Origin of the sequence: Pseudonocardia parietis (assembly GCF_017876315.1) — a bacterium.
In the GTDB taxonomy this organism is placed as follows: Bacteria; Actinomycetota; Actinomycetes; order Mycobacteriales; family Pseudonocardiaceae; genus Pseudonocardia; species Pseudonocardia parietis.
Genome location: NZ_JAGINU010000001.1, coordinates 6,718,891 through 6,775,880 on the forward strand (window position 1 = coordinate 6,718,891; position 56,990 = coordinate 6,775,880).

At 73.7% G+C, this 56,990-nt stretch carries 55 protein-coding genes, 2 tRNA genes and 1 other RNA gene (2 of these 58 only partly in view); 21 read left to right on the forward strand and 37 right to left on the reverse strand.

The features are described from left to right. Positions 1-295, reverse strand: partial view of a TrmB family transcriptional regulator gene (locus JOF36_RS31680; RefSeq protein WP_210034179.1) — the start only. It extends 554 nt beyond the left edge of the window; 295 of the gene's 849 nt are visible here — the first part of the coding sequence; the start codon lies at positions 293-295; its stop codon lies beyond the left edge, outside the window. Between the two features lie 131 nt (positions 296-426). After that, positions 427-1,155 (reverse strand): FadR/GntR family transcriptional regulator, encoded by a 729-nt coding sequence (locus JOF36_RS31685; RefSeq protein WP_307862688.1) that lies wholly within the window; start codon positions 1,153-1,155, stop codon positions 427-429. A 162-nt stretch (positions 1,156-1,317) separates the two neighbouring features. Here JOF36_RS31685 and JOF36_RS31690 point away from each other — a divergent pair, with 162 nt between their 5' ends. Then, positions 1,318-1,854 (forward strand): gluconokinase, encoded by a 537-nt coding sequence (locus tag JOF36_RS31690; protein WP_210034180.1) that lies wholly within the window; start codon positions 1,318-1,320, stop codon positions 1,852-1,854. A 74-nt stretch (positions 1,855-1,928) separates the two neighbouring features. After that, the gene (locus JOF36_RS31695) at positions 1,929-3,287 is read left to right on the forward strand and encodes a GntT/GntP/DsdX family permease (RefSeq protein ID WP_245352936.1); all 1,359 of its coding nucleotides are present in this window, start codon (positions 1,929-1,931) and stop codon (positions 3,285-3,287) included. Between the two features lie 14 nt (positions 3,288-3,301). On the opposite strand, the gene yczR is transcribed toward JOF36_RS31695, so the two are convergent. Beyond that, positions 3,302-4,744, reverse strand: coding sequence for a MocR-like transcription factor YczR (yczR, locus tag JOF36_RS31700; RefSeq protein WP_210034181.1), 1,443 nt, complete (start codon positions 4,742-4,744; stop codon positions 3,302-3,304). Positions 4,745-4,811: 67 nt separating this feature from the next. Between yczR and yczE the strand changes: the two genes are divergently transcribed. Next, on the forward strand, positions 4,812-5,444 hold the full coding sequence (gene yczE / locus JOF36_RS31705) for a membrane protein YczE (protein ID WP_210034182.1): 633 nt from the start codon (positions 4,812-4,814) through the stop codon (positions 5,442-5,444). Here yczE and JOF36_RS31710 read toward each other — a convergent pair. Both JOF36_RS31710 and JOF36_RS31715 read right to left on the reverse strand, forming a co-directional pair. Then, a complete protein-coding gene (locus JOF36_RS31710) occupies positions 5,434-6,174 on the reverse strand; it encodes a DsbA family protein (RefSeq protein WP_210034184.1) in 741 nt (246 codons plus the stop codon). The genes yczE and JOF36_RS31710 overlap by 11 nt on opposite strands. Continuing rightward, positions 6,174-6,692, reverse strand: a complete 519-nt coding sequence (locus JOF36_RS31715) for a DoxX family protein (protein WP_210034187.1) — start codon at positions 6,690-6,692, stop codon at positions 6,174-6,176. Before JOF36_RS31715 ends, JOF36_RS31710 begins: the two co-directional genes overlap by 1 nt. Before the next feature lie 147 nt (positions 6,693-6,839). Between JOF36_RS31715 and JOF36_RS31720 the strand changes: the two genes are divergently transcribed. Further along, complete coding sequence (locus tag JOF36_RS31720) at positions 6,840-7,568, forward strand: VIT1/CCC1 transporter family protein (protein WP_210034190.1); 729 nt, start codon at positions 6,840-6,842, stop codon at positions 7,566-7,568. Positions 7,569-7,574: 6 nt separating this feature from the next. Here JOF36_RS31720 and JOF36_RS31725 read toward each other — a convergent pair whose 3' ends face one another. The 12 genes from JOF36_RS31725 to JOF36_RS31780 all read right to left on the reverse strand — a co-directional run bounded on the left by JOF36_RS31725 (position 7,575) and on the right by JOF36_RS31780 (position 17,641). After that, on the reverse strand, positions 7,575-7,766 hold the full coding sequence (locus JOF36_RS31725; protein WP_210034192.1) for a ferredoxin: 192 nt from the start codon (positions 7,764-7,766) through the stop codon (positions 7,575-7,577). A 77-nt stretch (positions 7,767-7,843) separates the two neighbouring features. Next, positions 7,844-8,228, reverse strand: a transfer-messenger RNA (tmRNA) gene (ssrA, locus tag JOF36_RS31730). A gap of 100 nt (positions 8,229-8,328) precedes the next feature. Then, positions 8,329-9,570, reverse strand: coding sequence for a saccharopine dehydrogenase family protein (locus JOF36_RS31735; RefSeq protein WP_307862689.1), 1,242 nt, complete (start codon positions 9,568-9,570; stop codon positions 8,329-8,331). Between the two features lie 111 nt (positions 9,571-9,681). Next, positions 9,682-10,608: an amidohydrolase family protein gene (locus JOF36_RS31740; RefSeq protein ID WP_372447428.1), complete on the reverse strand. Its 927-nt coding sequence runs from the start codon at positions 10,606-10,608 to the stop codon at positions 9,682-9,684. Between the two features lie 30 nt (positions 10,609-10,638). Beyond that, a complete protein-coding gene (gene smpB, locus JOF36_RS31745; protein WP_210034198.1) occupies positions 10,639-11,124 on the reverse strand; it encodes an SsrA-binding protein SmpB in 486 nt (161 codons plus the stop codon). A 46-nt stretch (positions 11,125-11,170) separates the two neighbouring features. Beyond that, the gene (gene ftsX / locus JOF36_RS31750; RefSeq protein ID WP_210034200.1) at positions 11,171-12,073 is read right to left on the reverse strand and encodes a permease-like cell division protein FtsX; all 903 of its coding nucleotides are present in this window, start codon (positions 12,071-12,073) and stop codon (positions 11,171-11,173) included. Then, positions 12,073-12,762: a cell division ATP-binding protein FtsE gene (gene ftsE, locus JOF36_RS31755; protein ID WP_210034203.1), complete on the reverse strand. Its 690-nt coding sequence runs from the start codon at positions 12,760-12,762 to the stop codon at positions 12,073-12,075. Before ftsE ends, ftsX begins: the two co-directional genes overlap by 1 nt. 128 nt (positions 12,763-12,890) lie before the next feature. After that, on the reverse strand, positions 12,891-13,634 hold the full coding sequence (locus tag JOF36_RS31760; RefSeq protein WP_210034205.1) for a LolA-like protein: 744 nt from the start codon (positions 13,632-13,634) through the stop codon (positions 12,891-12,893). Further along, positions 13,631-14,737: a peptide chain release factor 2 gene (prfB, locus tag JOF36_RS31765; RefSeq protein WP_210034207.1), complete on the reverse strand. Its 1,107-nt coding sequence runs from the start codon at positions 14,735-14,737 to the stop codon at positions 13,631-13,633. Before prfB ends, JOF36_RS31760 begins: the two co-directional genes overlap by 4 nt. Positions 14,738-14,801: 64 nt before the next feature. Then, positions 14,802-15,311 carry a PadR family transcriptional regulator gene (locus tag JOF36_RS31770; RefSeq protein ID WP_210034210.1) on the reverse strand — a complete coding sequence of 170 codons (510 nt, stop codon included), beginning with the start codon at positions 15,309-15,311 and terminating at the stop codon, positions 14,802-14,804. Positions 15,312-15,418: 107 nt separating this feature from the next. Next, a complete protein-coding gene (locus JOF36_RS31775) occupies positions 15,419-16,450 on the reverse strand; it encodes an acyl-CoA dehydrogenase family protein (protein WP_210034212.1) in 1,032 nt (343 codons plus the stop codon). 18 nt (positions 16,451-16,468) lie between these two features. Next, positions 16,469-17,641 (reverse strand): acyl-CoA dehydrogenase family protein, encoded by a 1,173-nt coding sequence (locus tag JOF36_RS31780; RefSeq protein ID WP_210034214.1) that lies wholly within the window; start codon positions 17,639-17,641, stop codon positions 16,469-16,471. 123 nt (positions 17,642-17,764) lie between these two features. Between JOF36_RS31780 and JOF36_RS31785 the strand changes: the two genes are divergently transcribed. Together JOF36_RS31785 and JOF36_RS31790 are read left to right on the forward strand one after the other, a co-directional pair. Continuing rightward, entirely contained in the window at positions 17,765-18,019 is a 255-nt protein-coding gene (locus JOF36_RS31785) for a hypothetical protein (RefSeq protein WP_210034216.1), read from the forward strand. Next, positions 18,016-18,408 carry a hypothetical protein gene (locus tag JOF36_RS31790; RefSeq protein ID WP_210034218.1) on the forward strand — a complete coding sequence of 131 codons (393 nt, stop codon included), beginning with the start codon at positions 18,016-18,018 and terminating at the stop codon, positions 18,406-18,408. The genes JOF36_RS31785 and JOF36_RS31790 overlap by 4 nt, the downstream gene beginning before the upstream one ends. 24 nt (positions 18,409-18,432) lie before the next feature. Here JOF36_RS31790 and JOF36_RS31795 read toward each other — a convergent pair whose 3' ends face one another. Both JOF36_RS31795 and soxR read right to left on the reverse strand, forming a co-directional pair. Further along, positions 18,433-19,191, reverse strand: a complete 759-nt coding sequence (locus JOF36_RS31795; protein WP_210034220.1) for a tyrosine-protein phosphatase — start codon at positions 19,189-19,191, stop codon at positions 18,433-18,435. An 85-nt stretch (positions 19,192-19,276) separates the two neighbouring features. Continuing rightward, positions 19,277-19,747, reverse strand: a complete 471-nt coding sequence (soxR, locus tag JOF36_RS31800; protein ID WP_245351055.1) for a redox-sensitive transcriptional activator SoxR — start codon at positions 19,745-19,747, stop codon at positions 19,277-19,279. A gap of 450 nt (positions 19,748-20,197) precedes the next feature. On the opposite strand from soxR, the gene JOF36_RS31805 reads away from it, so the two are divergent. Both JOF36_RS31805 and JOF36_RS31810 read left to right on the forward strand, forming a co-directional pair. Continuing rightward, on the forward strand, positions 20,198-21,016 hold the full coding sequence (locus JOF36_RS31805; RefSeq protein ID WP_210034221.1) for a transglycosylase SLT domain-containing protein: 819 nt from the start codon (positions 20,198-20,200) through the stop codon (positions 21,014-21,016). Positions 21,017-21,134: 118 nt separating this feature from the next. Beyond that, entirely contained in the window at positions 21,135-23,249 is a 2,115-nt protein-coding gene (locus tag JOF36_RS31810; protein ID WP_210034224.1) for an acyltransferase family protein, read from the forward strand. Positions 23,250-23,264: 15 nt separating this feature from the next. Here the strand turns inward: JOF36_RS31810 and JOF36_RS31815 are convergent, their stop codons facing one another. Continuing rightward, positions 23,265-23,480, reverse strand: a complete 216-nt coding sequence (locus JOF36_RS31815) for an RNA-binding S4 domain-containing protein (RefSeq protein WP_210034226.1) — start codon at positions 23,478-23,480, stop codon at positions 23,265-23,267. 33 nt (positions 23,481-23,513) lie between these two features. Here JOF36_RS31815 and JOF36_RS31820 point away from each other — a divergent pair, with 33 nt between their 5' ends. Next, complete coding sequence (locus JOF36_RS31820) at positions 23,514-24,116, forward strand: class I SAM-dependent methyltransferase (protein WP_210034227.1); 603 nt, start codon at positions 23,514-23,516, stop codon at positions 24,114-24,116. A 125-nt stretch (positions 24,117-24,241) separates the two neighbouring features. On the opposite strand, the gene JOF36_RS31825 is transcribed toward JOF36_RS31820, so the two are convergent. From JOF36_RS31825 to JOF36_RS31835, 3 genes are all read right to left on the reverse strand, one after another. Continuing rightward, positions 24,242-24,318: transfer RNA gene (locus JOF36_RS31825), tRNA-Met, on the reverse strand. Positions 24,319-24,550: 232 nt separating this feature from the next. Further along, a tRNA-Met gene (locus JOF36_RS31830) sits at positions 24,551-24,624 on the reverse strand. Positions 24,625-24,730: 106 nt separating this feature from the next. Beyond that, the gene (locus tag JOF36_RS31835; RefSeq protein WP_210034228.1) at positions 24,731-27,643 is read right to left on the reverse strand and encodes a UPF0182 family protein; all 2,913 of its coding nucleotides are present in this window, start codon (positions 27,641-27,643) and stop codon (positions 24,731-24,733) included. Positions 27,644-27,908: 265 nt separating this feature from the next. Here JOF36_RS31835 and JOF36_RS31840 point away from each other — a divergent pair, with 265 nt between their 5' ends. Together JOF36_RS31840 and JOF36_RS31845 are read left to right on the forward strand one after the other, a co-directional pair. Then, a complete protein-coding gene (locus JOF36_RS31840; protein WP_307862690.1) occupies positions 27,909-28,934 on the forward strand; it encodes a YlbL family protein in 1,026 nt (341 codons plus the stop codon). A 75-nt stretch (positions 28,935-29,009) separates the two neighbouring features. Further along, the gene (locus JOF36_RS31845; RefSeq protein WP_210034229.1) at positions 29,010-30,605 is read left to right on the forward strand and encodes a zinc-dependent metalloprotease; all 1,596 of its coding nucleotides are present in this window, start codon (positions 29,010-29,012) and stop codon (positions 30,603-30,605) included. Positions 30,606-30,824: 219 nt separating this feature from the next. Here the strand turns inward: JOF36_RS31845 and JOF36_RS31850 are convergent, their stop codons facing one another. Next, a complete protein-coding gene (locus JOF36_RS31850) occupies positions 30,825-31,451 on the reverse strand; it encodes a M48 family metallopeptidase (protein WP_245351056.1) in 627 nt (208 codons plus the stop codon). 149 nt (positions 31,452-31,600) lie between these two features. On the opposite strand from JOF36_RS31850, the gene JOF36_RS31855 reads away from it, so the two are divergent. Both JOF36_RS31855 and JOF36_RS31860 read left to right on the forward strand, forming a co-directional pair. Further along, on the forward strand, positions 31,601-32,566 hold the full coding sequence (locus JOF36_RS31855) for a hypothetical protein (protein WP_210034230.1): 966 nt from the start codon (positions 31,601-31,603) through the stop codon (positions 32,564-32,566). Then, positions 32,563-33,894, forward strand: a complete 1,332-nt coding sequence (locus tag JOF36_RS31860) for an ABC1 kinase family protein (RefSeq protein WP_210034231.1) — start codon at positions 32,563-32,565, stop codon at positions 33,892-33,894. Before JOF36_RS31855 ends, JOF36_RS31860 begins: the two co-directional genes overlap by 4 nt. Before the next feature lie 197 nt (positions 33,895-34,091). Here JOF36_RS31860 and JOF36_RS31865 read toward each other — a convergent pair whose 3' ends face one another. Next, a complete protein-coding gene (locus JOF36_RS31865; RefSeq protein ID WP_210034232.1) occupies positions 34,092-34,682 on the reverse strand; it encodes a TetR/AcrR family transcriptional regulator in 591 nt (196 codons plus the stop codon). A gap of 79 nt (positions 34,683-34,761) precedes the next feature. Between JOF36_RS31865 and JOF36_RS31870 the strand changes: the two genes are divergently transcribed. Beyond that, positions 34,762-35,178: a VOC family protein gene (locus tag JOF36_RS31870; protein WP_210034237.1), complete on the forward strand. Its 417-nt coding sequence runs from the start codon at positions 34,762-34,764 to the stop codon at positions 35,176-35,178. A gap of 132 nt (positions 35,179-35,310) precedes the next feature. Here JOF36_RS31870 and JOF36_RS41695 read toward each other — a convergent pair whose 3' ends face one another. The 3 genes from JOF36_RS41695 to JOF36_RS31885 all read right to left on the reverse strand — a co-directional run bounded on the left by JOF36_RS41695 (position 35,311) and on the right by JOF36_RS31885 (position 38,647). Then, entirely contained in the window at positions 35,311-35,733 is a 423-nt protein-coding gene (locus tag JOF36_RS41695) for a putative WhiB-interacting protein (protein ID WP_504739892.1), read from the reverse strand. After that, the gene (locus JOF36_RS31880; RefSeq protein WP_210036381.1) at positions 35,616-35,921 is read right to left on the reverse strand and encodes a WhiB family transcriptional regulator; all 306 of its coding nucleotides are present in this window, start codon (positions 35,919-35,921) and stop codon (positions 35,616-35,618) included. The genes JOF36_RS41695 and JOF36_RS31880 overlap by 118 nt, the downstream gene beginning before the upstream one ends. A gap of 668 nt (positions 35,922-36,589) precedes the next feature. Then, positions 36,590-38,647, reverse strand: a complete 2,058-nt coding sequence (locus JOF36_RS31885) for an ATP-dependent DNA helicase UvrD2 (protein WP_307862768.1) — start codon at positions 38,645-38,647, stop codon at positions 36,590-36,592. Positions 38,648-38,808: 161 nt separating this feature from the next. Here JOF36_RS31885 and JOF36_RS31890 point away from each other — a divergent pair, with 161 nt between their 5' ends. Continuing rightward, entirely contained in the window at positions 38,809-39,048 is a 240-nt protein-coding gene (locus JOF36_RS31890) for a mycoredoxin (RefSeq protein ID WP_210034239.1), read from the forward strand. A 66-nt stretch (positions 39,049-39,114) separates the two neighbouring features. Here the strand turns inward: JOF36_RS31890 and nudC are convergent, their stop codons facing one another. The 8 genes from nudC to JOF36_RS31930 all read right to left on the reverse strand — a co-directional run bounded on the left by nudC (position 39,115) and on the right by JOF36_RS31930 (position 48,250). Continuing rightward, complete coding sequence (nudC, locus tag JOF36_RS31895; RefSeq protein ID WP_210034240.1) at positions 39,115-40,134, reverse strand: NAD(+) diphosphatase; 1,020 nt, start codon at positions 40,132-40,134, stop codon at positions 39,115-39,117. Then, positions 40,131-41,516, reverse strand: coding sequence for a M16 family metallopeptidase (locus JOF36_RS31900; protein WP_210034242.1), 1,386 nt, complete (start codon positions 41,514-41,516; stop codon positions 40,131-40,133). The genes nudC and JOF36_RS31900 overlap by 4 nt, the downstream gene beginning before the upstream one ends. Beyond that, on the reverse strand, positions 41,513-42,865 hold the full coding sequence (locus JOF36_RS31905) for a M16 family metallopeptidase (RefSeq protein WP_210034244.1): 1,353 nt from the start codon (positions 42,863-42,865) through the stop codon (positions 41,513-41,515). The genes JOF36_RS31900 and JOF36_RS31905 overlap by 4 nt, the downstream gene beginning before the upstream one ends. Before the next feature lie 39 nt (positions 42,866-42,904). After that, positions 42,905-44,182 (reverse strand): aldehyde dehydrogenase family protein, encoded by a 1,278-nt coding sequence (locus tag JOF36_RS31910; protein ID WP_210034246.1) that lies wholly within the window; start codon positions 44,180-44,182, stop codon positions 42,905-42,907. Between the two features lie 114 nt (positions 44,183-44,296). Then, on the reverse strand, positions 44,297-45,244 hold the full coding sequence (locus JOF36_RS31915) for a class F sortase (RefSeq protein ID WP_210034248.1): 948 nt from the start codon (positions 45,242-45,244) through the stop codon (positions 44,297-44,299). After that, positions 45,241-46,230, reverse strand: a complete 990-nt coding sequence (locus JOF36_RS31920; RefSeq protein ID WP_210034249.1) for a DUF4142 domain-containing protein — start codon at positions 46,228-46,230, stop codon at positions 45,241-45,243. The genes JOF36_RS31915 and JOF36_RS31920 overlap by 4 nt, the downstream gene beginning before the upstream one ends. Positions 46,231-46,334: 104 nt before the next feature. Next, positions 46,335-47,198 carry an exodeoxyribonuclease III gene (locus JOF36_RS31925; RefSeq protein ID WP_210034251.1) on the reverse strand — a complete coding sequence of 288 codons (864 nt, stop codon included), beginning with the start codon at positions 47,196-47,198 and terminating at the stop codon, positions 46,335-46,337. A gap of 53 nt (positions 47,199-47,251) precedes the next feature. After that, positions 47,252-48,250 (reverse strand): potassium channel family protein, encoded by a 999-nt coding sequence (locus tag JOF36_RS31930; RefSeq protein WP_245352958.1) that lies wholly within the window; start codon positions 48,248-48,250, stop codon positions 47,252-47,254. A gap of 127 nt (positions 48,251-48,377) precedes the next feature. Between JOF36_RS31930 and JOF36_RS31935 the strand changes: the two genes are divergently transcribed. From JOF36_RS31935 to JOF36_RS31960, 6 genes are all read left to right on the forward strand, one after another. Continuing rightward, positions 48,378-49,475 carry a sensor histidine kinase gene (locus JOF36_RS31935; protein ID WP_307862691.1) on the forward strand — a complete coding sequence of 366 codons (1,098 nt, stop codon included), beginning with the start codon at positions 48,378-48,380 and terminating at the stop codon, positions 49,473-49,475. After that, a complete protein-coding gene (locus JOF36_RS31940) occupies positions 49,472-50,314 on the forward strand; it encodes a LytR/AlgR family response regulator transcription factor (RefSeq protein WP_210034253.1) in 843 nt (280 codons plus the stop codon). Before JOF36_RS31935 ends, JOF36_RS31940 begins: the two co-directional genes overlap by 4 nt. Next, the gene (locus JOF36_RS31945) at positions 50,311-50,706 is read left to right on the forward strand and encodes a hypothetical protein (protein WP_210034254.1); all 396 of its coding nucleotides are present in this window, start codon (positions 50,311-50,313) and stop codon (positions 50,704-50,706) included. Before JOF36_RS31940 ends, JOF36_RS31945 begins: the two co-directional genes overlap by 4 nt. Next, complete coding sequence (locus JOF36_RS31950; RefSeq protein WP_210034255.1) at positions 50,703-52,370, forward strand: sodium/solute symporter; 1,668 nt, start codon at positions 50,703-50,705, stop codon at positions 52,368-52,370. Before JOF36_RS31945 ends, JOF36_RS31950 begins: the two co-directional genes overlap by 4 nt. 188 nt (positions 52,371-52,558) lie before the next feature. Beyond that, positions 52,559-52,912 (forward strand): DUF485 domain-containing protein, encoded by a 354-nt coding sequence (locus tag JOF36_RS31955; RefSeq protein ID WP_210034256.1) that lies wholly within the window; start codon positions 52,559-52,561, stop codon positions 52,910-52,912. Continuing rightward, entirely contained in the window at positions 52,909-54,552 is a 1,644-nt protein-coding gene (locus JOF36_RS31960) for a monocarboxylic acid transporter (RefSeq protein WP_307862692.1), read from the forward strand. The genes JOF36_RS31955 and JOF36_RS31960 overlap by 4 nt, the downstream gene beginning before the upstream one ends. Before the next feature lie 85 nt (positions 54,553-54,637). On the opposite strand, the gene JOF36_RS31965 is transcribed toward JOF36_RS31960, so the two are convergent. Further along, positions 54,638-56,990, reverse strand: the 3' portion of a protein-coding gene (locus tag JOF36_RS31965; RefSeq protein WP_210034257.1) for an ATP-dependent helicase. Its footprint extends 1,160 nt past the window's final position; the window shows 2,353 of its 3,513 coding nt (coding positions 1,161-3,513); the start codon falls outside the window, past its right edge; it ends in the stop codon at positions 54,638-54,640.

Genomic DNA, 56,990 nt, shown 5'->3' on the forward strand with positions numbered 1-56,990 from the left:
CGTCCTCCAGGACGCCCACCGTGCGGTCGAAGTCCCGGCGCATCCGGTCGAGCAACGACGACGGCGGCAGCGGGACGTAGCCGACCCCGTCGTCGGCCCGCACCTCGTAGGCGGCCCCGCGCCCCACCAACTTGCCGAGGGTCTCGTAGACGGTGCTCCGCGGGACGCCGGAGCGTTTGGCGACCTCATAGCCGTTCACCGCCTCGCCTGCGATGACGAGGGCGACGTAGGCCTTGGCCTCGTAGCCGGACATACCGAGACGCTGCAGCTCTCCGGTCACGCGCAGCACGGACATTGCGAGATCTTCTCACCCGTTCGGCGCCTTCGTGCGACCGCACGGCGTACCCGCAATCCCGGCGGTCGACTCCATCGGCCCGACCGGAGATCAACAGTGGACGACCGGGCGCTGTGCCCGGCTCCGGTGGATCACCCCGATCGGGGTTCCGGGGGGTCACCGGTGACCTCCCGCACCGCCGTGGCGGCCTCGGTCAGGATCGCCCGCATCGCGGCATCGGCCGCGGCGGCGTCCCCGGACCGGACGGCGTCGGCGACGTCGCCGTGCAGCCGGATCGCCACGGGCTCGGGCCGGGCCGGCATGAGGTCGTGCCGGGTCCGGCCGGCGAGCACCTCGGCGACCACACCGTCCATCGCCGCGAGCATCTCGTTGCCGGACGCCGCGAGCAACGTCCGGTGGAACCGCACGTCGGCCTCGAGGTAGGCCGCCAGGTCACCGGCGCGACCGTGCACGGTCATGTCCATCACCGCGCCCACCAGCTCCCCGCACTGCTCCGGCGTCGCCCGGGACGCGGCCAGCATCGCGGCGACCGGTTCCACGCCCTGGCGCAGCTCGGACAGCGACCGCAGCTGGTCGTCGCGGTCCGGCCCGTCGAGCCGCCAGCGGATCACCTGCGGGTCGTGCACGTTCCAGCGCTCCCGGGGCGCGACCGTCGTCCCGACCCGGCGACGGCTCTGGACCAGCCCCATCGACTCGAGCACCCGGACGGCCTCGCGGACCACGGTCCTGGACACCCCGTAGCGCTCGACCAGCTCGTCGGCCCGCAGCACCGCCCCGGGCGCGAGCTCACCACCCGCGACCTGCGTGCCGATCCGGTCGAGCAGATCCGCGTGCAGGCCGGCGCCACCGGTTCCGATCACCCGCCGATCCTCGCACCTTTCCCACAGATCGCACCGACTACACATACCTGTATCGATCCACGCTTGAATAAGTAGTACTTGTGTTGCACGCTCTTCCGTGCGAACCGGGGTACTCCCGGGTCACGTGCCGGAGCAGCCACCCCACGAGGAGCCGATGCAGCGATGCAGCAGCAGTGCTCACCACCCGTCCCGCCCCTGGTCGTCGTGATGGGGGTGTCCGGCTCCGGGAAGTCGACCGTCGGCGCGGCACTCGCCACCCACCTCGGTGTCGCGTTCGTCGATGCCGACGACCTGCACCCCGCGGCCAACGTCGCCAAGATGCGCAGCGGGACACCGCTGACCGACGCCGACCGGGGCCCCTGGCTCGACGCCGTCGGCGCCGAGCTGGCCGGGCACTCGTCCACCGGCCTGGTGGTCGCCTGCTCGGCGCTGCGCCGGGTCTACCGCGACCGGTTGCGCCACCACGCCCCGCGCACCGTCTTCCTGCACCTGAGCGGCGACCGCGACGTCCTCGCCGGACGGATGACCGGCCGCGAGGGCCACTACATGCCCCCCACGCTGCTCGACTCGCAGCTCGCCACCCTCGAACCACTCGACGCCGGCGAGACCGGGGCGAGCCTGGACCTCGACCGCTCGGTCACCGAGCTGGTCGCGGCGGGCGCCGCGGTCGTGTCGGGAACGGAGGCCACCCCCCAGTGATCACCCTGTCGGCTCTCCCCGGGCTCCTCGCCGCCGCCGAGCAGGCCGAGCCGGTCGCCTCCGCCGGGCGGCTCCTGACCGCCGCGCTCGTCGGCATCGTCGCACTCGTCCTGCTGATCACGCAGTTCTCGCTGCACCCGTTCCTGGCGCTGACGATCGGGTCACTGCTGGTCGCGGGCATCGCCGGGATGCCGATGGGCGACGCCGTCGAGGCGTACTCCGACGGCTTCGGCTCCACCGCCGCCGAGGTCGGCACGCTGATCGCGCTCGGTGCGATGTTCGGCAAGCTGCTCGCCGACTCCGGCGGCGCGGACCGCCTGGTCGACACGATCGTCTCCCGGTCCGGCCCGCGCACGCTGCCCTGGGCGATGGCCGCCGTCGGGGCCCTGATCGGCCTGCCGATGTTCTTCGAGATCGGCCTGGTCATCCTGATGCCGGTGATCTTCCTGGTCGCCCGGCGCGCGCAGACGTCGCTGATCGCGGTCGGCATCCCGGCCCTGGCCGGGCTGTCCGCGATGCACGGCCTGGTGCCGCCGCACCCCGGCCCGCTGGCCGCGATCGGCATCCTGGAGGCCGACCTCGGGATCACCCTGCTGCTGGGCGTGGTGGTCGCGATCCCGGTGGTCGTGCTGTCCGGGCCGCTGTTCGCCAAGCTCGCCGCGCGCTGGGTGGACGTCACGCCGCCCGCGCTGTTCGACACGGCCGTGACCACGGGCGCGGGTACCGGACCCGCGAGCGGAGACGCGCCCGCCGAGGAACCCGCCCGCCGCCCCGGGTTCGCGACGACGCTGCTGACCGTGCTCCTGCCGGTCGTGCTGATGATGGGCAAGGCCGTCGGCGACATCGCCTTCCCCGAGGACAACCCGGTCCGCGCCGTCCTCGACTTCGCGGGCACCCCGCTGATCGCGCTGCTGCTCTCGGTGCTGGTCGCGATGTTCACCCTGGGCGCAGGCTCCGGGATGACCCGCACGGAGATCACCGGGTCGCTCGAACGGTCGCTGCCCGCGATCGCCGGCATCGTGCTCATCGTCGCCGCGGGCGGTGGGTTCAAGCAGACGCTGGTCGACACCGGGATCGGCGCGATGATCGCCGGCTGGGCGACCGGGGCGGGCATCTCCGCGCTGCTGCTCGGCTGGCTGGTCGCGGTCGCGATCCGACTGGCGACGGGATCGGCGACCGTGGCGACGGTGACCGCGGCCGGCATCCTGGTGCCGCTGCTGCCGACCCTGGACCCGCTCCAGACGTCGCTGCTGGTGCTCGCCATCGGCGCCGGGTCGCTGTTCTTCTCCCATGTCAACGACGCCGGGTTCTGGCTGGTCAAGGAGTACTTCGGGCTCACCGTCGGACAGAACGTGAAGACCTGGTCGATCATGGAGACGCTGATCTCGGTGTCCGGCCTGGTGATCGTGCTGGTGATCGACCTGATCCTGTAGCGGCCGGGTCAGGGTCAGACGACGAGGTCGGCGCGGGCCGGGTCCGCGGGCGGCGCGCACCCGGCCACGTCGTCCACCGCCCGGCGCAGCCGCCGGACCGCCTCGGTGAGCACCGGCTCGGGATGGATGAACGGGATCCGCAGCCGGTCGTCGAACGCGTGCCCCGCCCCGAACCGCGGGCCCGGCGCGAGACCGAGGCCGTGCCGCGGGCCCACCGCCGCCAGCGCCGTCGACAGGGGCGCGCCCATGTCGCACCACAGCGCCAGTCCGCCGTCCGGGACCCGGTAGCGCCACTGCGGCAGGACGGCCGTCAGCTCGGCGACGAGATGGTCGCGACGGGCGCGCAGCCGGCCGATCCGCTCCGCCCGGATCTCCTCGACGGCGTCCAGCACCTCTACGGCGATCAGCTGCTCCAGGACCGGTGGCGCGATCTGAGACCGGGCCAGCCGTCGCCGCAGCCGGGCCGCACGCTCCCGTCCGGCCCGGATCCAGCCCAGCCGCAGCCCACCCCAGGCGATCTTGCTGGCACCGCCGACGGTGACCACGTCGTCCTCCCGCAGGGCGTGCGCCGCACACGGCAGCGCGGCTCGCCCGCTCCGGCTCAGGTCCAGCTCCGCGAACGTCTCGTCGACCACGGCCACCGTCGCGTGCCGCGCCAGCCGATGCAGCAGCCGGGCGCGGGCGTCGTCGTCGAGGTGCCGGCCGGTCGGGTTCTGGAAGTCGGCCATCAGGTACGCCGCCCGGGCCGCCGTCTGGCGGGCCGCACGCGGCAGCGCGGTCTCGGCCGGGTCGTGCTCGACGGCGACCGGGACGGGGCGGGCACCGGCGTCGGCGAGCAGGTCCAGCGCCGACGGGTAGGTCGGATGCTCGACGAGCACCCGGTCCCCCGCCCCGGCCAGCTCACCGACGACGAGATGGATGGCGTGCAGCGCCCCACCCGTGACGACGATCTGGTCCGCGCCGGTCGGCGCCCCGCGCGCGGTGAACCGGGCGGCGATCCGTTCACGCAGGGCAGGCAGGCCGTCCGGGCCGTAGCCGTGCCCGGCGAGCTCGGCGTCGAGCCGGTCGGTGGCCCGGCGGACGAGCCGGGACATCACGTCCGGGGCCGCGGGCGCGGCGTGCGCCAGGTCGATCGTTCCGCCGCGGACCGGACCGGGTGCCCAGACGCCGTCCACCCGGCCGTGGCTGTCCGGGAGCAGGGCCCAGGTGCCTGCTCCGTGGCGGGCGCCGGCCCAGCCGCCCTCCCGCAGGTCGCGATAGGCGCGGGTGACCGTGACCCGGCTGACCTGCAGCTCCTCGGCGAGAGCGCGTTCGGCCGGCAGCCGGGTCCCCGCGGGGAGCCTGCCGTCGCCGACGAGCACCCGGATCGCGTCGGTCAGCGTGCGGTACGCCGGGCCGCGCCCGTCCCGGACGTCGCCGCACAGCTCCGCCAGCCGGGCCGCACCGATCCCGTCCATTTCCAGACCACTTCCGCCGGATTGGCCCGATGACGTCGGACCACTTCGTGGGGCAGCATGCCATTTCGTGACACTCTCCCGCGACGGGTCCCGCTGGTCGCTCGCCCGGACGTCCCGCCGCGGGCGGCGGCTGACCCAGCTGGTGCTGGGTCTGGTGGTCTACGCGATCTCGATGGCGATGATCATGCGGGCCGGGCTCGGCTCGATGCCGTGGGACGTGCTGCACCAGGGGCTCGCGGTGCACACCGGTCTGTCGATCGGGATGCTGACGGTGCTCACCGGGGTCGTCGTGCTACTGCTGTGGATCCCGCTGCGCGAGCGACCGGGGATCGGGACGGTCGCGAACGTCGTGGTCATCGGGCTGACGGTGGACCTCGCGCTGGCCGTCCTGCCGGAAGTCCAGGCCCTCGGTGGGCGGATCGGGCTCGCCGCCGCCGGCATCGTGCTCAACGCGGCGGCGACGGCGGCCTACATCGGCGTCGGCCTCGGGCCGGGCCCGCGGGACGGGCTCATGACCGGCCTGGCGGCCCGTACCGGGTGGTCGGTGCGCCTGGTACGGACCGCGATCGAGGTGCTGGTGGTGCTCACCGGCTGGCTGCTCGGCGGCGTCTTCGGGGTGATGACGGTGGCCTACGCGCTGGGCGTCGGACCGCTGATCCAGTGGTTCCTGCCGCGGCTGACCGTCCGGCTCACGAACTGATCGCGTTCGACAGCCAGCCCGAGTCGTTGATGTCGATCTTGGCGCCGTTGACGAGCACGGTCGGGGTGCCGAACCGGCCACCGGGTGCGACGGCGGGGTCCGCCGCGGCTCCGCCCGTCGCGTCGGCGATCGCCTGGGTGTCCGCCTGCCGTCCGACGCAGCCGCCGAAGTCCCCGGTCGCGCCCAGCTCGGTCCCCAGCGCCGTCAGCTCCTCCACGGTCCGGCCGGCCGCGCCCTGGCCGGGCTGGTCGCCGTAGAGCCGGTCGTGGTACGCCGGGAAGATGCCGGCGTCGGCGGCGCACAGCGCCGCGTTGCCGGCCCGGGTGGAGTAGCCGGGCGGGTTCGAGCGGTCGTCGAGGATCGAGATGTGGTGGTAGTTGACCTTCGCCTGGCCCTCGTTGAGTGCGGTGGTGACCTCGTCGCCGTAGACCTGCTCGAACTGCTTGCACGCCGGGCAGAGGTAGTCCTCGTAGATGTCGACGGTGACCGGGGCGGCCGGATCCCCCGCCGTGACGACGACGCCGTCGCGGGCGACCGCGTAGGCGGGCTCCGTCCCGGCGGCGTAGTTCTGCCAGGCCACGTAGACACCCGTGGCCAGCGCGGCGACCAGGACCACGCCCGCGATGGCCAGCCCACGCCTCCCGCCCCCGCTCGCCTTCGGCGGCTGGATCCCCGCCGCCTGGAGCCGGGCCTGTGCGGCCTGACGGCGATCCCGTTCGCTCCGTCCCATCACCACGTCCTCTCCGCGTCCGACGGCTGCCGCCGGACGTCGTCCTGTTCGACCGGCGCGTCCCAGATCCGGTCGACGGCCAGCAGCGTGCGCGGCCGCACCGACAGCCACAGCGCGAGCGCCAGGAAGCCGAGATCCCGCAGCAGCAGGAGCGGGTACTGCTCCTCGCCCGGCGGTACCGGTCCTCCGCCGCCGAAGCAGCCGCAGTCGATCGACAACCCGCGCGCCCACGCCTGGACCAGGCCGGCGACGAAGCCGGCCAGCAGCAGCACGCTCACCACGGCCACGAGCCGGGTGCCGACGCCGGCCAGCAGCAGTACGCCGAGCGCGATCTCCAGCAGCGGCAGCACCGCGGCGACCACCGTCACGAGCGCGTCCGGCAGGATCCGGTAGGCGTCCACGGCGACCGCTGCCTGGATCGGATCGGCGAGTTTCATCCCGCCGGAGACCAGCCAGACGGCTGCCAACGCGATCCGCACGGCGGTACCCAGGAGGTCCGGTAGGCGGGCGGGCGTCACGGTCCGAGAGCCTAGCGAGGACGACCGCGGCGCCGGTTCACACGGTCGGGGCGCTGATCAAGACCGCTCGCAGGGCATGCTCACCGCGGCCGAGCCCAGCCTGCGCTGGCTGGGTTCGCGCTGGTCGAGGTCCTATCGTCTCCCACCGTGGACGATCCCGGACTCGAGGCCGAGCTGGCCGCGCACCGCCACGACCATCGGCACCGCGACGTCTCCGGCGGCTGGCTCCGGGCGGCGACGTTCGGTGCGATGGACGGCCTCGTCACGACGATCGCGCTGGTCGCCGGGGTCGGCGGGGGCGGCGCGGACCGGGAGATGATCCTGCTGACCGGGCTGGCCGGCGTCGTCGCGGGGGCCTTCTCGATGGCGCTCGGCGAGTTCGCCTCGGTCGGCACCCAGAACGACGCCGTCGACGCCGAGGCCGCCGTCGAGCGGCGCGAGCTCGCCCGGCACCCGCGCGCCGAGCAGCACGAGCTGGCGCAGACCTTCCGGGACCTGGGCCTGTCCGCGCCGACCGCCGAGGCCGTCGCACGCGAGGTGCACGCCGACCCCGACCTGGCGCTGCGGGTGCACCTGAGCCAGGAGCTCGGCGTCAGCCTGGACGACCGGCCCTCGCCGTGGGTGGCCGCCGGTTCGTCGTTCGCGGCCTTCGTGGTGGGCGGGATCGTGCCGCTGGTGACGTTCCTGCTCGGGTACTCGTCGCTCGCGCTGGGCCTGGCGGTCGGCGGGATCGGGCTGCTCGTCGCGGGCGCCCTGACCTCCCGGTTCACCTCGCGGACATGGTGGGAGGCCGCCCTGCGCCAGCTCGTGTTCGGCGCGATCGCCGCCGGCGCGACCTACCTGGTCGGGACGCTGATCGGGGTCACAGTGGGCTAGCTGCGGCTAGTCCTGCACGGTGATGACCTGCGCCGGGCAGACGTGCTCGGCCTCCTTCACCGCGTCCCGGTCCGACTCGGCCGGACTGTCGACGAGCAGCTCGACGATGCCGTCGTCGTCCTGGTCGAACACCTCCGGGGCGGTCACGACGCACTGCCCGGCCCCGATGCACAGCTCTCTGTCCACGTTCACACGCACGTGCCCCAGCATGCCACCACGAGCGCCTCCGCACACGACGACGGCCCCGCCCCGGGGGTCCGGGACGGGGCCGTCGGTGGTGGAGGTGCCGGGAATCGAACCCGGGTCCTCCGTCGGTTCACGAGGGCTTCTCCGTGCGCAGTTCGCAGTGTCTCTACTCGGATCCACCGGTCACGCGAACAAGCCGGTGTGACGATCCCAGCCGCTGTGTGTTGTCCCCTGCGCTTCCGCGGCCGAACCGCAGGGTGAGTCCCCTAGATGATGCCGGGAACCGGAGCGGGGACGCCTCCGGCCCGACAGCCCCTACCTGTAAATCAGGCAGCGAGCGCGTAAGCGCTCTGCGGGGCGGTGCGACTGTTGTCGGCACTTATTTTTTTGCGACGCATGGTTAACGAGATCATCGTCGCCTTCCTCGGCACGCTTCACCTCGATCAACGATCGGAGTCGAAACCGTTCACCCCCTGGTCTCCGTCTGGTGTCCAGCCGGTCGCCGCCCGGACCACCCGGGCGGACACCCAGCATAACGCCCGACGCCGCCGGATTCATTCCGGTTCCCGGTGTGTCAGCCGGGCGAGACCTCGTAGGTGTGCCCGACCGCCCGCAACCGGTCCACGAGGACGTCGCCCATCGCCGTCGCCGGGGTCAGCGAGCCGGCGCGGTCGGGTAGCGCGGACCCGCCGAGCGCGAGCGCCAGCCCGCTCTCGCCCAGCATCACCGCGGTCGCGGCGTAGCCGGGATCGCCCGGCCCGGACACCCGCGCCCGGTAGCGGCGGCCCGATCCGCTCGTCGCGCGGACGTCCATCCGGAACCAGCCGTTCGCCCGGGTCCGCTCGGACGGTCCGGAGCCCGGCGCCGGGAGCACCCGGTCGAGCAGCGGCCGCAGCGGCGCCACCGCGAACGCGCCCACCAGGACACCGAGGCCGCCGGTGACCGCGACCGCCGCAGCGGCACCCGCGGGGCCCCGGCCGCACCCCTGCAGCTCGCCGTAGCGCAGGCCGCGCCCGTAGGCGTGCCCGAGCAACGCGTTGGACCGCCGCACGATCCGGGTGTTGTGGGAGGCCATCACGAACGGCGCCGTCCACACGCCGTCGTCGAGCCGGGCGGGCGGTCCCGCGTCGGACGGCTGCGCCGGCATCGGCTCGGCCGTGCGGTCCGGGCTCAGCGTGTGCGGGTCCGCGGCCAGCCGCCGGGCCGCCCTGTCGGCGCGGACGGTGTCGAGCTGGCCGCGCAGCGAGTCGATCGTCCCGCCGGAGACACCGCCACGCATGGTCGCGACCGTCCGGACCTCGGTGAGCCCGCCGGCGTCGTCGGCCTCGGCTGCGGTGTGCGCGAGCCACACCCCGAGATCGGACGGCACCGAGTCGTAGCCGCAGGAGTGCACGATCCGCGCGCCGGTCGACCGGGCGATGCCGTGACAGCGGTCGATCGCGTCCCGGACGAAGAGCACCTCGCCGGTCAGATCGGCGTAGTGCGTCCCGGCCCGGGCGCACGACTCGACGAGGTGCCGCCCGTACTTCGCGTACGGCCCGACCGTGGTCAGGACGACGCGGGCCGCGCGGGCGAGGCGGTCGGTCGCCGCCCGGTCGGTCGAGTCGGCGACGATCAGCGGCCAGTCGGCCGCCGCGGCGGGCAGCGCGGCACGGGTGGCGGCGAGCTTGGCCTCGGACCGCCCGGCCAGCGCGACCCGCACGCCGGGCGGGGCGTGCTCGGCGAGGTAGCGGGCGGTCAGCGCGCCGACGAAACCGGTCGCGCCGTAGACCGCGATGTCGACCGGGTCTGCGGCCGGGTCCTGCTGCGGGTTCACCACGGGTTCTCCTCGGGTCGGGGCCCTCGCCCACCCGCCGAGATGCGGACGAGGGCGAATTGTCGATCTCCGGACGACACCGGACCGCATCTCGGGTGGGGCAGCGGTGGGTCAGCCGGTGGGGTCCACACCGAGTACCCGGGCCGGGGCGTCGTACAGCACCGAGCGCAGGAAGTCGTGCCCGAGCCGTGGCTCGGCCGCCGCCCAGCCGTGGATCGCGGCGAGCTGCTCGGCGTACGGGTAGGGGATGTTCGGGAAGTCGGTGCCGAGCACGATCCGGCCCGGGAACTCCGCCAGCCGGGCCGGCCAGTCCTTCGGCAGCGGGGCGATCCGCTCGCTGAAGGCGGTGCCGACCATCGTCGTGTCCAGCACGACGCCGGGGAAGCGTTCCAGGAGCTCCAGCGCACCACGGAAGTCCGGCATCCCCGCGTGGGCGAGCACGATCCGCAGGCCGGGGTGCGCCTCGAGCACCTCGGTGAAGATCCCCAGCCCGGTGTGGTCACCGGGGATCGGCCCGTCCCCGCAGTGGACGACGGCCGGGACGCCCGTCTCGGCGAGCAGCCCCCAGGCATCGCGCAGCAGCGGGTCACGCGGGTCGAACGCGCCCACCTGGACGTGCACCTTCACCATCCGGGCGCCGGCGTCCACCGCTCGCCCGAGGTACTCGGTCACCGACGGCTCCGGGTAGAGCGTGGCGGTCCGCACGGCACGCGGGTGCGCGTCGGCGAACTCACCGGCCCAGCCGGTCAGCCACTCCCCCATCCCCGGTTTGTGCGGGTAGGTGAGCGGGGCGAAGCGCAGCACGCCGAGCTCCTCGAGCCGTGCGTAGCGCTCCTGCTCGGTCAGCTTGTACTGCACCGGCCACGCGAGGCCGTAGTGCGTCTCGGCCTCCTCGAAGTAGGCCCAGACCTTGTGCAGCATGCGTTCGGGCAGAAAGTGCACGTGCACGTCGACCAGGCCGGGCAGGCCGAGTTCGGCGGTCCAGCGGGGGACGTCGGCGTCGTCGCGGGGTGGCGCGGGGAGATCCACGGGCCCCACCCTAGGCCCCACCGGTGCGGGGCCCTCGGGCTACTTCAGGCTGCGGGCCCGACCCTTGGCGGCGCGGCCGACGGCACGGGCCATCTCCCGCTGCGCGTCCTTCTTCGCCAGGTCGCGACGCTTGTCGTAGTCCTTCTTACCGCGGGCCAGCGCGATCTCGCACTTGACCTTGCCGTCGCTGAAGTACAGCGACAACGGCACCAGGGTCAGACCGCCCTCACGGGTCTTGCCCATGAGCCGGTCGATCTCGCCGCGGTGCAGCAGCAGCTTGCGGGTGCGCCGCGGCTCGTGGTTGGTCCAGCTCCCGCGGACGTACTCCGGAATGTGCAGCCCGCGGAGGAAGATCTCGCCGTCGTCGATGGTCGCGAACGCGTCCACCATCGACGCCCGGCCCAGACGGAGGCTCTTCACCTCGGTCCCCTTCAGCGCGACCCCGGCCTCGAACTCCTCCAGGATCGCGTAGTCGTGCCGGGCCCGACGGTTCTGCGCGATCACCTTCCGGCCCTGTTCCTTCACCGCACCAGACTACCCACGAGGCGCCACCCATATCCCGGCCACGCACTCACACCTTCACGTAGGCGCGCAGCGTCGCGTACCCGGTCACCCCGGCGACGACCGCGCCCACCGGCACCAGCAGCACCGACACGACCAGGACGTCGGCCAGGCGTACGGGCGGGACCACCCCGGCCTGCCCGATCGCGCCGAGCAGGTCGTCGACGACGGCGTACTTCGCGGCCACGAGGCCCGCCCCGGCCAGCGCACCACCGATCGCTCCGGCGATCGCCGCCTCCACCAGGAAGGGCAGCTGGGTGGTCCACCGGGTCGCGCCGACCAGCCGCATCACCCCGACCTCGGTGCGCCGGGTGAACGCCGACACCTGCACCGTGTTGGAGATCAGCAGCACCGCGGCGACCGCCTGCACGACGGCGAGCGCGAACGCCACGTTCCGGACACCGTTCAGGAAGTCGAACAGCGTCCCGACGACGTCGCGCTGGTCGATCACCCCGCGCACCCCGGGGCGGCCCTCGACGGCCGCGGTCGCGGCGGCGGCCCCGCCCTGCTGGTCGGTGAGGGTCACCCGCAGCGTCGCGGGCAGCGACTGCGGACGGGCGACGTCGGCGACGGACTGCCCGGCGAACAGCTCGCGGAACCGGGTGTAGGCCTGCTCCTGGGACTCGAAGGTCACCTCACCGACACCGGGTGCGACCTGGAGCGCGTCCCGCAGCGACGCGCACACCGGCCCGGAGCAGTCCGCATCGGACCCCGAGACCTCCGGGGTCAGCGCGACCTGGATCTCGAGCCGGTCCGTGTACAGCTCGGAGATGTCGTCGATGCTGCGCAGGATCAGCAGCCCGGCGCCGACCGACATCAGGGTGACGGCCGTGGTCAGCACCATCGCCACGGTCATCGTCACGTTGCGGCGCAGGCCCGAGGAGACCTCGCGGGTGAGCAGTGCGGGGCGCATCAGCGGCCCGCCCCGTACACCGCGCGGGCCTCGTCACGCAGCACGACGCCGTCGGCGAGCTCGACCACCCGGCGCCGCATCGCGTCCACGATCGTGTCGTCGTGCGTGGCCATCAGCACGGTCGTGCCGCCGCGGTTGATCCGTTCCAGCAGCTGCATGATCTCCCGGCTCGTCTCGGGGTCGAGGTTGCCCGTCGGCTCGTCGGCCAGCAGCAGCGGCGGCCGGTTGACCGACGCGCGCGCGATCGCCACCCGCTGCTGCTCGCCGCCGGACAGCTCGTGCGGCATGCGTTCGGCCTTGCCCTGCAGGCCGACCAGCTCGAGCAGCTCGGGCACCGCGATCTCGATCTCGGACCGCTTGCGCCCCAGCACCTCCAGCGCGAACGCGACGTTGCCGGCGACGGTGCGCTTGGGGAGCAGCCGGAAGTCCTGGAAGACGCACCCGATCCGCTGGCGCAGCTTCGGGACCTTGCGCCGGGGCAGCTTCGCGACGTCGAGGCCGTCGACCCGGATGGTGCCGGAGGTGGGCACGTCCTCGCGCAGCAGCAGCCGCAGCAGCGTCGACTTGCCCGATCCGGAGGGCCCGATGAGGAACACGAACTCGCCGGGGTCGACGGTCGCGCAGATCCGGTCCAGCGCCGGCCGGCCGGACGCCGGGTACCGCTTGGTGACGTCCCGCAGCTCGATCACGGAGCGGGACGGTACCGCCGCCGCGCGTATACACCCCGTGACGACACGCCCGCCCGCCCGCGGGAGCGCTCCGAGGTCACGCCCGGCCGCCGAGCGGGTCCGGGCCTGGTCCACACACGGCTCCGCGGCTACGGCGCGGTGACCTCGACCGGCAGGCCCGGCTCGGCGACGTCGAGTGTGATCGGTCCGGCGGCCGGTGTACCGGTACCGGGCGCAGCGGGTTCCAGGCGCAGCCGCACCAGCCGGCCGCGGTCCGGCCCGGCGGCGTCGGGCGCACCGAGCCACGCGGTGAACCGCGGGGTCGGCGAGACCAGCCCGGCGAGCTCGTCGATCCGGGTCGCGGTCGCCGGGTCCGGGGCGGCGGTCCGGGCCGCGGCGAGATCGACGGTGCCGGTGTAGCGGAGCGCGGGGACGCCGCCGACGTCCTCCCGGCCGGGCTGCTCGGTCACGTCGCGCAGGCCGGGCGCGGTGTGCAGGGCGCCGGTCACGGCCCCGACCGGGAGCATGCCGGTAGAGAGCCGCTGCCAGCGATCGGCACCGCCGAGCCGGATCCAGGCGTCGTCACCGACGACCCGGACCTGCGCACCGCGGGTGCCGAGCGCGACGGTGAGGTCCGCGGCGAACGGGGCGAACCGCGCCGGGCCGGAGGCCTCCACCCGGCCGGTCGGCAGGTCGAGGGCGACCCTCAGCCGGGCCGACCCGGCGTCGGCGAGTGCCTGCCCGGCTCCCGCGACGACCTCACGTGGATCGGGTGGCGGGGCGGGGGCGGCCGCGTCGCCGGACGGAGCGTCCGCGCCGGTGCACCCGGCCAGGACCAGCGCGAGCACGGTGGCGAATACGGTGGCGAGGACGGTCGACGCCGCGCGCCTCACGACTGGTCGGCCTGCTGGCGGCGCCAGCGGATGCCGGCCTCGATGAAGTCGTCGATCTCGCCGTCGAGCACCTGCGACGGGTTGCCGGCCTCGTGCTCGGTGCGCAGGTCCTTCACCAGCTGGTACGGGTGCAGGACGTAGTTGCGCATCTGGTTGCCCCAGGACGAGCCGGCGTCCTTGAAGGTGTCCATCAGCTCGCGCTCCTCCTGCCGGCGCCGATCGAGCAGCTTGGCCTGCAGCACCGTCATCGCGGACGCCTTGTTCTGCAGCTGCGAGCGCTCGTTCTGGCAGGCCACCGCGATCCCGGTCGGGATGTGGGTCAGCCGGACCGCCGAGTCGGTGGTGTTGACGCCCTGGCCGCCGGGGCCCGACGCGCGGAACACGTCGACCCGCAGGTCCTTCTCGTCGATCTCGATGTGGTCGGTCGACTCGACGACCGGCGCCACCTCGACCCCGGCGAACGAGGTCTGGCGGCGCCCCTGGTTGTCGAACGGCGAGATCCGCACCAGCCGGTGCGTGCCCGCCTCGACCGAGAGCGTCCCGAAGGCGTAGGGCGCGTGCACCGCGAAGGTGGCGGACTTGATGCCCGCCTCCTCGGCGTAGGACGTGTCGTAGACGTCGGTGCCGTAGCCGTGCCGCTCGGCCCAGCGCAGGTACATCCGCATCAGCATCTCGGCGAAGTCGGCCGCGTCGATACCGCCGGCCTCCGCACGGATGGTGACCAGGGCCTCGCGCTCGTCGTACTCACCCGACAGCAGGGTGCGGACCTCCAGCGAGGCGATCTCGCTGCGCAGCTTCGCGCGGTCGGCGTCGGCATCGGCGGTCGCGGACGAGTCGGCCTCGTCCTCGGCGAGCTCGTAGAGCACCGGGAGGTCGTCGAGCCGGCGGCGCAGGTCGTCGAGCCGGCGCAGGTCGCCCTGGGCGTACGCGAGCCGGCTGGTGATCTTCTGAGCGGCCTCGACGTCGTCCCAGAGGTCCGGGCGCCCCGCCTGCTCGGACAGCTCCTCGATCTCCTGGCGCAGCCGCGGCACATCGGCCACGGCCTCGATGCTGGAGAGCGTGGTGTCGAGGTCCTTCAGGTCGGCCTGGACGTCGGGAGTCACATCGATCGAGGGTACGCGGGGTGGGCGGCGTGTCGGCCGGCTCCCCCGCGATCCGCCCGGTGGCTCACTCCTCCGGGATCGCGTCGATCAGTTTGATCATCGCGCGGGTGTGCGCGACGGCGAAGTCGGCGACCGGCCTGCCGTACGGGTCGTCGGTGGCACGGGCCGCGGCGCGGGCCGCGGCGAGGCGCTCGGCATAGGCCTCCCGCGCCGACCGCAGCAGTTCGGTGCGTTGCTTCACCGTCAACGTCCCGGCGTGCAGCAGCCGCAGCACCAGCGGGCTGCGGACCGCGTCGGCGTCGCCGCCCGCGGCCAGCCACGCCTTGAACGCGCGCTTGCCGGCGGCGGTGAGGACGTACTGCTGGCTGGCCCGAGCTCCCCGCTTGCCCAGCCGGAGCAGGCCCTCCTCGGTGAGCGCCGGCAGCTCGCGGTAGACCTGGCTGCGGGTGACCGAGAAGAAGAGCCCGAACCGCTCACCCGCCGCCGAGACCAGTTGGCCACCGGTCATCGGACCGCTGTGCAGCAGGCCGAGCAGGGCGGCAGCCGTGGCGTTGACCGGTGTGACGGGGGCCATCGTGCGACGGTCCCACGGTCGGCGCCCGGGCGCGAGTCCACACGGCACATTCACCCTGCTTACGCCGGATGCGCGGTATCCATTGTGCGCAGAGGGCCGAAGCGGGCTCAGACCGTCAGCGCAGCGATCCGCTCCCGCTGGGTCGCGACGTCTCCGTACTGGCCGGCGAGCCGCCGGGCGCGCTTGTAGAACAGGTGCGCCTCGTGCTCCCACGTGTACCCGATACCGCCGTGGTACTGGATCATCGCCTCGGTCGACCGCAGCGCCACCTCGCTCGCCTTGGCCTTCGCGACGGCGACGGCGAGATCGGCGTCGGCGAGCCCGGTTCCGAGCGCGTGGGCGGCGTAGAGCGCCGCGTGCTCGGCCATTGTCACCCCGACGTGCAGGTCGGCGAGCGCGTGCTTGATCGCCTGGAACGAGCCCACCGGCACGCCGAACTGCTCGCGCTCGCGGTCGTAGGCGACGGTGCGGGTCAGCGCCTCCCGGGCGATCCCGACGAGATCCGCGGCGACGAGCACGGTGGCCCGGTCGGTCAGCTGTTTCTGCAGCTCCACGGTGGCGCCGGGCAGCGGCTCGGCCGTGGAGCCGCCACCGGCGGACAGCGACGCGAGCCGGGTGGTGCCGTCGTAGCTGCCGACCGGCGTCGCGGCGGCCCCGGTGATCAGGGACAGCCCGGGCAGGTCCGGCTCGGACGGCCCCACGACGACGTCGGCGACCGCCCCGTACTCCACCACCGGCAGGCCGGTGGAGACGCTGCCGCGGGTGGTGAACGCGCCGATCGCCGTGCCGGCCGCGATCCTCGGCAGCCAGGCCGCCCGCTGCTCGTCGGATCCGGCGAGCCGGATCGCCTCCGCGGCGAGCACGGTGCCGCGCCACGGCCCGGGTGCGACGCCCGCGCCGAGCGCCCTGGCGATTACCTGGGCCTCGACCAGGCCCAGCCCCAGGCCGTCGTGCTCCTCGGGGACGGTGACGGCGAGCCAGCCCTGCTCGCCGGCCGCCGTCCACAGTGCCGCCGGGTTGCCGTCGGAGTCGCTCGCCTCGACGACCTCCCGCACGGCGGCGAGATCGAACCGCTCCGCCAGGTAGCCGCGGACCGCCTTGCCGAACTCCTGCTGCTCCTCGGTGAGCGCGAAATACATGGGGACTCCTTGCCGGGGCTAACGAGGCAGGCCGAGCACGCGCTCGGCGGTGATGTTGCGCTGGACCTGGGACGAGCCGCCCCAGATGGTCACCGAGCGGGACCACATGGCCTGGGCGTGCATCGGCCGCAGGTCGGTGCCGTCCGCCAGGGTGTCGAGCGTGGCGTCCTCGCCGAGGATCCGGTCGTAGACCTCCCAGAGGTCCTGGAACGTCTCCGACCACTGCAGCTTGGTCATCGACGCCTCGAACCCGAGGTCGCGGCCCTGCTCGACCTGGGTGAGCACGTGCATCGAGTGCAGCCTCAGGCACTCCAGCTCGGTGAGGACGCGGGCGAGCTCGTCGCGGATCACCGGGTCGCGGTCGCGGCCCAGCTTCCGCGCGACGGCGGCGATCTCGTCGTACTGCCTGCGGAACTCGGTGTACTGGGAGATGCCGGACGCCCCGCGCTCGAACGACAGCAGCAGCATCGCCGTGCGCCAGCCGTCGCCGATCTCGCCGAGGCAGTCCGTCGCCGGGACGCGGGCGTCGTCGAAGAACACCTCACCGAACTCGCTCGCCCCGCTCATCTGCTTCAGCGGACGCGCCGTGACCCCGGGCTGGTTCATGTCGATCAGCAGCATCGAGATGCCGCGGTGCTTCTGCGAGCCGGCCTCGGTCCGGACCATGGTGAAGATCTTGTCGCCGTGCACGGCGTTGGTCGTCCACACCTTCTGCCCGTTGACGACGAAGTCGTCGCCGTCCCGGACGCCCTTGGTGGACAGCGCCGCGAGGTCGGACCCGGCGCCGGGCTCGGAGAAGCCCTGGCACCAGATCACCTCGTTGCGCAGCATCGGTCCGATGATCTCCTTGCGCTGCGCGTCCGTGCCGATCGCCATGACCGTCGGCGCGAGGAAGGTGAGACCCAGCGTGTTGACCGTGCGCGGGGCGTACGCGCGGACCATCTCCTCGTCGTAGATGGCCTTCATCCCCGGCGTCCCGCCACGGCCGCCGTACTCGGTCGGCCACCCGATACCGGCGAACCCGGCGTCGGCCTTGTCCCGCTCCCAGTCCCGGCGCAGGCGGAAGCTCTCGTCGTCGCCGAGGGACTCCCAGAACCCGGCCCGGGTCCACTCCTGAGGGATGTGCGCCGCGAGCCAGGAGCGCAGCTCCGCCCGGAACTCTTCCTCGGCCGGGGTGAAGGTCAGGTCCATGCGTGCACCGTTCTGCGTGAGGTCGCCACTGTCCCTCCCGGCAGCCTTGCATACCCGTCGGTAACCTGCCCAGCCCCGGCGTGCTGCGTGGCCACCGCAGTATGCAGGGAGTAGCATTCCGGTATGCGCAGCGAGCGAGTGACGGTCACGCTGCCGGCCGAGCTGGTAGCGGAAGCACGGGACGCGGTGTCCCGTGGAACTGCGGCGAGCCTGTCCGCCTACGTGGCGGAGGCCGTCCAGGCGAGGCAGCACCGGGACCGTTCCCTGGCCACCCTGGCGAGCCTCTACGGCGGCCCCCCGCCGGCCGACGAGCTGGACGCGGCGCGGCGTTCCCTGCGCCCGGTCCCGCCCGTGGCCGTCGGCGCAGCCGCCCGATGATCGGCGGACGCGTTCTCGACGCCTCCGCGCTGGCCGCCTTCGCCACCGGCCGCCCCGTCTACATGCGAGCCCTCGTCTGGGCCGCGGTGGAGGAGAACATCGTGCTCGCGGTGCCCAGCGCCGCACTCGGCCGCGCCTGGTCGATGGTGGAGGCCGAGCACCACGCCGCGTTGCAGGTCCTGCTCGGCCTCCCGAACACCGTGATCCACGAGCTGTCCCCGGAGAGCGCGCAGGAGGCGGGGCTGCTGATGGCCAGCCAGGGCCTCGACGACATCGTCACCGGCCAGGTCGTCACCGCAGCCCGCCGCCGCGGCTGGCCCGCGGTCACCGGCGACCCGGGGTCACTGCGCAAGCTGGACCCGATGGTCCCGATCGAGGAACTGCCGTAAAGCCTCGCCCGGCGCGGACGCCGGTCAGGCCGGGTCGTCGTCGCGCAGCCGGGTTCGCAGCCGGACCAGCTCGTCCTCGGTCAGGCCGTTGTCCAGCAGCCACTGCACCGGGCCGCCGTGCCGCTCGTCGAGCAGCTCCAGGAAGGTCTGCATGATCTCGGCCCGTGGCCGGTGCCGGTCGAGGTCCTCCTCCGGCGGCATCGGCTCGCCGCGACCGGCCGTCCAGCGCCGGAACAGCGCCTCGATCCGGGTCGCGGACAGGGCGTAGTCGGCCACGACGTCCTCGCGCGCGACCCCGACGGCCGAGGAGATCAGCGCGACCAGCACGCCGGTGCGGTCCTTGCCGGCCGCACAGTGCACGAGGGTGGCCCCGGTCTCCCGCTCGGCGACCCGGCGGACCCCGGAGACGACGTTCACCGCGCGGTCGCCGAGGTAGCCGAGGTAGTGCCCGACCATCGGGTCGGTGTCCTCGCCGAGCTCGGGCAGCGCGCGCCCGGTGTCCGGGATGAAGCTCAGCCGGTGCACGGTGATGCCGGCCTCGGCCAGCGCTCCGGCCCCGTACACCACGAGCTCCTCGTCCTTGCGCAGGTCCAGCACCTGCACGACGCCGAGGTCGCCGGTGAGCCGGGCCACGTCGCCGGGGCTGAGGTCCTCGAGCGACTCGGTGCGCAACAGCACGCCCGGCCGGACCCGGCCGCCGCCCTCGAGCGGCAGGCCACCCAGGTCGCGGGCGTTGGTGAGGCCGTCGAAGGTCAACCAGCGGTCCGGTACCAGATCCGTCACGGCCGCCACACTAGCCAGCGCCGCAGGGCCCGCGGGCCACTCGGAGACCGGCTTCACCTGCCGTGCCCGGCTCGGGGACCCGGCCTCACCTGCCGTGCACGGGAGGCTTGCGCAGTGCCGAGGGCAGGCGCCGGGCGCCCTCCCCCTGGGCGGCGGCGACATCGCCGGGATTGAGCAACCTGCACGACGTCATGGACAGGCAGCCGCAGCCGATGCATCCGTCCAGTCCGTCCCGCAGCGCGACCAGCGCCTCGATCTGCTCGTCGAGCCGGCTGCGCCACGCCTTCGACAACCGGGACCAGTCCGCCTTGTTCGGCGTCCGCTCGGCGGGCAGCGAGTCCAGCGCGGACCGCACCTCGTCCAGTCCGATGCCGATCGAACGGGCTGCCCGGACGAACGCGAGCCGGCGCAGCGTGCTGCGCCGGTAGCGGCGCTGCCCGCCACTCGTCCGGCTCGCGGTGATCAGCCCTTCCCGCTCGTAGTAGCGCAGCGCGGAGTGCGGGAAGCCGCTCCGCTCGACGATCTCGCCGATCGTCAGGAGATCACTCGACTCCATCCGTCCCGACACCTCCTCGATCCGGGGGCACCGCCCGGAGCGCTGGAACCTCCACGCCGGACAGTGAAGCTTGCTTCAGCATCATGACATGCACACCACGCCCGCGACCTGCGGCGACGACCGTCCGTCGGCACCGATATGCCGCCCGTCGGGTTGCCCGACCGGACGTGCAAGATCGATTTCTCGGTGAACGGTGTCTCCTGCGCGGCGACGGACGCCCCCAGGGCTGGACCCGCCCGACCGGTGCCTCTACGGTTCTTGCCAGTCATCACGGCCCGATCACGAGCGGGCCAGGAGCCGGCCCCCCGACCGGCTCACCCGGGCCCCCCGACCCGGCCGCTCGCGACGGCGCTGTCCGTTGATCTCGAAAGGGTTTCCCCCTTGTCAGGACACCGCTCCCCCGGTGGCCGCCGCGTGTTCCCCCGACCCGTGGCGACCGCACCCGCAGCAATGACCGCTGCCCGAACCGTCCGCTCCCCAGGACAGGCCGGACCGGCGCACACCCACGCCGCCCGCCGAGCCGGAACCCGCACCGCGGCGACCGGTGCCGCCTTCGGTGTGCTCGCCTCCGGCGCGTTCGCCGCCGTCGTACCGACCACGGTGGACGGCACGGCGACCGAGGCCGACGCCGAGGAGACCACGACGGCGACGACGCTGGCCGCGTTCGACACGGCCATCCCGTCGGCGACGTCGTCGGCCGACGGCAGCCCCTCGGGCTACTTCAGCCCGGTCTCCTTCGAGCACTCCGGCGCCGCCACCGGCGCGCTGCAGGCCACCGCCGCCCCCGCCGGGGCCAGCGACCTCGCGTCACTGGGCAAGGCGCACGAGATCGCGGCCACGATCGCCGAGGAGCACCGCAAGGCGGCCGCGGCCGAGCAGCAGCGGCAGGCCGAGCAGGCACGGCTCGACGCGCTGATCTCGCAGGGCGGTGTGGACGCCTGGATCGCCGAGGCGCTGGACCACATGGGTATGCCACAGTCCTACGCCGATGGCCTGAAGCAGATCATCATGAAGGAGTCCAACGGCGACCCCGACGCCATCAACGACTGGGACTCCAACGCCTCCGCAGGCACCCCGTCCGAGGGCCTGATGCAGGTCATCCCGTCGACGTTCGAGGCCTACGTGCACCCGGACTTCGCCGACCGGGGCGTCACCGACCCGATCGCGAACATCACCGCGGGCGTCCGCTACATGGTCGACCGCTACGGCGTCGAGACGCTCGAGGCCGGTGGCCGCACCGGATCCGCCGGCGGCTACATCGGATACTGATCCACACCGCGTCACACCTCGACGGCGGCCGGCAGGGAAACCTGCCGGCCGCCGTCGTCGTCGCACGAGGCGAAAGTAAAGTCGGGTTTACTGACCGCCCGAGAGGAGCCCCCGGCTCGTGACGACCCCTGGTGGCGCACCGTCCGCCCGCACCGGCGCCGCGCCGAGCGGTTCCCGCTCCCGTTTCCGGCCCGAGCTGCAGGGACTGCGTGCCCTCGCGGTGCTGCTGGTGGTCGCCTACCACGTCTGGTTCGACCGGGTCTCCGGCGGTGTGGACGTGTTCTTCCTGATCACCGGGTTCCTGATCGTCGGCGGGCTGTACCGGGCGGGCGTCCGGGGCGGGGTCGACATCCTCGCCACCTGGCGGCGCCAGCTGTCCCGCCTGCTGCCCGCCATCACCGTGGTGCTGGCCGCGGGCGTCGTGGCCGGGGCGGTGCTGCTGCCGGAGAGCCGATGGCTCTCGACGGTCCGCGAGACCGTGGCGTCGCTGCTGTTCCTGCAGAACTGGGAGCTCGCGGCAGGTGCCGTCGACTACGCGGCGCGCAACGATGCGGCGAGCATCGTCCAGCACTTCTGGTCGCTGTCCATCCAGGGGCAGTTCTACCTCCTCGCGCCGCTGCTCGTGGCCGGGGTGGTGCTCGCCGCGCAGCGGGACCGGGCGGACCTGCACACCCGGCTCACCGGCACCCTGCTGGCCATCGGCGGGGCGTCGCTGGGCTACTCGGTGTACCTGACGCTGGTGAACCAGCCGCTCGCCTACTTCCACTCCCTCACCCGGGTCTGGGAGTTCGCCCTCGGTGGCCTGCTGGCGCTCTGGATCTCCCGGATCGAGGACCGCCCGGAGCTGACCCCGGGCACCCGGGCGACGCTGGGCTGGTTCGGCGTGCTGGCGCTGGTGTCCTGCGGTGTGCTGCTCCCGGTCGACCGGGCGTTCCCGGGCTGGGCGGCGCTGTGGCCGACGCTGGCGGCGGCGATGGTGCTGGTGGCCGGGCGGTCCGGGCACCGGCTCGGGGTCGACCGGTTGCTGTCGGGCCCGGTGCTGCGGACCGTCGGGGACCTCTCGTTCCCGCTCTACCTCTGGCACTGGCCGATCCTGGTGCTGACGCTGGTGACCACCGGCCAAGAGCGGCTCTCGCTGAGCGCGGGCACCGCCGTCGTCGCCGTGTCGTTCGTGCTCGCCTGGCTCACCCACCGGTTCGTCGAGGAGCCGATCGGCCGTCTCGGCGTGCGGCACGCGTTGCGCGCCGGTGGCGCGCTGGCGCTGGTCGTGCTGATCGGCTCCGCGGGCTGGTTCGGCGCCGCCACCGTGCGGGCCTCGGTGCAGGTCGAGGCCGGCTCGCCGAGTCACCCGGGTGCCGTCGCGCTGGCGCCCGGTTTCGAGTACGCGGGCCTGGCCGACGAGGACCCTGCTGCCGAGAACCCCGCCGACGAGAATCCCGCGGCCGGGAACCCCGCCGCCGAGGTGGCGCTCACGCCCTCGCTGGCCGGGGCGCCCGACGACTGGAGCTACCACCGCGGCACCTGGAACTGCGGCCCGCTCCAGCGCGACGACGTCGAGATCCACTACTGCACGATCCCGCCCCCCGGCGAGGAGCCCGCCGAGCGCACCCTCGCCGTGGTCGGTGACTCGCACGCCCAGCAGTACGTCGCCTCCCTGATGCCGGTCGCCGCGCAGCGGAACTGGGAGATCGTCGGCATGTTCCGCGGGGCCTGCCCGTTCTCCACGGTGTCGGAGACCGACCCGGCCGACGACGGCTGCACCGCCTGGAACGGCGCGGTCGCCGAGGAGCTGGCCGGACTGCAGCCGGACGCCGTGCTGACGCTGGCCACCAGGGAGGCCCGTCCGGGGCTCACCGAGGTGACCCCGCAGGGCTTCGTCGACGCCTGGTGGCGGATGCACGAGGCCGGGGTGCACGTCGTCGCGGTGCGGGACAACCCGCGCCCGGACTTCTTCGTGCCCGAGTGCATCAGCCGGGAGGGCCGGCACGCCGAGGCCTGCGGGCTCCCGCGGCACGACGTCTATCCCACGCCGCCGCCGTACGCGGCGGTGCCCGACGTCCCGCCGAACGTGTCGTTCGTCGACACCGCACCGGCCATCTGCGATCCGGAGCTCTGCCCGGCCGAGGTCGGCAACGTGCTGGTCTACATGGACGACAACCACCTGACCGCGACCTACGCCGAGACGATGGCCCCGCTGTTCGCCGACCACTTCGAGCGCCAGCTGGGCTGGTGACGGGGACCTGAGCCGCTAAGCGGGGCGGGCGCGGTGCCCGTCGACGGTGACGACGTCGCCGCGGTGCAGCTGCGCGCCCCGCCGGTACTCGGGCTCGCCGTTCACCGTCACCAGGCCGGACTCGAGGAGCTCCCGGGCGTGCCCGCCGTCCTCGGCGAGGTTCGCGAGCTTGAGGAACTGGCCGATCCGGATGGGTTCCTCACGGATCGGCACGTCGTGCGGGGTGGTCATGGCTCCATTCTGCGCGCCGTAGCATCCTGCGGCGTGGGTGACCACTACTTCAGCAGCACACCGTCCGTCGCGAGCCGACCGGGATCGGTCCGCCTGCACACCGCAGGTGTCGATCTCGAGCTGGCGACCGACACCGGGGTCTTCTCGCAGGGCCGGATCGACCGCGGGACCAAGGTGCTGCTCGACGCCGCGCCGATGCCCCCGGTCCGCGGACCGCTGCTCGACGTCGGGTGCGGGTACGGGCCGATCGCGCTGACGCTCGCGTCCCGGCGCCGCAGGCTGCCGGTGTGGGCCGTGGACCTCAACGAGCGCGCGCTGGGCCTCACCCGGGGCAACGCGACCGCCGCGGGGCTGGGCAACGTGACGGCCTGCCACCCGGACGAGGTGCCGGCCGATCTGGCCTTCGCGGGCATCTACTCGAACCCGCCGATCCGGTCCGGGAAACCGGCCCTGCACGGCCTGCTGCTGCGGTGGCTGCCGCGGCTGATGCCGGGCGGGCGGGCCTACCTCGTCGTCGCGAAGAACCTCGGGTCGGACTCGCTGCAGCAGTGGCTGGAGGACCAGGGCTTCCCGACGACCCGGCTCACGTCGGAGAAGGGCTACCGGGTGCTGGAGGTCGAACCGCACGGGTCCTGAGGCGGAGGGTCGCTCACCGGCCGGGCGGGTTCGCCGTGGCCGGACCCCGACCGGCGACCGGCGACCGGCAGCAAAAGGGCCGAACCCGTAGGTCCGGCCCTTTTCCGCTGTCCTGGGACATCGTGTGGTAGCGGGGGCAGGATTCGAACCTGCGACCTCTGGGTTATGAGCCCAGCGAGCTACCGAACTGCTCCACCCCGCGTCGATCGGGACTGCGTGCATCCCGTCTCTGTGTTGTGTCACTACCGTACATGACAGCCCTGACGGCCTCCGCAGGGGCCCCCACCCGCCGAGCGGGACCCACCGCCCCGGCACCCGAGGCCGAGAACGACCGCGCGCGACACGACGGCGCCACGAGAACGACGGCTCCCGCGACGCCCGCACACACAACGACGAAGGCCCCCGGAGTGATCCGGGGGCCTTCGTCTGCGTTGTAGCGGGGGCAGGATTCGAACCTGCGACCTCTGGGTTATGAGCCCAGCGAGCTACCGAACTGCTCCACCCCGCGTCGATCGGGACTGCGTGCATCCCGTCTCTGTGTTGTGTCACTACCGTACATGACGGGCCCGGCACCCCCGCGCTGGGGGTACCGGGCCCGTCGTGGCCTGCGGTGATCAGCCGCCGGTGCTCTGGAACGACGAGACCGCGCGGTCCAGCTCCGCCAGCGCCTCGCCCTGCTTGGCGAAGTCACCGGCCTGCTGAGCGGCCTTGAGGTCGTTCAGCGCCTGCCGGATCTCCTGGGCCGCCGCGGTCTGTGCCGCGTTCGGCGCCGCCGGCGTGGTGGGCGCCTCGCCCTCGGCCGGAGGCGTCTGCGGCGCCGGCTGCTGACCGGGCGTCGGAGCGGCCCCACCGGCGGCGGCACCGGCACCGGCACCGAACACCTGGTCCAGCGCGGCGGACAGGCTGGCGTCGTAACCGACCCGGCCGCCGTAGCTCACCAGCACACGGGCCAGCTGCGGGTAGGACGCGTCCTGCCCGGCCCGCTCGATGTAGACGGGCTCGACGTAGAGCAGGCCGCCGGCCACCGGGAGGGTGAGCAGGTTGCCGTAGTCGATCGTCGTCTGGTTCTGGCGCAGCAGGTTCAGCTCGGACGAGACCTCGGGCGAGCCGAGGAACTGCGCCTGCACCTGCTGCGGGCCCAGCGTCTGCGTCTCGTTCGGCAGCTGCAGCACGGTGAGCTGGCCGTAGGTGGCCGGATCCGAGCTCGCCGAGACGTAGGCCGCCAGGAACTGACGTCTCAGGCTCACCAGTGCGCTGGTGAGCTGGAACGACGGGCCGTCCTGGCCGGGCAGCCCGGCGTAGAGGTAGTACGGCGGTTGCGCGTCCTGCGAGCCACCGGTTCCGCCCGTTCCGCCCTGCACCGTCGGGTCGGACGGGACGTCCCAGAACGACACCGTCGAGAAGAACTCGCCCGGGTTGTCCACGTGGTAGCGGGTCAGGAGCTCCCGCTGGACCTTGAACTGGTCCTCCGGGTAGCGCAGGTGCGCCTCGAGGTCCGGGCTGATCGCCGAGCGCGGCTCGACGGTGCCCGGGAACGCCTTCTGCCAGGTCTGCAGCACCGGGTCGGACTCGTCGAAGGCGTAGAGCTTCACGGTGCCGTCGTAGGCGTCGACCGTGGCCTTCACCGAGTTGCGCAGGTAGCTGACCGTCTCGTTGGGCAGCTGCTGGCCGCCGGGCCCGAGCCGGGAGTCGGCCGTCGTCTCGCCCAGCTGGACGCGCTCGGCGTACGGGTAGTCCTGCAGCGTGGTGTAGCCGTCGACGATCCACTTGACCCGGCCGTCGACGACCGCCGGGTACGGGTCGTTGTCCAGCTTCAGCCACGGCGCCACGGCCTGCACCCGGTCCCGCGGGTTCCGGACGTACATGATCTTCGAGTCGTCGTTGATCGAGCTGTTGAACAGGATGTTCCGCTCGCCGTAGGCCAGCGCGAACACCGCCCGGTCGAAGATCCCGCCGATCGGGACGCCGCCGGCGCCGGTGTAGGTGTACTGCGCCTCGTCGGAGTCGTACTCCCGCGGCGGGGTGCCCGGCTCCGCACCGACGATCGAGTACTGGTTGTCCAGCAGCTCGCCGTAGTAGATCCGCGGCTGGTCGACCGGGATCTGGCCCTCGGTCTGGGTGTCCGAGACGGTGAACTTCGGCAGACCGCCCTGACCACCCGCGTCCTCGAGCGCGGCGTTCACCTGGTTCGCCGGCGCGGCGACGATCCCGTTGCCGTGCGTGTAGACGAGGTGACGGTTGATCCAGTCCTGCTGGTTCCCGACCAGGGCGTTCGCGTCGATCTCCCGGGCCGCGATGACGTAGTCCTGGGTCTGCCCGTTGACCGTGTACCGGTCGATGTCCAGGTTCGGCGTGAAGCCGTAGAAGTTGCGGCGCTGCTGGAGCTGGGTGAACGTGCGGTTCAGCTTGCCCGGGTCGAGCAGCCGGATGTTCGGGATGGTGTCGGTGTCGGCCCGCACCTGTGTCGGTGTCGCCTCGGAGTCACCGGCGTAGGGCTGTATGTCGACCTTGTCCGGCCCGATGCCGAACGCGTTCCTGGTCGCGGCGATGTTCCGCTCGATCGACGGAGCCTCGCGCTCGTTCGCGTTCGGCGCGACGACGAACTGCTGCAGCACCAGCGGGAACGCGGTGCCGACCAGGATCGAGGAGATCACCAGCATGACCACGGCGACCGCCGGGATCTGCAGGTTCTGCCGGAACGCGGCGGCGAAGAACGCCAGCGCGCAGACGACCGCGATGATCAGCAGGATCAGCTTGGCCGGGAGCACCGCGTTGAGGTCGGTGTAGGTGGCGCCGTAGAACGTCTCGGAGTTGCGGTTCGACCACAGCAGGTCGTACCGGTCGAACCAGTAGGCGACCGCCTTGAGCAGCACGAACACACCGGCCAGCACGGCGAGCTGGGCCCGCGCGGCGGTGGAGACGAAACCGGAGCGGCCGGTGAGCCGGATGCCGCCGAAGATGTAGTGCGTGACCAGCGCCAGCACGAAGCAGATGGCGATGGCGACGAACAGCCAGTTCAGCACCATCCGCATGAACGGCAGGGTGAACGCGTAGAACGCGATGTCGTTGCCGAACTCCGGGTCGACCTCCCCGAACGGCGTACCGTGCAGGAACATCTGGACGGTCTGCCACTGCACCGGCGCGGCGAGGCCCGCCACCACGCCGATCAGCACCGGCACGCCGACGGCGAACAGGCGCAGCCGCTGGATGATCGTCGTCCGGTACCGGGCGACCGGATCCTCCGGACCGGACACCGGCACGAACACCGGGCGGTACCGGTAGGCCAGCCACAACGTGAGGGCGATCAGGCCGCCGACCACCAGGCCGACGACACCGAACAGCACGATCTGGGTGAACAGCCGCGTGAGCTGCACACCCCGGAAACCGACCTCACCGAACCACAGATAGTCGACGTAGAAGTTCAGCAGGCGCGAGCCGCCGAGCAGGAGCACTACGAGGACGCCCGCGGCGACCAGCAGAATCCGGGTTCGACGGGTCAGCGACGGCGCTCCCACGGGGGGCCGCATGGACGACACGGGCACGCTCCACAGCTCGGGTACGACTCGAAAGACACGGCCGGCGGGGAGCGACGGCACGGTTCTCCGGTTCAACTCTACGGCGACGCCGTGAGTTCCCGGTTGAGTCCCGGCGTGTCGGGCGATTTCATCTCGAACACGACACTTCGGACACGTCCCCGTCACCCTCGGGTGACCGGTATCGACGCAGGCCGACCGCGCTTTCCCCGGCGCACCCGGCCGCGCCGGACCCCGATCCCGACCGTAGGGTGCGCGCGTGGGCGTTCGATCTTCGACGTGGGTGACGGCGCTGCTGGTGCTGCTCGGCCTCACGGTCGTGGGGTCGGTGGTGCCGGCCCCCGTCGTGGCGCTGGGGCCGGGCCCGACGTTCGACACCCTCGGCGAGGTGAACGGCACGCCGGTGGTGTCCGCCGAGGGATTGCCGACCTACCCCACCGAGGGGCACCTCAACATGACCACCGTCGGGGTCACCGACGGCATCACGACGCTGGGCGCCCTGGGGCTGTGGGCCTCGGGCAACCACCGGCTGGCGCCGCGCTCGTCGCTCTACCCGCCCGGGGAGAGCTCCGAGCAGGTGACGGCGCAGAACCAGCAGGAGTTCGACGGCTCCATCGCCAACGCCGAGGCCGCCGCGCTCACCCATCTCGGTCTGCCGACCCGGGTGACGGTCGGGACGCTCACCGAGGGTTCGCCGTCGGCCGGTGTACTCGAGCCGGGTGACGAGATCCGGGCGGTCTCCGGCATGCCGATCCCGTCGGTGCAGGTCCTGCTCGACACCCTCGCCCCTGCGCCGCCCGGTGAACCGCTGACCATGGCGATCGTGCGCGACGGGACACCCCGGGAGATCACCGTCACCCCGGCCGCGCACCCCGCCGACCCGGCACGGGCGTTCCTCGGGATCACGCCGGCCACCTCTCCGACGCAGGGCCAGGAACTCGAGATCACCCTCGGGGACGTCGGCGGGCCGTCCGCGGGCCTCATGTTCAGCCTGGCACTGGTGGACAAGCTCACGCCCGGCCCGCTGACCGGGGGCCGGTTCGTCGCGGGCACGGGCACCGTCGACGCCGAGGGCGGGGTCGGTCCGATCAGCGGCATCCGGTTCAAGATGCTCAAGGCGCAGGAGGTCGGCGCCCAGGTCTTCCTGGTGCCCGCGGCGAACTGCGCGGAGGCGGCGGCGGACGCCCCGGACGGGCTGGTGCTGGCCCGGGTCGGGACGCTCGACGAGGCCGTCGCCGCGCTGGAGACCCTGGACGCGGGCGGAACGCCGCCCGCCTGCTCGTAGTTCCCGTCTCCGCCACCGGCGAACAGGCCGGTCACCAGCGGCGGCCGTCCCGGCGTCGCGAGTACGGTGGGGCCCATGAGTGACACCCCGTTCGGCTTCGGCCCCGCCGACCGCGACCGCGACAAGGACGAGGAGCGCGAGTCCGGCTCGTCCGGCCGGGGTAGCGGCACGGGTGGCGGGCAGGACGGCCCGAAGGACCCGTTCGGGTACGGCTCGCACCCGGCCTCGCACGATCCGGCCGGTGGCGGCGGGCAGGACCCGCAGCAGAACCCGTTCGCCGCGTTCGGGGCGGGCGGCCTTCCGGGAATGCCGGGCATGCCCGGGATGCCCGGCGGCGCGGCCGGCAACTTCGACATGAACCAGCTCGGCCAGATGCTGTCCCAGCTCGGCCAGATGCTCAGCCACGCCGGCACCGGCCCGGGCGACGGCGGCCCGGTGAACTACGACCTCGCCGCGCAGCTCGCCACCCAGCAGCTGGCGCAGACGACGTCGTCGCTCACCGACCAGCAGCGCACGGCCGTGTCGGAGGCCGTCCGGCTCGCCGAGATGTGGCTCGACCCGGCGACGTCGTTCCCGTCCGCGGGCGGCGAGGTGAAGGCCTGGACGCCCAGCGACTGGGTGCGCGCCGGCATGCCGACCTGGAAGCGGCTGTGCGACCCGGTGGCCAACCGGCTGTCCTCGGCGTGGGTCGAGGGCCTGCCCGACGAGGTGCGCAACGCGGCCGGCCCGATGCTCGGCATGCTCGGCCAGATGGGCGGGATGGCGTTCGGCAGCCAGCTCGGACAGGGCCTTGCCCAGCTGGGCAAGGAGGTGCTGACCTCCACCGAGCTCGGCATCCCGGTCGGCCCGGAGCGCACGACGGCGCTGCTGCCGGAGGCGATCGCCCGGTTCACCGAGGGCCTGGACCGCCCGGCCGGTGAGGTCACGCTCTACCTGGCCGCGCGCGAGGCCGCCCACCAGCGGCTGTTCACCCACGTGCACTGGCTGCGCGAGCGGCTGCTCGGCGCCGTCGAGGACTACGCCCGCGGCATCACCGTCGACACCTCCCGGATCGAGGAGCTGGCCCGCGGGATCGACCCGTCCAACCCGGAGTCGATCCAGGAGGCCATGCAGTCCGGCATGTTCGAGCCGGAGGACACCCCGGAGCAGAAGGCCGCGCTGGCCCGGCTGGAGACCCTGCTCGCACTGATCGAGGGCTGGGTGGACACGGTCGTGGCCGAGGCCCTCTCCGAGCGGCTCCCCGGCGCCTCGGCGATGCGCGAGACCATGCGCCGCAGGCGGGCATCCGGCGGGCCGGCCGAGCAGGCGTTCGCGACGATCGTCGGGCTGGAGCTGCGGCCGCGACGGCTGCGAGCGGCCGCCGAGCTGTGGCAGCTCCTGGGCTCCGAGCGGGGTATCGACGGCCGCGACGCCGTCTGGGCGCACCCGGACCTGATCCCCTCGGCCGACGACCTGGACGCCCCCGAGGCGTTCGTCCGCGGCGGCTCCGGTGGCAGCGGTGTCCCGGACAACCCGATCGCGGAGCTGGAGCGGCAGATGGCCGCCGACGCCGGAAAGACCCCGGAGCAGGACGCGGGTAAGGACGACGCGGGTAAAGACTCGGACACCGCCGCGGAGAGCACGGACTCCGACGACGACCCGGACACCGGCGGCGGGCACCGCGAAGCCTGACCTCGCACAGGAAGCGGGGGCCTCGCAGCCTCCGCAACCTGTGCTCGGCCGGCAAGCCGGCTGCGACGTCGAGGTCCGGCGAGGCGGTTGCAACGTCGGGGCCCGGCGGGCCGGTTGCGATGTCAGAGTCCGACGAGCGGGTTGCGACGTCAGAGCTTGGCTAGCCGGCTGCGACGTCGGGGCCCGGCGTGTGGGATGCGGCGTGCGGCGCGCGCCGGGTCAGTTGCCGGCGGCAGCGACCGGACCGCCGGGCAGCGCCGGGAGCGAACCCTCGGGCAGCTCGGTGGCCGTCGACTCGTCGGCGGTGGCCGGATCCCCGTCCACCCCGACGATGCCGAGCGCCGCCGCGGCGTTCAGCCCCTCCAGGTAGCCGATCGCCCGCTCGGTGCGGGGGTAGCGATGCACCCAGGACCAGAAGACGTCGTCGTGCGCGGCGGACAGCAGGTGCGCGAGCTCGTGCACCAGCACGTAGTCGACGACCCAGCCGGGCGCGTCCCGGAGTCGTTCGCTGATCCGGATGGTGCCGTCGTCCGGGGTGCACGATGCCCAGCGGGTCCGCATCGTCGGCACCCAGCGGATCGACACCGGATCCGCGCGGCCCTCCAGCCAGCGCTGCGACAGCTCCCGGCCGCGGGTCAGCAGGGCCTCGTCGCCGCTGCGTCCGGGTGAGCGCCGCCGAGCCTCGCTCGCCTCGATCCGCTTGACCATCTCGGCGACCCAGTCGCGTTCCTGCTCGGCCGACATCCAGCCGGGAATGAACACGACGACGTGGTCCCCCTCGCGCCGGGCACTGACCATTCGCTTCCGGCGGGCGCTGCGACGGACCTCGACCGGGGGGCTAGCCATGCCCTCCAGGGTAGGCCGCCGGGTCGCCCAGGGTGAGCCGCCGGTCGGGCACCGGGCCGCACTGCGCACGTCGCCGGGGTCGGTTGCTCCGGTGAACGGCCGGTCCGGTCGCGGCCCGGGGCGGGTGCCGGTCACGGCACCGTGGCGCGATGGACCGAGACCCGATCACCGGCCTCCCACCGCGGCTCGCGCTCACCCCGCACCTCGCCCTGGTCGCGGTGGGCCCGCGGGCCCACCGGATCGGGTCCGGCCCACGGGCCCGGGTGCTCGACGACCTCTCCCCCGCCGCCGCCGCCGCGCTGGACCGGCTCACCGGCGGAGCGTGCGACGTCGGGGGCCTGCTGGCGGGTGCCCCGCCGGGCCCGGACCGCGATGCGCTCGCCGCTCTGCTCTGCGTACTGCTGCGCGCCGGCCTGCTCACCGACCCCGACCTCGCCGCGCGGGTCCGGCGGCGCCGGGAGTCCGCGCTGGTGGAGGTGCGCGGGGACTCGGCGCTCGGGGTCGCCGTCGTCGCCGGGCTGGCCCGGGCCGGTGTCGGAGCCGTGGACCCGCGGGTCGGCGGCCGCGCCGGGCCGGGCGACGTCGCGGCCGGTCTCGCCCCGTCCGACACCGGCCGGGAGCGGGCCGCGGCGCTGCGCACGCTGCTCGACGACGCCGGCGCGGCGGCCGTCCCCGCCGGGCGGGTCCCGCCGGACCTCGTCGTACTCGCCGGAGGCCCGGCGCCGGGTCCGGACGGCGCCGTCGAACACCTCGTCGTCACGCTGCGCAACGGGCTCGGGGTGGTCGGCCCGCTGGTACTGCCCGGGCGCGGGCCGTGCCTGCGGTGTCCGGACCGAGCCGGTGAGGTGTCCACCCCCGGTTCCCGGACGGCCGAGTCGCACGTCGTCGCGACGACCGGTGCACTCGCCGTCGGACAGGTCCTCGCCGCACTGGACGGGCCGGTCCGCGGGGGTGACCCACCGGTGTCCTGGGCTGCCGAGCTGGAGATCGACCCGGACACGGCAACGATCACCCGCCACGCCGTCCCCGCCCGTCCCGGCTGTGGCTGCGGTGTGGTGACGGGGTCGACCGCGGCGTGCGCGCAGCCCGCCACCGGGTGGACAATCGAGGTGTGACCGACATTCCCCGCCGTACGGCCTCCCGTACCGCCAAGCTCGCCGGCATCCCGCTCGGCGTCGCCGGGCGTGCGGCCGCGGGCTTCGGACGCCGGCTCACCGGTGGCGACCGGGACGAGATCTCGGCCCAGCTCGCCGCGAAGAGCGCCGAACAGCTGTTCGCGGTGCTCGGCGAGCTCAAGGGCGGCGCGATGAAGTTCGGGCAGGCACTGTCCGTGTTCGAGGCCGCCGTCCCCGACGAGTACGCAGAGCCGTACCGGGAGGCGTTGACCAAGCTGCAGTCCGCGGCGCCGCCGATGCCGATGGACGACGTCGACCACATGCTCACCCAGCAGTTCGGCCGCAGCTGGAAGTCCCGGTTCACCGAGTTCGACGAGACCCCGGCGGCCTCGGCCAGCATCGGCCAGGTGCACCGCGCGATCTGGAAGCGCGACGGCCGGGAGGTCGCCGTCAAGGTGCAGTACCCGGGCGCGGAGGAGGCACTCCGCTCGGACCTGCGCCAGCTCGGCCGGATGAGCCGGATCCTGCAGCCGCTGGTTCCCGGGATGGAGATCAGGCCGCTGATCAATGAGCTGCGCAACCGGATGGAGGAGGAGCTCGACTACCGCGACGAGGCCACCTACCAGCGTGAGTTCGCCGCGATGTACGAGGACGACCCGGAGATCCGGATCCCGCGGGTGGTCGGGTCGGCCCCGAAGGCCGTCATCACCGAGTGGGTGCAGAGCAGGCCGCTGGCGTCGATCATCCGCGACGGCACGGTCGAGGAGCGCGACCACGCCGGCAACCGGCTGGCCCGCTTCCACTACTCGGCGCCGGACCGGTCCCACCTGCTGCACGCCGACCCGCACCCGGGCAACTTCGGGATCCTCGACGACGGCCGGCTGCTCGTGCTCGACTTCGGCGCCGTCGCCCGGATGCCCGACGGCATGCCCCCGGAACTCGTCGCGATGACCAAGTACGCCCTGCGGGGACGCGACGGCGACCTGATGGCGCTGATGCGCTCGGCCGGCTTCGTCCGCGACGGCGCCCGGATCGAGCAGGAGCAGATCCTCGGCTACCTCGCCCCGTTCACCGAGCCGCTGGAGACCGAGGAGTTCCACTTCAGCCGCCGCTGGATCCAGCGACAGGCCGAGCGGGTCGGTGACCTGCGCAGCCCGGAAGCCGCGATCGGCCGGTCCCTGAACCTCCCGCCGCGGTTCCTGCTGGTCCACCGGGTGACGATGGGGACGGTCGGCATCCTCTGCCAGCTCGACGCCCGGGTGCGGCTGCGCGAGATCGTCGCCGAATGGCAGCCGGAGATGTTCGAGCCGGACGCGCCGACCGGCTGACCGCGCCGGCCGGTTGACCGCGCCCCCGGTTGACCGGGCCCCGCTCGTAGTCCGCGGCCTGGCCGTCAGCATCCTGCGCCCGACCGGTTGACCGGACCGGCCGGCTGATCGGACTGGTCGGTTGATCGGACCGGCCGGCTCATCGGACCGGCCGCTTGATCGGGCCGGCCGGCGGATCGGGTCGCGCCCGGGTCGGCTCAGCCGCGGGGGCGCAGCCCCTCCAGGACCCGGTCCAGCGCGGCCCTGGCGCCGGCCCGGTCGGCGCCGGTCGTGTCCGGCCCGGCGAGCCACATCGCGAGCTCGTTCATCGCACCGGACAGCAGCCGGGCCAGGGGCTCGACCGGTTGCGGATCGAGCTCACCGTGCTCGACCAGCACTGCCAGTGCCTCGGCGAGGTGCCGGCCGGAGGTGCGCTCGTCGATCTCCCGCCAGGCCGGCCAGCCGAGCACGGCGGGCCCGTCGACCAGCATGATCCGCGCGGTGGCCTGCTCGGTGCTGGCGTCGAGGAAGGCCCGGCACCCGGCCCGCAGCTGCGCCCATCGACCGGCCTCGACCTCCGCCGCGGCGACCACCCGGTCCGCGACGCGTGCCTGCACGCGCTCCAGCACGGCCCCGAACAGCGCCGCCTTCCCGTCGAACTGGTGGTACAGCGCGCCCTTGGTCACCCCCGCCGCCGCAACGACGGCGGGGAGCCCGACGGCGCCGTAGCCGTCCCGGGCGAACAACCGCTCCGCCTCGTCCAGCAGCGCCGTCCGCGTCCGCTCCCGCTGCTCGGCCCGCACACCCACCGTCCACCTCCGTTGACGTACCGATGGTACGCCAGTACCTTACTCGCATACCGATGGTATGTGAATCTTTGGAGGAGCCGTGCTCACCAGCTGCTATCCGGTGCTCGCCACCGACGACGTCGCGGCCGCCCGCGCGTTCTGGACCGGCCCGATGGGCTTCGAGGTCACCTTCGAGGCGGACTGGTACGTCAGTCTGCGCCGGGAGGCGTTCGAGCTGGCGGTACTCGACCGCGACCATCCGACCCTCCCGGAGGCCTTCCGCGGCCGGTCCGCGACAGGCGTCCTGGTGAACCTGGAGGTCGACGACGTCGACACCGAGTGGGAGCGCCTGGCCGTGCGGGCCGGGCTCCCCGTCGCGCTCGAGCTGCGCGACGAGGACTTCGGGCAACGGCACTTCATCGTGGCCGGGCCGGACGGGGTACTCGTCGACGTGATCACCGAGATCCCGCCGTCACCCGAGTTCGCGGCCGCCTTCGCCGGGCAGGCGCCGGCCTGACCGCTTGCGATGGCCCCCACCCGTGATCGCGGGTGGTGCGCCGAGGTGAGCAGAGCAAAGCGTCCGGGTCCGGACATGGCGGTGCCCCGCCCGGACCAGGTCCGGACGGGGCATCGTGGTGTCGAGTGAGCCTCAGCGGGCTCGGATCCGGGCGCGCTCGGCCCGGGTCGATGCCCAGGCCGCGAGGCGCGACCACCGGCGGCCGGCGGTGACCCGCCGAGCCAGCCGGTACTCGTCGGCCACGCGTTGAGCCTCTTGCTGATGCGATCTCGCCAGGGCTTCATGGATGAGCGTCATCGCGTTCTCCTGGTTCACGAGGTGGACGGCGTGGGTGCCGCGGACTGCGGGGCGGGTGGTCGTCGGCACCGGCGGCGCCGTCATCAGGTCGTTCATCTCGGTCGTCTCCTTCTCGGGTCGGGTGGGCCGGGGGCCCGTGGTCAGCTGCCGGCGGCCAGGGCGTAGGCCCGGTCGCGCTCCAGGTCGGCCTTGCGCGGGCGGCCCCTCGGGCGCTTGCGCGGGATCACCCGGCCGCGCTCGAAGATCTCGCCGCCCCACACCCCCCACGGCTCGGCACGGTCGAGGGCACCGGCCAGGCAGGCGCCGCGCACCGGGCAGACCGCGCAGAGCGCCTTGGCCTCCTCCAGCTCGGCTGGCGACTCGGCGAACCACAGGTCCGCGTCGCGGTTGTGGCAGGGCAGCGCCGACCGCTGCTCGCCGGACCGCTCGGCCGGTGCGGCCCGCAGCCGCGTCTCGTCGGAACCGGCGCAACCGCCGCCGGTCTCGTTCTGGATCACTCCGCCGTCACACGGAGCGGATCGGACGTACACGATCGACCTCCTCGATCGAACTTCTCGGACTCTCGGTGTCAGGACCTCTGGTGTCAGGACTTCTCATCTCTCGGGACGGATCTGCGGACAAAAAAATCGGGGCCGTGGAACCCTGTGCGTGGGTTCCACGGCCCCGATCTGGGACTCGGCGCGGGCGCTGAGGGTCAGGTACCCCCTCGGCGCCCGGGAACGGACGCACCTGTGCACTTGTGCTCGTCGAAGATCGGGCCGGCCGGGTACACGTCTCCCCGGGTACGAGGCGTGGGCGCAGCGACGAGGAGCTGCTCCGCCCCGCGACGTCGCACGCCGGGCTTCCGGGATGCCGGGATCGCCGCGACGGCGGCGACGGGCTCGGCGGAAGCGCACACCACGGCGGGGCCGATCCGATCGATCATCACGATCGAGTTCATCTGCCACCTCCTCCGTGGTCCGGCCGGGCGGTCTCCCGCGCGACGCATGCCGGTGTCGAGTGAGCTGCTCCACTCGGTGTCGTCGACACTAGAAGTGCCGCGCACACCGTTGCAACCGAATATCCGAAGTCTCTCCGGAAGTTCACCGGAGGCCGACCGAAGAGGGGCTCGGGCCTACCGGTCGGCGTCGTGCTCCGCGAGCAGCCGCAGGACGGTGTCGCCGTACCGGTCGAGCTTGGCCGCGCCGATGCCCGGGATCCCGACCAGCGCCGACGCGTCGGACGGTCGCTGCTCGGCGATCGCGGTCAGCGTCGCGTCGGTGAGCACGACGAACGCGGGGACGTCCTGCTGCTTCGCCTCGCCCGCCCGCCACTGCTTGAGCCGGTCCAGCAGCTCCAGATCCACATCGGACGGGCAGGCGTCGCAGCGCATCAGTTTGGTGGCGGTGCTGCCGAACAGCGGCGAGCCGCACACCCGGCACTTCGGACGGGCTCCCCCGGGACGGCGCTCGCCCGCGACCCGCGACGCCGGGTGCGAGTCCGGGATCAGCCCGTACAGGAACCGGGACCGGCGCCGCTTCGGTCCGCGCCCGGACGCCCGCGACAACGACCAGGACATCGACAGCACCCGCCGGGCGCGGGTGATGCCGACGTAGAACAGCCGCCGCTCCTCCTCGACGGCGTGCTCGTCGTCGCCGGCGTGGCCGATCGGCAACGTCCCGTCCGCCAGCCCGACGAGGAACACCGCGTCCCACTCGAGACCCTTCGCCGCGTGCAGCGACGCCAGCGTCACGCCCTGCACGACCGGCGCCTGTGCGGAGTCCGCGCGGGTGTCGAGCTCGGCGCACAACCGGTTCAGGTCGGCCTGCGGCTCGATGGCGGCGAGCTCCTCCGCGACCCCGACCAGCGCGAGGAGTGACTCCCACGCGGCGCGCAGGGTCGCGCCCTTCGGCGGCTCGTCCGACAGACCGGCACGGGCACCGAGCACCGCGCGGGTGACGGCGACGAGATCGGTCCCGGGTCGCTGCTCGGGTGCGGCGGCCCGCAGCGCGATCATCGCCCGCCGGATCTCCGGGCGGGCGAAGAACCGCTGGCCGCCCCGCACCTGGTAGGGGATCCCCGCGTCGGACAGCGCCTGCTCGTAGGCCTCGGACTGGGCGTTGATCCGGAACAGCACCGCGATCTCCGACGGCGGCGTGCCGTCCTTCATCAGGGTCAGGATCCGGCCGGCCGCCGCGGCGGCCTCGGCGGGCTCGTCGTCGTGCTCGGAGAAGTCCGGGTCCGGCCCGGGCGGGAGCTGCCCGATCAGCTGCAGCCGGGACCCGGCCGGCCGGTGCCGCGCGGCGCCGATCAGCTGGTTCGCGCACCCGACGATCTGCGGGGTGGAGCGGTAGTCGCGCTGCAGCCGCACGACGGTGGCGTCCGGGAAGCGCCGCGGGAACTCCAGCAGGTAGCGCGGCGAGGCACCGGCGAAGGTGTAGATCGTCTGGTTGGCGTCGCCGACGACGGTGAGGTCGTCGCGCTCACCGACCCAGGCGTCGAGCAGGCGCTGCTGCAGCGGCGTGACGTCCTGGTACTCGTCGACGACGAAGCTGCGGTACCGGGAGTGGAACTCCTCGGCGACCCCGGCGTGCTCCTCCAGCGCCACCGCCGTGTGCAGCAGCAGGTCGTCGAAGTCCAGCATCTCCGCTGCGTTCTTGAGCTCCTCGTAGGCCGCGTAGACCTCGGCGACCTGGTCGGCGGGGCCGGGCGTGTCCCGCTTGCGGCGGGCGGCCTCGGCCGCGTAGTCGACCGGCGCGACCAGCGACGACTTGGCCCACTCGATCTCGGCGACCAGGTCCCGCAGCGCGTCCGAGTCGGTGCCGGCCCGGGCCCGCGCGGCGGCCTGCCCGACCATCCGGAACTTGCCGTCGAGCAGCGGCCACGGCGACCCGCCGATCACCTGCGGCCAGAAGTAGCGGAGCTGGCGCAGCGCGGCCGCGTGGAACGTGCGGGCCTGCACGCCGGGCGCGTCGAGCATCCGGAGCCGGGTGCGCAGCTCACCGGCCGCGCGGGCGGTGAACGTGACCGCGAGGACCTGCCCGGCCGCGACGTGCCCCCGGCCCACCAGGTGCGCGATCCGGCGGGTGATCGTCCGGGTCTTCCCGGTGCCGGCGCCGGCCAGCACGCAGACCGGACCGCGCGGGGCGTCCACGGCGGCACGCTGCTCGGGGTCCAGCCCGTCGGGACCGATCTGGTCCCCCGGCGCCGGCGCCGCCCCGGTCCGGGTCGCGCGGGCGGGGCGGGGAGCAGAGGTCGGGGACGGCACGACCCCATCCTGACACCCGCCGCCGACGGTTCCGGGACGGCGTGCGAGCCGGGAAGATCCGGCCGCCGTCATCCGTTGTAGCGGACATGGCAGACCTGACCATGTACACGACCAGCTGGTGCGGCTTCTGCCGGCGGCTGAAGCTGCAGCTCGACGAGGCCGGCATCGCCTACCGCGAGGTCGACATCGAGCGCGATCCGGACGCCGTGGCGTTCGTCGAGCAGGCCAACGGCGGCAACCGCACCGTCCCGACGGTCGTCTTCCCGGACGAGTCGGTGGCGACCAACCCGAGCTTCTCCGAGGTGCAGCAGCGCATCGCGGCCTGAGACTCCCACCACGGAGCACGGCGGCCCGGGCACATGCCCGGGCCGCCGTCGTACGTCACGGGGCGGTCAGAGCCCGACGGCCGCCCACGCGTCCAGCATCGTCCGCGCGATCGACACCCGGCCCGGCAGCCTGACGACCGGATCGGTCCGTTCGTGCGCGTCCCGGCCCTCCGGCGCTCCCCAGTCACCGCGGGCCAGCGCGGCCCGCAGCTGATCGCGGGTGATCCACAGTGCGTCGGCGATCTCCCCTTCCTGCGGCACCAGCAGCGCGTCGGGGTCGGCGATGGCATGGAACCCGACCATCAGCGACCGCGGGAACGGCCACGCCTGGCTGCCCAGGTACCGGACGTCGGTGACGTCGAGCCCGACCTCCTCGGCGATCTCGCGGTGCACGCACGCCTCCAGCGACTCGCCGGACTCGACGAACCCGGCGAGCACCGAGTAACGCCCGACCGGCCAGACCGGCTGGCGGGCCAGCAGGACGCGGTCGGCGCCGTCGTGCACCAGGCAGATGACCGCGGGGTCGGTGCGCGGGTACTCCTCGTGCCCGTTCTCGCAGATCCGGGCCCAGCCGGCGTTGTGCGGCCGGGTGCGGGTGCCGTCGACCGCGCAGAACCGGGCGCGGTCGTGCCAGTTCAGGGTGGAGACGGCGCAGGTCAGCAACCCGGACCCGAGCGGGTCGAGGAACGCGCCGGCGGCGCGCAGATCGGCCCACTCCCCGGGATCGTCGGCGGCGGTCCAGGCCGGGCCGCCGCGCACCGCCCAGTACGGGACGCCCTCGGACTCGCCGAGCAGGACCGCCTCGGCGGGCGGCTCGGGGGCCAGATCGGTGCCGGCGCGGGTCCGGACCTGCCCGCCCCGGCCGGCCGCGGCGTCCCAGGCGGCGGCGTCGGTCTCGCGGAACTCCCGGTCCGGATCGACCTGCCAGTCGACCGGGGTGCGCCCGGACTCGTCCACGACGACGACCCGGGCCTTCGGCCAGGAGTCCCGCACGTAGACGGGGTCCAGGCGCAGCCGCTCGTCCCGGTCGAGGATGTTGCGCGACAGGACGGGCTGGTCGGTCAGCTCGAAGTATCCGCGGCTCACGGGCGGCTCACCCCGCCCAGCGCCGCCAGGCGCGGTCCGATGACCTCGGCGTCGCCGACGATCACGCCGGTGAACCGGGACGGCGCGAACAGCTCCGCCGCGGCCTCGGTGACCTCGGCCGTCGTGACGTCCTCCAGCCGCCGTGGCCGTTCGCGCAGCCACTCGAGGTCCAGGCCTGCCGCGTCCAGCGCCGACAGCGTCCCGGCCAGCGCGGACTGGCTGTCGAGCGAGATCAGCAGCGAGCCGATCGCGTAGCGGCGGGCCGAGTCGATCTCCTGTTCGGTGGGCGGGACGGCGACCATCCGGCCCAGCTCGTAGCGGGTCTCGAGCAGCGCGGCCGCGGTGACGTCGGACGCGACGTCGGTGTCGAACCCGAGCACCGCACCGCCCGGCACGAACTCCTGGCCGGAGTGCGCGCCGTAGGTGTAGCCCTTGTCCTCGCGGATGTTCTCCATCCAGCGTGACGAGAAGTAGCCACCGAACACCAGGTTGGCGAGCTGGAACGCCGTGTAGCGCTCATCGGTGCGGTCCACGCCCGGCGCGGTGAGCCGCAGCTGGGACTGCACCGAGCCGGGGCGGTGCACGAGCTCGAGATCACCGGCCCGCGGCGGCTCGGGCGCCCACAGCCGCCGGGCCGGGTGGTCACCGGTCCAGTCCCCGAGCCGGCGGGCGACCTCGGCGATCGCGGCCTCGGGATCGATGTCGCCGACGAGCACCAGCCGCGCGCCGTCCGGTACGACGACGTCGGCGTGCAGCGAGCGGACCCGCTCGGGCGTGATCTCGCCGACGGCCTCGGCGGTCGGCATCTCGGAGACGATCGGGTGGTCGCCGAAGCGCTTGCGCATCAACGCCTCGCGGGCGACGGTGCGCGGCTGGGCGCGGGCGACGGCGATCCGCTCGGCGAGCCGGGCGCGCTCGCGGACCACCTCGTCGTCGGGGTGGGTGGCGCGGATGAGGACGTCGGCGAGGACGTCGAGCACGACCGGCAGCCCGGACGCCAGCGCGGAACCCCCCGCCTGCAGCCACTCCGGGTCGACGGCGACGCCCAGCTCCGCCCCGACGGCGGCGAGATCGTCGTCGATGCGGACCCGGTCCCGGGTGGCGGTGCCGGTCAGCATCGTCTCGACGAGGACCTCCGTGCCGGCGGTCCGGGCGGCGTCCGCGGACGGCTCCGGGGACGCCGCGGGGATCCGCAGCACGGCCTCGACCAGCGGGACGCCGGGCCGGCGGGCGGCGAGCACGGTGAGCCCGTTCGGCAGCGTCTCGGTGACGACGTCGGGCAGTGGCACCTGCTTGGTGCTCCCGAGGGCGGGCAGCTCGCGCGGGCCCCGCTCGGTGCGGCCGATCTCCTCGGCGCTGCGGTGGGTGCGGGCGGCGGTCACGCGATGGTCCCCTCTGTGTTGTCGGTCCTGTCCGGGCTGTCGCCGGCCGCGGGCTCGACGGTCAGCACCGCGCGGCCGGCCGAGCGCAGCCGGGCGGCGGCCGCGGCGACGTCGTCGCCGGTCAGGGCGGCCAGCCGGGCGGGCAGCTCGTACGCCAGCTCCGCCCGGCCGTAGAGCAGCTCCCGGGCGCCGAGACCCAGCATCCGGAACATCACCCGGTCGTCCTCGCGGTGCAGCGCGGCGGCCCAGCGCGCGGACTGGCGGGCCAGCTCGGCGGTGTCCGGGCCCTGCTCGGCGAGCCGGTCCAGCTCCTCGTCCACCGCGGCGGTCACCCGGTCCGTCGAGACCTCGGCCGGGTGCACGGCGGTGATGGTGAACGTGTCGGGGTCGCGAGCGTCGAACGGGCCGCCCATCAGGCCGTTGCCCGCCGCGACGTCGGTGACCAGCCCGTCGGTGTGCACCAGGCGGCGCTGCAGGCGGGCGGCCTCCCCGTCCGTGAGGACGGAGGCGAGCATGGCGTGCGCGAGGTAGCCGTCGGGGTCCGCGGCGGGGTCGGGCACCCGGTAGCCCAGCGCCAGCGCGGGCAGCGGGGCGTGCGCGTCGAGCACGTTCTGCCGGCGCTCGGTACCGGGCACCGGCTCGGCGAACGACGGCCGCTGCGGCACCGGCCGCGCGGGGATGTCACCGAAGTGCCGCTCGACCAGCGCGAGGGTGCCGTCGACGCCGTACTCACCGAGGTCGCCGTGCACGGTGAGCAGCGCGTTGCCCGGGGCGTAGAAGGTGTCGAAGAACGCGGCCGCGTCGTCCAGGCTCGCCTGCTCCAGCTCGGAGAAGTCGCCGTAGCCGTTGTGCGCGTTCGGGAACGTGTCGTAGAGGACCGGCGGCAGCAGGATCCAGGGGAACCCGCCGTAGGGCCGGTTGTGGACGTTGAGCCGGATCTCCTCCTTCACCACGTCCACCTGGTTGCGCAGGTTCTCGACCGTGAGCTTCGGCGCGCGCAGCCGGTCGGCCTCGAGGAACAGCGCGCGTTCCAGCGCGGCGCCGGGCAGCACCTGGAAGTAGTCGGTGTAGTCCTGGTGGGTGGAGCCGTTGAAGATCCCGCCGGCGGACTGCACCTGGCGGAAGTGCTCCAGCTTCTCCAGGCTCTCGCTGCCCTGGAACATGAGGTGCTCGAACAGGTGCGCGAAACCGGTACGGCCCTGCGGCTCGGACCGGAAGCCGACGTCGACGTGGACCGAGACGCCGACCACCGGGGTGGCCGGGTCCGGCACGACGAGGACGCGCAGTCCGTTGGACAGCGTCGCCCGATGCAGTTCGAGGGCGGGGGTCGCGACTTGGGTCGGGGACACGCTCGCGAGGCTATCCCGCGCCCCCGACGACGTGGGTGATCAGGCGGGTGGCAGCACCACGAACTGGCGCAGGCCGAGGTCGTGGTAGGTGACCGGGCCACGCGGGCCGGGGGTCTGGTCGACGTTGATCCCGGTCTCGGGCAGGCCGAGCAGCTTGTAGCCGTCCAGCAGCCGCGACGTCGCGTTCCAGAACACCCCGGTACCGGTGTAGCGGTCGATGAAGCGCCGGGCGACCGCCTCGTCCGAGGCGCAGATCGTCGCCGCCAGCCCGGAGGTCTCGCGAGCGGCGGTGTCGGCGGCGTCGTCCGGGCCGTCGACCGCGGCGACGGTCACGTGCGCCTCGGCGCCGGAGTCCAGCGCCCACTCGTGGCCGAGCCGGTGGCTGTGCGGCGGCAGGGAGAGCTCGACCTCGCGGGCGTCCAGCGCGGCCTTCGCGACCGGGAGCAGCGTGTCGTAGACCGGCCGGTCGATCAGCAGCAGGTTCAGCCGGTTGCAGACACCGAGCCGGTCGGTGGAGTCGGTGACCAGCCGGGTCACCTCGGCCTCGGTGGCGCTCGAATCGAGGTACAGCACGCCGCCGCCGTCGGCGTGCGCGAGCACCCGGGTGCCCGCGGTCGCGCCCAGCACCGACAGCTTGCGGGTGACCTCGCCGGAGCCACGGACGACGACCAGCGGCACCAGGTCCGGCAGGCCGACGAGTGCCTCGGCGCCGCCGTGCCCGGGCAGCGGGACGAGCTGCACGGCGCCCTCCGGCAGGCCCGCCGCGGCCAGAGCCGGCCGCAGCACCCGCTCGACCAGCGCCGTCGCGCTGCCCAGCGCCGCCGATCCGGTCCGCAGCACGGCGGCGCTGCGGGCCTTGAGTACCTGCGAGGCGACGTCGACGGTCACGTTCGGGCGGGCCTCGAACACCGCACCGATGACGCCGACCGGGATGCGGCGCTCGAACACCCGCTCCCCCGTGTCGAGGGTGCGGACCGGCCACTCGGTGGGCGGCTCGGGGGTCGCCGCGAGCACCTCGAGCTGGGTGGCGATATCGGTGAGCCGCTCCTCGGTCAGCCGGAGCCGGTCGAGCAGGCCGGCAGCCATGCCGCGTCGCTGCGCCGCCTCGACGTCGGCGGCGTTGACCTCGAGCAGCTCCGGGGCCCGGTCACGGATCAGCGCGGCGGCGACGCGCAGTGCCTCGTCGACCGCGCCCGGGGCCGCGGCACGGACGGCCGGGGCGGCGGCGCGGGCGCGCTGCGCGGCCTCGCGGACCGCGGCGAACTCCGGGGCCTCGGTGGCGTTCTGGTCGGGACCGGTGACGGTGCTGCTGCTCACGCAGGTCAGGGTAAGCGCCGGTCGCCGACGCCCACTCACGGACCGGGAGTCGACGAGGGGCACATGGGCGTCGACCTCGCGTGATCGAACAGCGCTGGCGTGCCCCTCGCGAGGTCAGGCCGGCTCGGGCACCGCGTAGACGACGATGTTCGACTCGTAGCTGCCGGTGGCCGGGTCGAACACCCCGCCGCAGGTGATCAGGACGAGCTGCGGGGGGCCGTCCCGGCGGAACACCTCGCTCGGCAGGTCGTACTTGCCGTACTCGCGCCGGGCGGTGACCCGGTACGTCGCGGCACGGCCGTCGGCGCCGCGGACGGCGACCGGTTCCCCCACGGTCAGCTCCGGGAGCACGGCGAGGACACCCACGCCGTGGGTGCGCGAGTCGACGTGCCCGGCGATCACGGCGCTGCCCGCCGCACCGCCCGGGAGCACCCCCGGCGACCACCAGCCGACGTTGCGGACCTGCTCGGGGATGACCATGCCGCCGTCGGGGCCGGTACCGACCGACTCGACGGGGGCGGTGATCCCGCGGGCCGGGAGCTCCAGGGTCGCCGGGACGACCGGCTGCGAGGCTGCGGCGGGAACGGGGTCGGCCGGTGGGCGGTGGATCGGTGAGACCGTCCACGGCTCCTTCGGCGCGATCGGGGCCGGACCGGCCGGGCGCGGCGCAGGCGCGGCGGGGCCGGACAGCGGTCGGGCCCGTTCCTCCGCGGGGACGGGCGCCGGCAGAGCCGGTTCACCCCACGGCACGGCCGCCGGGCCGGCCGGCTCCTGCGGGGCCGCGGCCGGTTGGCGGGACCGCTCCCGCCCGGGTCCGGCGGCGGAGAGCGGGGACGCCGGGTCCGGCGGCACCAGCACCGGCAGCACCTCGGCGGCGGGCACCGGCTGCGCGGAGCCCGGGCCGGAGGATGCGGCGGGGACGGTCCCCAGATCCTCGGCGGTGATCTGCGGACCGTCGCCCATGGCGATCCCGGCGCCGGTGCCCAGCAGCACGGCCCCGGAGAGCAGCAGAGCCGCCGCTCCCCGGATGCCGTCCTGCTGGTGCCGGCGCCGGTTCCTCACGCGCGCGAGCGGCGCAGCCGGATCAGACCACCGGCGAGCAGGGCCAGCCCGGCACCGCCCAGCGCGACCGGCAGCACGGCGTCGGCCGGCGACGCGGCCTGGCCGCCGGTACCGGCGTCGACGGCGGGGGCGCCGCCCTGACCGGAGCCCTCGGCCGAGCCGGAGCCGGAACCGCCGGTGCCCTCCTGGCCGGAGCCGTTCGCACCGGAACCACCGGAGCCACCGGCGCCCGCCTCGGGACCGGCCGCCTGGCCGCCCTCACCCGAGCCGCTGCCGCCACCGGCACCGGCCTCGCCACCGCCGGCACCGGCCTCGCCGCCACCGGCGCCGTTCTCCCCGCCCGCGGCATCGCCGGAGCCACCCGCGGCATCGCCCGAGCCGCCCGCGGCGTCGCCGGAGCCGTCGGCACCCGGGGTGCCCGCACCGGCCGCGGCGGCCGCCTCGTCGAGCTGGGTCTTCAGCTCACCCAGGCTGGTCAGCTGGGCGCGGGCCTGTTCCAGCTGCTCCGGAGGGAGGCCGGGCACGTTCAGCAGGGTCTGCGCCTGCTCGTTCAGCTGACCGACCTGCTCCTGGGCGGCCTGCAGCCAGGCCGGGTCGAACTGGTCACCGGTACGGGCCTTGAGGTCGTCGACCTGGGCCTGGACCTCCGGCGAGACCTGGTCGGGCAGCGTGATGCCGGCCGACGAGGCGAGCCCGCGCAGCTTCTCGTCGATCTGCTGTCCCTCGCTCTGAACCTGCGGCGCGAGGTCCTTGACCTGCTGCCCGACGCCCTGCTCCATACCGACTCCGCCGAGCGCGGCGAGACCGAGTGCCTTCTGGTGCGCGTCGCCGAACGCCTGGCGCGGGTCGCCGACACCCGGAATCTGCGGCAGCTCGGTGGGCATGTTCGGGACCTGCGGCGTCTCGCCACCACAGGCGGTCAGCCCGACGAGCGCGAACGCGGCGGCGGAGGCGCCGACCGTGCGGCCGATGCGATTGCTGTTCATGGTGATCCCCCGGGGGTTGCGGTGCACCTGCGTTGGGCTATCAGGGTGAACATGCGCTGCGCAACAGGAACCACACGTCTCGGGGGGTACCGGGCGGTGAGCGGCTACTTCTTTCGGACCACGGGCGCCGGCGACGACGGCGGCGGGACGACCGGTCCGGCGTCCCCGTCGGGGGCCTCGTCGAGGTCGAGCACCACCGGCGCGTGGTCGCTCGGCAGCTTCCCCTTCCGCGCCTTGCGGTCCACCCAGACCGCCGCGCGCCGGTCCGCCGCGGCGTCCCCGGCGAGCACGAGATCGATCCGCAGACCCTGGTCCTGGTGGAACCGCCCGGCGCGGTAGTCCCAGTAGGTGAAGACCCGCTCGTCCGGCCAGCGCTCGCGCAGCACGTCGCGCAACCCGGTGCCGCAGAGCTCGGTGAGGGCGGCGCGCTCGGCCGGGGTGACGTGGGTGGAGCCGTCGAACGCCGGCCGGTTCCAGACGTCGTCGTCGGTCGGCGCGATGTTCATGTCCCCGGCCACCACCGCCGTCGCCGGGTCGCCGGCGGCGACCATGTCCCGCAGCGCCGCCAGCCAGCGCAGCTTGAACGCGTAGTGCGGGTCGGTGGGCTCCCGGCCGTTCGGCACGTACACCGAGGTCACCCGCAGTCCGCCGCACGTCGCGGTGACGGCTCGGGCGTCGGGCTCCGACGACCCGCCGTCGGTGAAGACGGGCTCGCCGGGCAGCCCGCGCTCGACGTCGTCGAGCCCCACCCGCGAGAGCAGGGCGACGCCGTTCCAGCGGCCCTGGCCGTGGTGCGCGACCGCGTAGCCGCGCTCGGCCAGCGCGTCGTCGAAGGTCGCGGCGAAGTCGTCGTCGGAGAGCTTGGTCTCCTGCAGGCAGACGACGTCCGGCGACCGCTCGTCCAGCCAGGGCAGCAGGCGGGGCAGTCGGGACTTCGCCGAGTTCACGTTCCAGGTGGCCAGGCGCACGGTTGCAGAGCCTATGCCGGGTGCCCGGCGCCGGAACCGAGCCCCCGGGGTGCCTACTCGTCGTCCGGCGGGGTCGCCTTGCGCACGTAGAGCAGCTGGTCACCGCGTTCGAGGGCGTCCACCGCGGCCGCGTCGACCCGGTGGAGCCGGTCGTCCCGGACCACCCCGAGCACGATGTCGGGCAGGTGTCGCGGGGAGCCGCCGACCTCGGCCGGCTCGACCTGGCGCTGCGAGATGGCGAAGCCGGCATCCGGGGTGAGCAGGTCCTCCACCACCTCGACGACGGCCGGGGACCGGGTCGCGACGCCCAGCAGCCGCCCCGCCGTCTCATCCGAGACGATCACCGAGCTGGCACCGGACTGGCGGAGCAGGTGCACGTTCTCCGCCTCGCGCACCGCGGCGACGATCGAGATCGACCGGGACAGCTCGCGGGCGGTCAGGGTGACCATCACCGCGGTGTCGTCCCGGTCCAGCGCGACGACCAGCGTGGTCGCCAGCTGCACGCCGGCGATCCGTAGCACCGCCGAGCGGGTCGCGTTGCCGGACACGGTCACCAGCCCCAGCCCGGACGCGACGTCGAGCCGGGCCCGGTCGGTGTCCACCACGACGATCTTCTCGGGCTCGACGCCGTCACCCAGCAGTGTCTCCACCGCGGCCCGGCCCTTGGTGCCGTAACCGACGACGACGGTGTGCTCGCGCACGCGCGACCTCCAGCGCTGGATCCGGAACGACTGCCGGGAGCGTTCGGTGAGCAGCTCGACGGTCGTACCGACGAGGACGATCAGGAACAGCACCCGCAACGGGGTGATCACGGCGATGTTGACGGCCCGCGCCATCTCGCTCACCGGGACGATGTCGCCGTAGCCGGTCGTCGACAGCGACACCGTGGCGTAGTACAGCGCGTCCATCAACGAGATCGCGCCCGCGCCGTTGTTGTCCTGGTAACCGTCGCGCCCGAAGTAGACGATCATCGTCGTCGCACCGAGCGCGAACAGCGCGACCGTGAGCCGGGTCAGCAGGGAGCGGACCGGGCTCGACCGGGTGTCCGGCATCCGCAGCGCGTTCTCGGCCTGCGGGTCGAGCGCGGCGAGGCGGGAGGAGCCGATCACATGCCGCAGGTTAGCCACCCACCGGCGGCCACGCCCCGCCGGAGCGGGCCCCGGGCCCTATTCTGATCGGGTGCGGGCCGAGGGTGACTCCGATCGTGGTGCGCGCACATCGCTGCGCCCCCGCTTCACCGGCCGCTTCCGGTCGTCCGGCGGCTCGTCCGCCGACGCGACCGAGGTGCTCGACGCCGGCGTCGCCGTCGCCGCCGGGCTGCGCGCACCGGCCGGCTCCCCCGTCGCGGTCGAGGCGCTGCGGCGGCTCGCCGGGCTGTGTGGCGCCGACGCGGCGGGGCTGCTGCTGCCCGGCCGTCCGGAGACGTGGTGGGGCCCCGGCCGCGAGGACGGCGTCGCGCTCGGCAGGCGGGCCCACGGGCGGCGGCTCTCCGAGGACGACCTGCTCGCGCTGCCGCTGGGCACCGATCCCGGTCCCGACGCCCCGGTACTGGTGCTCGGCGGTGGCGTGCCGCACGCGGCCGCCCGCCGGATCGCCGGGTTCACCGGCGACGCGCTGGAGCGGGCCCGGTTGGAGGAGGGTGAGGCCGAGGCCGAGGCCGCCCGGCTGCGCGAGCTGCGCGCCCAGATCTCGCCGCACTTCGTCTACAACGCGCTCACCACGATCGCCTCGTTCGTGCGCTCCGACCCGGCCCGGGCCCGGGACCTGCTCGAGACGTTCGCCGAGTTCATCCGGCACTCCCTGGCGGCCCGCGGCGACTACACCCCGCTCGCCGGCGAGTTCCGGTCGGTGGAGGCCTACCTGACGCTGGCCCGCGCGGTGCTCGGCGACCGGCTGCGGGTACAGGTGCGGGTGGCACCCGAGGTGCTGCCGGTACCGGTGCCGGTGCTGGCGCTGCAGCCGTTGGTGGAGAACGCCGTGCAGCACGGCGTCGAGAAGACACCGGACGGAGGGCTGGTGCAGGTCAGTGGTGAGGCGGAGGGCGACGTCTGCGTGATCGCCGTCGAGGACGACGGGCCGGGCATGAACCCCGAGCACGCCCGCGCGGTGCTCGCCGGCACCGCCGAGGGGGCCGGGCTCGCGCTGGTGAACGTCGACCGGCGGCTGCGCGCGGTGTACGGCGCGGAGTACGGCCTGGTCATCGAGACCGCGCCGGGTGCCGGGACCCGGATCGTGCTGCGCATCCCGCGGTTCCAGCCAGGGGTGGTCGTCCGATGAGTACAGCGAACCCCCGGGGCGCCGCCGACCTGCTGCGGGTACTGGCCGTCGACGACGTCGCCCCCGCCCTCGACGAGATCTGCGCGCTGCTGACCGACGCCTCGGACGTCGGCGAGGTCGCACGGGCCGGTGACGCGGTCGAGGCGCTGCGGGCGATCCCGGCCGGCCGGTTCGACGCGGTGTTCCTCGACATCACGATGCCCGGGATGGACGGCCTGGAGCTGGGTGGCGTGCTCGCGGCCATGGCTGCCCCACCGGAGATCGTCTTCGTGACGGCGTTCGAGGAGCACGCCGTCGCCGCCTACGGCCTCGGTGCGGTCGACTACCTGCTCAAACCGGTCGGTGCGGACCGGCTCGCCGAGGCACTGGCCCGGGTGCACCGGGCCCGCGCCGGGCGGACCGCGAGCTCGCCGTCCCCCGCGCAGCACGAGGAGGACAGCGCCCCGGCCGCCCCGCGGGTCGACGAGCTCGCGGTGCTGCCGGTCGAGCTCGCCGGCCGGACGCGCTACGTCCGCCGCGAGGACGTCCGGTTCGTCGAGGCGCACGGCGACTACGTCCGGCTGCACACCCCGTCCGGATCGCACCTGGTGCGGATTCCGCTGTCCCGGCTGGAGGAGCACTGGGACTCGCACCGGTTCCTCCGGGTGCACCGCAGCTTCCTGCTGCATCTCCCCGCGGTGCTGGAGCTGCGCAGTGACGCCGGTGGCGGACTGCTCGCGCACACCGACGCCGGCGACGCCCCGGTCAGCCGCCGGCACGCCCGTGAGCTGAGGGAGCAGCTGATGGCCGCGGCGTCGTCGGACGCCCTGGACAGCGGCCGGGAGCGGGGCCTGCGGTGAACCGGCCGCGCCGGGTCGCCGTGACCGCGCCGCCGGAACCCGGTGCGCGATCCCGTCCGGCGCCCGCGCACCCCGTCCCGGAGACGGTGCTCGACCCGGCACGCGCGGAGTACGCGCGCACGGTCCGCCGCGCCCAGCTGCGCCGGGTGGCGGTCACGCTGGCGTGCGGTGCGGTGCTGCTGTTCGGGCTCCCGGTGCTGCTGCACGCCGCGCCGGGACTCGCCGGGTGGCGGGTGGGCGGGCTGCCGCTGGGCTGGATCGTGGTGGCCTGGCTGCCCTACCCGCTGCTGGCCCTGCTGGCGTGGTGGCACCTGCGCGGGGCCGAGCGGGCCGAGCGGGCCGAACGGCCGGGCGACGACGGGCCGGGGACGCCCCCGGCACCCCCGCCGTGACCGGAGCCGCCGTCGTCGTGCTGCTGCTGGTCACCGTGCTGATCGGGGCCCGCGGCGTCGCGGCGATGCGCACCACGTCGGACTTCCTGGTGGCGTCCCGGCGGACCTCGCCGATGCTCAACGCCGCCGCGGTGTCCGGCGAGTACCTGTCGGCGGCGTCGTTCCTCGGCGTCGCCGGACTGGTGATCAAGGAAGGCACCGGGGCGCTCTGGTACCCGGTGGGGTTCACCGCCGGTTACCTGCTGATGCTCGCGCTGGTGGCGGCGCCGATGCGGCGCAGCGGGGCACTCACCGTGCCCGGGTTCGCCGAGGCCCGGCTGGGCTCGCGGTCGCTGCGCCGATTCTGCGCGGTGGTCGTGGTGGTGATCGCGGTGCTGTACCTCGTGCCGCAGATCGTCGCGGCCGGCCAGCTGCTCACCCTCGTGTCCGGGGTGGACTACTGGGTCGGCGTGGTGGTGTCCGGGCTCGCCGTGGGCATCACGCTGGCCCTGGGCGGGATGCGCGCCGCAACCTACGTCCAGGCGTTCCAGTTCGCGCTGAAGCTGTTGCTCTTCGCCGGCCCGGCCATCTGGCTGCTGCTGCTCGCCGGGCCCACGCTGCGCGCCGACATGGCCGCACCGCCCGAGTTCACCCACTTCACCCGCGAGACGCCGGTCGACTTCCGGCTGGACACCGAGCTCGTCGTCACCGAACCGACCCTGGTGGCCGTGGACGGGGTCCCCGTCGAGCTCGCACCCGGCCCGCACGAGGCGCGGGCCGACCAGGTGTGGCTGTTCCCGGACGGCGCCGCGGTGCCCGAGCTGGGCGGGGACCGGGCGTCACTGCCCGTGCCCGGCGGTGAGCAGTGGGCACTGCCGCTGCTCGGTACCGGTGACGCCGCGCCGGTGGTGGCGACCTGGTCGGTGCTGGTGGCCACGGCGCTCGGGACGATGGGGCTGCCGCACATCATCGTGCGCTTCCACACCAGTCCGGACGGCCGCAGCGCCCGCCGGACCGCCGCGATCACCGTCGCGCTGCTGGGCACGTTCTACCTGTTCACGATCGTCTACGGGCTGCTCGGGACGGTGCTCACCCCGGAGCTGCACCTGTCCCAGGGCACCGACACCGCGGTCGTCACCCTGCCCGGGCGGGTCGCCGACGGCTCGACGGCGTCCGTGCTCACCGCTCTGCTCACCGCGGGAGCGTTCGCGGCGTTCCTGGCCACCTCGCTGGGCCTGCTGCTGGCCCTGTCCGGGGCGCTGGCGCACGACCTCATGCCCAGCGGTCTGCGACGGCTGCGGCTCACCGCGCTGGCCGCGTCGGCCGCCGTCGTCCCGGCGGCGTTGCTGATGGTCCGGGTGGACGTCAGCGCCGCCGTGACCTCGGCGTTCACCGTCGCGGCGTCGACGTTCTGCCCGCTGCTGGTGCTCGGACTGTGGTGGCGGGGCTTGACGGCGCGCGGCGCGTACGCCGGAATGGTCACCGGGCTGGCCTGCTCCGTGGGGTCGATGGCGCTGGGCGGCGCACTCGCACTGGGCGGGACGGCGGGCATGCTGCTCACCCAGCCGGCCCTGTGGTCGGTACCGCTCGCGTTCCTGGTGATGATCGCAGTGTCACTGGGCGATCACGTTCCGTCGTGGGCAGAAGCTACGATGCTGCGGCTCCATCTGGCCGATCGCGACTGATCGCCTACATAACCGACAAGCTTCTGTCAAGACCGTTGGTCGAGTTCTGACGCGGCCGATCGTCCGATCGTCCGCCGTTCGCATCACGGCACGAACAGGGCACGCGTGTGGGGTTCCGTACACGGCCGCCAGGGCATCTCCTGTTGCGCAGTCCGTGGCCGCGCGCGGATTTATGCAAGGAGGCATACGTGAGTACGTCCAAGCCCGATGAGCACGCCGGGGCGCAACCGCCCGGTGCTCCCGACTGGGCGGCCGTACAGGCCGGCCCCGACTTCCAGGAGCTGCGCAAGCGGCTCCGCGGATTCGTCTTCCCGGTCACCGCCGGGTTCCTCACCTGGTACCTGCTGTACGTGCTGCTCGCCAGCTTCGCCCCGGACTTCATGGCGACGCCGGTGGTCGGCAACATCAACATCGGCCTGATCCTGGGCCTTCTGCAGTTCGTGTCCACGTTCGCGATCACGGTGGCCTACGTCCGCTTCGCGGACCGCAAGCTCGACCCGCTGTCGTCGAAGATCCGTGACGAGATCGAGGGGGCGAAGTGAGCACCACCGTCCTGGCCCAGGCCACCGCGGGCAGCAGCCCGTTCCTGAACATCTCGATCTTCCTGGTCTTCGTGATCGGCACGCTGGGGATCGTCTTCTACGTCAACAGCCGGCACTCCAAGAAGACGGCGTCGGACTTCTACACCGCCGGTGGCGGGTTCTCCGGCACCCAGAACGGCTTCGCGATCGCGGGTGACTACCTGTCCGCGGCGTCGTTCCTGGGCATCGCCGGCGCCATCGCGGTCAACGGCTATGACGGGTTCCTCTACTCGATCGGCTTCCTCGTCGCCTGGCTGGTGGCGCTGCTGCTGGTCGCGGAGCTGCTGCGCAACACCGGCCGGTTCACGATGGGTGACGTGCTGGCGTTCCGGATGCGGCAGCGCCCGGTCCGCGCGGCGGCCGCCACCTCGACGCTGGCCGTGTCGTTCTTCTACCTGCTGGCCCAGATGGCCGGTGCGGGCGCGCTGGTGTCGCTGCTGCTCGGAGTCTCGGGCACGTTCGCGCAGGGCGCGGTCATCGCCGTCGTGGGTGTCGTGATGATCGCCTACGTGCTGATCGGCGGCATGCGCGGCACCACCTGGGTCCAGATGATCAAGGCGGTGCTGCTGATCACCGGTGTCCTGGTCATGACGATCTGGGCGCTGGCGCTGTTCGGCTTCAACTTCTCCGCACTGCTCGGCGCGGCCGTCGCCGCCAACCCGGAGGACGGCGCGGCGCTGCTCTCCCCCGGCCTGCAGTACGGCGTGAGCACGACGTCCAAGATCGACTTCATCTCGCTCGGTCTCGCGCTGGTGCTCGGCACCGCGGGCCTGCCGCACGTGCTGATGCGCTTCTACACCGTGCCGACCGCCAAGGAAGCACGGAAGTCGGTCGAGTGGGCGATCTGGCTGATCGGCCTGTTCTACCTGTTCACCCTGGTCATCGGCTACGCGGCCGGCGCCCTGGTGGGACCGGAGACGATCCAGAACGCGCCCGGCCGGGTCAACTCGGCGGCGCCGCTGCTGGCGTTCGAGCTCGGCGGGCCGGTGCTGCTCGGCGTCATCGCCGCGGTCGCGTTCGCGACGATCCTCGCGGTCGTCGCCGGTCTGACGATCACCGCGTCGGCGTCGTTCGCGCACGACGTCTACATCAACGTGATCAAGAAGGGCGACGTCAAGGACACCGAGGCCACCGAGGTCCGGGTCGCGCGGCGGACCGCGATCGTGATCGGTCTGGTCGCGATCGTGGGCGGGATCCTCGCCAAGGACCAGAACGTGGCGTTCCTCGTGGCGCTGGCGTTCGCGGTGGCGGCGTCGGCCAACCTGCCGACGATCCTCTACTCGCTGTTCTGGAAGCGGTTCAACACCACGGGCGCGCTGTTCTCGATCTACGGTGGCCTGGCCGCCACCGTGATCCTGATCATCTTCTCGCCGGTGGTGTCGGGGAAGGGCCCGGAGTCGTCGAGCCCGTCGATCTTCGCGAACTCGGACTTCATGCTGTTCCCGCTGTCGAACCCGGGCCTGGTGTCGATCCCGCTGTCGTTCCTGCTCGGGGTGATCGGTACCTACGTCGGCCAGAAGCGGCACGACGGCAGCAAGTACGCGGAGATGGAGGTCCGGTCGCTGACCGGTGCCGGCATCGCCAAGGCAGAAGCGCACTGACCCACACCGCGCAGGCGCACGGCCCCGCGAGCCCGCATCCCGGAGATCCCGGGGCGCGGGCTCGCGGGCGTTTCGGGGCCCTGGTTCAGGCAGCCGGGACGCCGGCGACCAGCGCGTGCAACCCGTCCGCGTCGAGCAGGTCGGCGGGGCGCAGCGTCACGCCCTCGCGGACGTAGTGGAAGGCCGCCCGCACCCGGTCCGGCGAGACGCCCTGCAATGCCGCCCAGGCCAGCCGGTAGGCGGCCAGCTGCACCCCCACCGAGTGTTCCCGATCGGCCCCGGGCGGGCTGCCGGTCTTCCAGTCGACGACGGTCCAGCCGCCGTCCGGGTCTGTGAACACGGCGTCCATCCGGCCGCGCACCGCGACCCCGGCGAGCACGGTCTCGAACGACACCTCCACGTCGACCGGCATGCGGTCCGCCCACTCCGAGGCCTCGAACGCGGCCTGCAGCTCGGCCAGCTCGGCGGCGTCGGACTCCGAGGTGATCGACTCGTCGGCGGCCCCGGGGAGCTCGTCGATGTCCAGCAGCCGCTCCGCGCCGAACCGCTGCTCCAGCCAGGCGTGGAAGGCGGTGCCCCGGCGGGCGTGCGGGTTCGGCGGCATCGGCACCGGTCGCCGCAGCCGGACGGCGAGCGCGTCCGGGTCGTCGGCGAGCTCCACCAGGCGGCTCACCGACAACCGTCCGGGCAGCGCGACGGTCGGGCGGTCCGCGGCCGCGGCGCGTTCGGCGAGCAGGACGTCGACGTCGGCGGCCCAGCCCTCCGGGTCACCCTCGCCGTCGACGATGCCGGGCTCGGCGGTCGACCCGGACCCGGTCGGACCGGACGCGGTCGATCCCGGCGCGGCCGGTCCGGACGCGGTCGATCCCGGCGCGGCCGATCCGGACACGGTGGGCCCAGACGCGGTCGACTCGGGCGCAGCCGGCTCCGGTGCGGCCGGCTCCGGTGCCGGGCCGGGGAGATCGAGCGCGAGCTGATCGGCGCCGGCGCGCCGGGCCGGACGCGTGCGTTTCGGCTTCCGCGCCCGCAGCGCGTCCCGGACCAGGTCGGCACCGGCACGGACGTCGTCGGCGCGGTCGCCGAACGGGTCCGGTGGCCACGTGGCGGTGCGCTCCACCCCGAGCGCGGGGTTGCCGGTGTCCGCCTCGGGCGGCGGCGCCCACACCTCCAGCTCGCCGACCTCCGAGCCGCCGGGACCGCTCAGGATCTCGGCCAGCTCGGTGAGGAACACCGACGGTTCCTTCGGCCGCTCCCCCGTCGCAGGCCAGCGGTGCCCGGACACCAGCAGGGTGCGCTCGGCGCGGGTGAGCGCGACGTAGAACAGCCGGCGTTCCTCGGCGAGGCGGCGCTCGTCGAGCGCGTCGTCGTGGTCGTCGAGGGCGTTCTCGACCTGCTTGCGGTCCGCGCCGGGCGGTGGCAGGTCGAGTCCGGGCAGGTCGTCGGCGTCGCCGCGCAGCGGGACCGGCAGGTCGGAGGGGTCCTTGAGCCAGCTCCCGGACATCTTGCGGCCCGGGAAGACCTGCGCCACCAGGTGCGGCACGGCGACGACCTCCCATTCGAGGCCCTTCGCGGCGTGCACGGTGAGGATCTGCACCCGGTCCGGGGCGACCTCGACCTCGCCAGGGGTGAGCCCCTCCTCGGCCTGCTCCGCGGTGTCGAGGTAGTCGAGCAGCGCCGGCAGCGACGGCACGTCGGCGCCGCTCGCGAAGTCGGCGACGACATCGGCGAACGCGTCCAGGTGCGCCCGCCCGGTCGGCCCGGGGCGCGACGTCGTCTCGACGTCGAGCAGCAGCGTCCGCTCGACGTCGGCGACCAGGTCGGTCAGCGGCGCGGCGGCCCGGGCACGCAGCTGGGACAGCTCGCGGCCGATCCGCCGGATCCGGTCGAACCCGGCAGGCGAGTAGCGGTCCGGCGCCCCCGGGTCGTCGAGGGCGTCGACCAGGCCTGCCTGCTCTGCCTGTTCACCGGGCAATGCGCCGAGTGCGAGATCGGACGCCGAGAGCGGTCCGGACCGGGCCGGGCGTGCCGGGACCAGCTCCCGGGCCCGCTGCCAGAGCGCGGCGAGATCGGCGATGCCGAGCCGCCAGCGTGGCCCGGTCAGCAGCCGGACGGCGGAGGGCCCGGCCAGCGGGTCCGTCACGACCCGCAGCGCGGAGACCAGGTCACGGACCTCGGGGGTGGACAACAGCCCGCCGAGCCCCACGACCTCGACCGGCACCCTGCGGTCGCGCAGGGCGGCGGCGAGCGCGTCCATGTCGGAGCGGCGACGGACCAGGACGGCCGCGGTCGGCGGGTCTCCCCCGTCCTCCACACCGGCGTGCCAGCGGGACGCGACGCCGTCGGCGACCCAGTCGACCTCGGCGGCGACGTCGGCCAGCAGGGCGGCCCGGACGTCGCCGGGGCCCGCGCCGTCGAGCGGGCGCAGCTCCCCGACCCGG

Excerpts from the sequence above, each read along its gene's own strand:
- JOF36_RS31920 (WP_210034249.1), bottom strand. The coding sequence starts at position 46,230 with ATGAACAGCAATCGCATCGGCCGCACGGTCGGCGCCTCCGCCGCCGCG.
- JOF36_RS31855 (WP_210034230.1), top strand. The coding sequence starts at position 31,601 with ATGGACCGAGACCCGATCACCGGCCTCCCACCGCGGCTCGCGCTCACC.
- soxR (WP_245351055.1), bottom strand. The coding sequence starts at position 19,747 with ATGGAGTCGAGTGATCTCCTGACGATCGGCGAGATCGTCGAGCGGAGC.
- JOF36_RS31790 (WP_210034218.1), top strand. The coding sequence starts at position 18,016 with ATGATCGGCGGACGCGTTCTCGACGCCTCCGCGCTGGCCGCCTTCGCC.
- JOF36_RS31835 (WP_210034228.1), bottom strand. The coding sequence starts at position 27,643 with ATGCGGCCCCCCGTGGGAGCGCCGTCGCTGACCCGTCGAACCCGGATT.
- JOF36_RS31780 (WP_210034214.1), bottom strand. The coding sequence starts at position 17,641 with ATGGACCTGACCTTCACCCCGGCCGAGGAAGAGTTCCGGGCGGAGCTG.
- ftsX (WP_210034200.1), bottom strand. The coding sequence starts at position 12,073 with ATGCGCCCCGCACTGCTCACCCGCGAGGTCTCCTCGGGCCTGCGCCGC.
- JOF36_RS31815 (WP_210034226.1), bottom strand. The coding sequence starts at position 23,480 with ATGACCACCCCGCACGACGTGCCGATCCGTGAGGAACCCATCCGGATC.
- JOF36_RS31690 (WP_210034180.1), top strand. The coding sequence starts at position 1,318 with ATGCAGCAGCAGTGCTCACCACCCGTCCCGCCCCTGGTCGTCGTGATG.
- JOF36_RS31805 (WP_210034221.1), top strand. The coding sequence starts at position 20,198 with ATGACCGCTGCCCGAACCGTCCGCTCCCCAGGACAGGCCGGACCGGCG.
- JOF36_RS31785 (WP_210034216.1), top strand. The coding sequence starts at position 17,765 with ATGCGCAGCGAGCGAGTGACGGTCACGCTGCCGGCCGAGCTGGTAGCG.
- JOF36_RS31940 (WP_210034253.1), top strand. The coding sequence starts at position 49,472 with ATGAGTACAGCGAACCCCCGGGGCGCCGCCGACCTGCTGCGGGTACTG.
- JOF36_RS31890 (WP_210034239.1), top strand. The coding sequence starts at position 38,809 with ATGGCAGACCTGACCATGTACACGACCAGCTGGTGCGGCTTCTGCCGG.
- JOF36_RS31770 (WP_210034210.1), bottom strand. The coding sequence starts at position 15,311 with ATGGCCCCCGTCACACCGGTCAACGCCACGGCTGCCGCCCTGCTCGGC.
- JOF36_RS31850 (WP_245351056.1), bottom strand. The coding sequence starts at position 31,451 with ATGGCTAGCCCCCCGGTCGAGGTCCGTCGCAGCGCCCGCCGGAAGCGA.
- yczR (WP_210034181.1), bottom strand. The coding sequence starts at position 4,744 with ATGGACGGGATCGGTGCGGCCCGGCTGGCGGAGCTGTGCGGCGACGTC.
- JOF36_RS31710 (WP_210034184.1), bottom strand. The coding sequence starts at position 6,174 with ATGGGACGGAGCGAACGGGATCGCCGTCAGGCCGCACAGGCCCGGCTC.
- JOF36_RS31930 (WP_245352958.1), bottom strand. The coding sequence starts at position 48,250 with ATGCCGGACACCCGGTCGAGCCCGGTCCGCTCCCTGCTGACCCGGCTC.
- JOF36_RS31775 (WP_210034212.1), bottom strand. The coding sequence starts at position 16,450 with ATGTATTTCGCGCTCACCGAGGAGCAGCAGGAGTTCGGCAAGGCGGTC.
- JOF36_RS31845 (WP_210034229.1), top strand. The coding sequence starts at position 29,010 with ATGAGTGACACCCCGTTCGGCTTCGGCCCCGCCGACCGCGACCGCGAC.